The sequence below is a fragment of the Salibacterium halotolerans genome (assembly GCF_900115625.1).
GTDB classification, from domain to species: Bacteria; Bacillota; Bacilli; order Bacillales; family Marinococcaceae; genus Salibacterium; species Salibacterium halotolerans.
This window is the reverse complement of the sequence record NZ_FOXD01000011.1, coordinates 1-57,671: the sequence shown is the minus strand read 5'-3', so window position 1 is coordinate 57,671 and position 57,671 is coordinate 1. Positions and strand designations below refer to the sequence as shown.

At 47.2% G+C, this 57,671-nt stretch carries 57 protein-coding genes (1 of these 57 running past the window's edge); 17 read left to right on the top strand and 40 right to left on the bottom strand.

Annotated elements, in window-relative coordinates; translation table 11 throughout:
• The 7 genes from BM124_RS10560 to BM124_RS10530 form a co-directional block, all read right to left on the bottom strand.
• Positions 1-919 carry the 5' portion of a TadA family conjugal transfer-associated ATPase gene (locus tag BM124_RS10560; protein WP_093337420.1) on the bottom strand. 461 nt of this gene lie to the left of the window's left edge, so 919 of the gene's 1,380 nt are visible here — the first part of the coding sequence; its start codon is at positions 917-919; its stop codon lies off the left edge, out of view.
• A complete protein-coding gene (locus tag BM124_RS10555) occupies positions 916-2,187 on the bottom strand; it encodes a CpaE/TadZ family protein (RefSeq protein ID WP_093337418.1) in 1,272 nt (423 codons plus the stop codon). The genes BM124_RS10560 and BM124_RS10555 overlap by 4 nt, the downstream gene beginning before the upstream one ends.
• Positions 2,188-2,189: 2 nt before the next feature.
• On the bottom strand, positions 2,190-2,915 hold the full coding sequence (gene cpaB / locus BM124_RS10550) for a Flp pilus assembly protein CpaB (protein ID WP_093337417.1): 726 nt from the start codon (positions 2,913-2,915) through the stop codon (positions 2,190-2,192).
• Positions 2,916-2,933: 18 nt separating this feature from the next.
• Entirely contained in the window at positions 2,934-3,686 is a 753-nt protein-coding gene (locus tag BM124_RS10545) for a hypothetical protein (RefSeq protein WP_093337416.1), read from the bottom strand.
• 16 nt (positions 3,687-3,702) lie between these two features.
• Positions 3,703-3,927 carry a hypothetical protein gene (locus BM124_RS18570; RefSeq protein ID WP_139217116.1) on the bottom strand — a complete coding sequence of 75 codons (225 nt, stop codon included), beginning with the start codon at positions 3,925-3,927 and terminating at the stop codon, positions 3,703-3,705.
• A 439-nt stretch (positions 3,928-4,366) separates the two neighbouring features.
• On the bottom strand, positions 4,367-4,714 hold the full coding sequence (locus BM124_RS19735) for a DUF192 domain-containing protein (RefSeq protein ID WP_093337413.1): 348 nt from the start codon (positions 4,712-4,714) through the stop codon (positions 4,367-4,369).
• A gap of 591 nt (positions 4,715-5,305) precedes the next feature.
• Positions 5,306-5,584: a GNAT family N-acetyltransferase gene (locus tag BM124_RS10530; RefSeq protein ID WP_093337411.1), complete on the bottom strand. Its 279-nt coding sequence runs from the start codon at positions 5,582-5,584 to the stop codon at positions 5,306-5,308.
• A gap of 148 nt (positions 5,585-5,732) precedes the next feature.
• Here BM124_RS10530 and BM124_RS10525 point away from each other — a divergent pair, with 148 nt between their 5' ends.
• Positions 5,733-6,374 carry an ABC transporter ATP-binding protein gene (locus BM124_RS10525; RefSeq protein ID WP_093337410.1) on the top strand — a complete coding sequence of 214 codons (642 nt, stop codon included), beginning with the start codon at positions 5,733-5,735 and terminating at the stop codon, positions 6,372-6,374.
• Entirely contained in the window at positions 6,367-7,149 is a 783-nt protein-coding gene (locus BM124_RS10520) for an ABC transporter permease (RefSeq protein WP_093337408.1), read from the top strand. The genes BM124_RS10525 and BM124_RS10520 overlap by 8 nt, the downstream gene beginning before the upstream one ends.
• Here the strand turns inward: BM124_RS10520 and BM124_RS10515 are convergent.
• The 3 genes from BM124_RS10515 to BM124_RS10505 form a co-directional block, all read right to left on the bottom strand.
• The gene (locus BM124_RS10515) at positions 7,134-8,228 is read right to left on the bottom strand and encodes an AbrB family transcriptional regulator (protein ID WP_093337407.1); all 1,095 of its coding nucleotides are present in this window, start codon (positions 8,226-8,228) and stop codon (positions 7,134-7,136) included. The genes BM124_RS10520 and BM124_RS10515 overlap by 16 nt on opposite strands.
• Before the next feature lie 103 nt (positions 8,229-8,331).
• Positions 8,332-10,362, bottom strand: a complete 2,031-nt coding sequence (locus BM124_RS10510) for an iron ABC transporter permease (RefSeq protein ID WP_093337405.1) — start codon at positions 10,360-10,362, stop codon at positions 8,332-8,334.
• Positions 10,363-10,366: 4 nt separating this feature from the next.
• Positions 10,367-11,365 (bottom strand): ABC transporter substrate-binding protein, encoded by a 999-nt coding sequence (locus BM124_RS10505; protein ID WP_093337404.1) that lies wholly within the window; start codon positions 11,363-11,365, stop codon positions 10,367-10,369.
• Positions 11,366-11,603: 238 nt separating this feature from the next.
• On the opposite strand from BM124_RS10505, the gene BM124_RS10500 reads away from it, so the two are divergent.
• The 4 genes from BM124_RS10500 to BM124_RS10485 all read left to right on the top strand — a co-directional run bounded on the left by BM124_RS10500 (position 11,604) and on the right by BM124_RS10485 (position 15,979).
• A complete protein-coding gene (locus BM124_RS10500) occupies positions 11,604-12,416 on the top strand; it encodes a 6-phosphofructokinase (RefSeq protein ID WP_139217115.1) in 813 nt (270 codons plus the stop codon).
• A 36-nt stretch (positions 12,417-12,452) separates the two neighbouring features.
• Positions 12,453-14,459: a transketolase gene (tkt, locus tag BM124_RS10495; protein ID WP_093337401.1), complete on the top strand. Its 2,007-nt coding sequence runs from the start codon at positions 12,453-12,455 to the stop codon at positions 14,457-14,459.
• A gap of 106 nt (positions 14,460-14,565) precedes the next feature.
• Positions 14,566-15,495: a sugar-binding transcriptional regulator gene (locus tag BM124_RS10490; RefSeq protein WP_093337399.1), complete on the top strand. Its 930-nt coding sequence runs from the start codon at positions 14,566-14,568 to the stop codon at positions 15,493-15,495.
• 148 nt (positions 15,496-15,643) lie between these two features.
• Positions 15,644-15,979 carry a hypothetical protein gene (locus BM124_RS10485; protein WP_093337398.1) on the top strand — a complete coding sequence of 112 codons (336 nt, stop codon included), beginning with the start codon at positions 15,644-15,646 and terminating at the stop codon, positions 15,977-15,979.
• A 214-nt stretch (positions 15,980-16,193) separates the two neighbouring features.
• Here BM124_RS10485 and qoxD read toward each other — a convergent pair whose 3' ends face one another.
• The 6 genes from qoxD to htpX form a co-directional block, all read right to left on the bottom strand.
• Complete coding sequence (qoxD, locus tag BM124_RS10480) at positions 16,194-16,553, bottom strand: cytochrome aa3 quinol oxidase subunit IV (RefSeq protein WP_093337397.1); 360 nt, start codon at positions 16,551-16,553, stop codon at positions 16,194-16,196.
• Entirely contained in the window at positions 16,554-17,162 is a 609-nt protein-coding gene (gene qoxC, locus BM124_RS10475) for a cytochrome aa3 quinol oxidase subunit III (protein ID WP_093337395.1), read from the bottom strand.
• Entirely contained in the window at positions 17,159-19,108 is a 1,950-nt protein-coding gene (gene qoxB, locus BM124_RS10470) for a cytochrome aa3 quinol oxidase subunit I (protein WP_244504306.1), read from the bottom strand. The genes qoxC and qoxB overlap by 4 nt, the downstream gene beginning before the upstream one ends.
• Before the next feature lie 30 nt (positions 19,109-19,138).
• A complete protein-coding gene (qoxA, locus tag BM124_RS10465) occupies positions 19,139-20,062 on the bottom strand; it encodes a cytochrome aa3 quinol oxidase subunit II (RefSeq protein ID WP_425288584.1) in 924 nt (307 codons plus the stop codon).
• Positions 20,063-20,338: 276 nt separating this feature from the next.
• Entirely contained in the window at positions 20,339-21,259 is a 921-nt protein-coding gene (gene rarD / locus BM124_RS10460) for an EamA family transporter RarD (protein WP_342028625.1), read from the bottom strand.
• A gap of 142 nt (positions 21,260-21,401) precedes the next feature.
• Positions 21,402-22,301 carry a protease HtpX gene (htpX, locus tag BM124_RS10455; protein WP_093337392.1) on the bottom strand — a complete coding sequence of 300 codons (900 nt, stop codon included), beginning with the start codon at positions 22,299-22,301 and terminating at the stop codon, positions 21,402-21,404.
• Between the two features lie 194 nt (positions 22,302-22,495).
• Here htpX and BM124_RS10450 point away from each other — a divergent pair, with 194 nt between their 5' ends.
• The gene (locus BM124_RS10450; protein ID WP_093337391.1) at positions 22,496-24,439 is read left to right on the top strand and encodes an aconitate hydratase; all 1,944 of its coding nucleotides are present in this window, start codon (positions 22,496-22,498) and stop codon (positions 24,437-24,439) included.
• 38 nt (positions 24,440-24,477) lie between these two features.
• Positions 24,478-24,654 carry a hypothetical protein gene (locus BM124_RS18960; protein ID WP_170841096.1) on the top strand — a complete coding sequence of 59 codons (177 nt, stop codon included), beginning with the start codon at positions 24,478-24,480 and terminating at the stop codon, positions 24,652-24,654.
• Positions 24,655-24,692: 38 nt separating this feature from the next.
• Here BM124_RS18960 and BM124_RS10445 read toward each other — a convergent pair whose 3' ends face one another.
• Positions 24,693-25,151, bottom strand: coding sequence for a flavin reductase family protein (locus BM124_RS10445; RefSeq protein ID WP_093337389.1), 459 nt, complete (start codon positions 25,149-25,151; stop codon positions 24,693-24,695).
• A 167-nt stretch (positions 25,152-25,318) separates the two neighbouring features.
• Here BM124_RS10445 and BM124_RS10440 point away from each other — a divergent pair, with 167 nt between their 5' ends.
• The gene (locus BM124_RS10440) at positions 25,319-25,939 is read left to right on the top strand and encodes a uracil-DNA glycosylase (RefSeq protein WP_093337388.1); all 621 of its coding nucleotides are present in this window, start codon (positions 25,319-25,321) and stop codon (positions 25,937-25,939) included.
• Positions 25,940-26,143: 204 nt separating this feature from the next.
• Here the strand turns inward: BM124_RS10440 and BM124_RS10435 are convergent, their stop codons facing one another.
• A complete protein-coding gene (locus BM124_RS10435) occupies positions 26,144-27,616 on the bottom strand; it encodes a flotillin family protein (protein ID WP_093337516.1) in 1,473 nt (490 codons plus the stop codon).
• A gap of 229 nt (positions 27,617-27,845) precedes the next feature.
• Entirely contained in the window at positions 27,846-28,067 is a 222-nt protein-coding gene (gene tlp / locus BM124_RS10430) for a small acid-soluble spore protein Tlp (protein WP_093337386.1), read from the bottom strand.
• A 152-nt stretch (positions 28,068-28,219) separates the two neighbouring features.
• Here tlp and BM124_RS10425 point away from each other — a divergent pair, with 152 nt between their 5' ends.
• Positions 28,220-29,662: an alanine/glycine:cation symporter family protein gene (locus BM124_RS10425; protein WP_170841105.1), complete on the top strand. Its 1,443-nt coding sequence runs from the start codon at positions 28,220-28,222 to the stop codon at positions 29,660-29,662.
• A gap of 217 nt (positions 29,663-29,879) precedes the next feature.
• Entirely contained in the window at positions 29,880-31,556 is a 1,677-nt protein-coding gene (locus BM124_RS10420) for an N-acetylmuramoyl-L-alanine amidase (RefSeq protein WP_093337383.1), read from the top strand.
• A gap of 24 nt (positions 31,557-31,580) precedes the next feature.
• Here BM124_RS10420 and BM124_RS10415 read toward each other — a convergent pair whose 3' ends face one another.
• A complete protein-coding gene (locus tag BM124_RS10415; protein WP_093337381.1) occupies positions 31,581-32,648 on the bottom strand; it encodes an FUSC family protein in 1,068 nt (355 codons plus the stop codon).
• 132 nt (positions 32,649-32,780) lie between these two features.
• Here BM124_RS10415 and BM124_RS10410 point away from each other — a divergent pair, with 132 nt between their 5' ends.
• Positions 32,781-33,524, top strand: a complete 744-nt coding sequence (locus tag BM124_RS10410) for a YwaF family protein (RefSeq protein WP_093337379.1) — start codon at positions 32,781-32,783, stop codon at positions 33,522-33,524.
• Here BM124_RS10410 and BM124_RS10405 read toward each other — a convergent pair.
• A complete protein-coding gene (locus tag BM124_RS10405) occupies positions 33,508-34,341 on the bottom strand; it encodes a sulfite exporter TauE/SafE family protein (protein WP_244504304.1) in 834 nt (277 codons plus the stop codon). The two genes, BM124_RS10410 and BM124_RS10405, sit on opposite strands and share 17 nt — an antisense overlap.
• Between BM124_RS10405 and BM124_RS18565 the strand changes: the two genes are divergently transcribed.
• On the top strand, positions 34,324-34,593 hold the full coding sequence (locus BM124_RS18565) for a hypothetical protein (protein ID WP_139217114.1): 270 nt from the start codon (positions 34,324-34,326) through the stop codon (positions 34,591-34,593). The genes BM124_RS10405 and BM124_RS18565 overlap by 18 nt on opposite strands.
• Positions 34,594-34,653: 60 nt before the next feature.
• Here the strand turns inward: BM124_RS18565 and gnd are convergent, their stop codons facing one another.
• The 3 genes from gnd to BM124_RS10390 are packed head-to-tail and all read right to left on the bottom strand — an operon-like array spanning position 34,654 to position 38,510.
• Entirely contained in the window at positions 34,654-35,556 is a 903-nt protein-coding gene (gnd, locus tag BM124_RS10400; protein WP_093337376.1) for a phosphogluconate dehydrogenase (NAD(+)-dependent, decarboxylating), read from the bottom strand.
• 18 nt (positions 35,557-35,574) lie between these two features.
• Positions 35,575-36,924 carry a GntP family permease gene (locus tag BM124_RS10395; RefSeq protein ID WP_093337375.1) on the bottom strand — a complete coding sequence of 450 codons (1,350 nt, stop codon included), beginning with the start codon at positions 36,922-36,924 and terminating at the stop codon, positions 35,575-35,577.
• Between the two features lie 20 nt (positions 36,925-36,944).
• Positions 36,945-38,510 (bottom strand): gluconokinase, encoded by a 1,566-nt coding sequence (locus BM124_RS10390; RefSeq protein WP_093337373.1) that lies wholly within the window; start codon positions 38,508-38,510, stop codon positions 36,945-36,947.
• Positions 38,511-38,715: 205 nt separating this feature from the next.
• Between BM124_RS10390 and BM124_RS10385 the strand changes: the two genes are divergently transcribed.
• The gene (locus tag BM124_RS10385; RefSeq protein WP_093337372.1) at positions 38,716-39,573 is read left to right on the top strand and encodes a MurR/RpiR family transcriptional regulator; all 858 of its coding nucleotides are present in this window, start codon (positions 38,716-38,718) and stop codon (positions 39,571-39,573) included.
• Between the two features lie 80 nt (positions 39,574-39,653).
• Here BM124_RS10385 and dgoD read toward each other — a convergent pair whose 3' ends face one another.
• From dgoD to BM124_RS10315, 15 genes are all read right to left on the bottom strand, one after another.
• A complete protein-coding gene (gene dgoD / locus BM124_RS10380) occupies positions 39,654-40,802 on the bottom strand; it encodes a galactonate dehydratase (RefSeq protein WP_093337515.1) in 1,149 nt (382 codons plus the stop codon).
• Positions 40,803-40,890: 88 nt separating this feature from the next.
• Positions 40,891-41,268 carry a fluoride efflux transporter CrcB gene (crcB, locus tag BM124_RS10375; protein WP_093337370.1) on the bottom strand — a complete coding sequence of 126 codons (378 nt, stop codon included), beginning with the start codon at positions 41,266-41,268 and terminating at the stop codon, positions 40,891-40,893.
• The gene (locus BM124_RS10370; protein WP_093337513.1) at positions 41,265-41,639 is read right to left on the bottom strand and encodes a FluC/FEX family fluoride channel; all 375 of its coding nucleotides are present in this window, start codon (positions 41,637-41,639) and stop codon (positions 41,265-41,267) included. Before BM124_RS10370 ends, crcB begins: the two co-directional genes overlap by 4 nt.
• 54 nt (positions 41,640-41,693) lie before the next feature.
• Positions 41,694-41,756 carry a DUF4083 family protein gene (locus tag BM124_RS19730; protein ID WP_093337511.1) on the bottom strand — a complete coding sequence of 21 codons (63 nt, stop codon included), beginning with the start codon at positions 41,754-41,756 and terminating at the stop codon, positions 41,694-41,696.
• Positions 41,753-41,887, bottom strand: coding sequence for a hypothetical protein (locus BM124_RS19515; RefSeq protein ID WP_280139730.1), 135 nt, complete (start codon positions 41,885-41,887; stop codon positions 41,753-41,755). The genes BM124_RS19730 and BM124_RS19515 overlap by 4 nt, the downstream gene beginning before the upstream one ends.
• 270 nt (positions 41,888-42,157) lie before the next feature.
• Positions 42,158-42,946: an FGGY family carbohydrate kinase gene (locus tag BM124_RS10360; RefSeq protein ID WP_170841095.1), complete on the bottom strand. Its 789-nt coding sequence runs from the start codon at positions 42,944-42,946 to the stop codon at positions 42,158-42,160.
• A gap of 134 nt (positions 42,947-43,080) precedes the next feature.
• The gene (locus BM124_RS10355) at positions 43,081-43,686 is read right to left on the bottom strand and encodes a sugar phosphate isomerase/epimerase family protein (protein ID WP_280139732.1); all 606 of its coding nucleotides are present in this window, start codon (positions 43,684-43,686) and stop codon (positions 43,081-43,083) included.
• A 15-nt stretch (positions 43,687-43,701) separates the two neighbouring features.
• A complete protein-coding gene (locus tag BM124_RS10350; RefSeq protein WP_093337366.1) occupies positions 43,702-44,034 on the bottom strand; it encodes an apurinic/apyrimidinic endonuclease family protein in 333 nt (110 codons plus the stop codon).
• 82 nt (positions 44,035-44,116) lie between these two features.
• Entirely contained in the window at positions 44,117-45,202 is a 1,086-nt protein-coding gene (locus BM124_RS10345) for an autoinducer 2 ABC transporter substrate-binding protein (RefSeq protein WP_093337364.1), read from the bottom strand.
• A gap of 72 nt (positions 45,203-45,274) precedes the next feature.
• Complete coding sequence (locus tag BM124_RS10340) at positions 45,275-46,243, bottom strand: ABC transporter permease (protein WP_170841094.1); 969 nt, start codon at positions 46,241-46,243, stop codon at positions 45,275-45,277.
• A 1-nt stretch (position 46,244) separates the two neighbouring features.
• Positions 46,245-47,234, bottom strand: coding sequence for an ABC transporter permease (locus tag BM124_RS10335; RefSeq protein ID WP_093337361.1), 990 nt, complete (start codon positions 47,232-47,234; stop codon positions 46,245-46,247).
• Positions 47,235-47,236: 2 nt separating this feature from the next.
• Positions 47,237-48,793, bottom strand: coding sequence for a sugar ABC transporter ATP-binding protein (locus tag BM124_RS10330; RefSeq protein WP_093337360.1), 1,557 nt, complete (start codon positions 48,791-48,793; stop codon positions 47,237-47,239).
• Positions 48,790-49,758, bottom strand: coding sequence for a ribokinase (gene rbsK / locus BM124_RS10325; protein WP_093337358.1), 969 nt, complete (start codon positions 49,756-49,758; stop codon positions 48,790-48,792). Before rbsK ends, BM124_RS10330 begins: the two co-directional genes overlap by 4 nt.
• Positions 49,759-49,780: 22 nt before the next feature.
• Entirely contained in the window at positions 49,781-50,458 is a 678-nt protein-coding gene (rpe, locus tag BM124_RS10320) for a ribulose-phosphate 3-epimerase (RefSeq protein ID WP_093337357.1), read from the bottom strand.
• Between the two features lie 207 nt (positions 50,459-50,665).
• Entirely contained in the window at positions 50,666-51,454 is a 789-nt protein-coding gene (locus tag BM124_RS10315) for a DeoR/GlpR family DNA-binding transcription regulator (RefSeq protein ID WP_093337355.1), read from the bottom strand.
• Positions 51,455-51,759: 305 nt separating this feature from the next.
• Here BM124_RS10315 and BM124_RS10310 point away from each other — a divergent pair, with 305 nt between their 5' ends.
• Together BM124_RS10310 and BM124_RS10305 are read left to right on the top strand one after the other, a co-directional pair.
• Positions 51,760-52,452: an L-ribulose-5-phosphate 4-epimerase gene (locus BM124_RS10310; RefSeq protein WP_093337353.1), complete on the top strand. Its 693-nt coding sequence runs from the start codon at positions 51,760-51,762 to the stop codon at positions 52,450-52,452.
• Positions 52,453-52,606: 154 nt separating this feature from the next.
• Positions 52,607-53,998, top strand: coding sequence for an alkaline phosphatase (locus tag BM124_RS10305; RefSeq protein WP_093337352.1), 1,392 nt, complete (start codon positions 52,607-52,609; stop codon positions 53,996-53,998).
• Between the two features lie 47 nt (positions 53,999-54,045).
• On the opposite strand, the gene araA is transcribed toward BM124_RS10305, so the two are convergent.
• On the bottom strand, positions 54,046-55,539 hold the full coding sequence (gene araA / locus BM124_RS10300; RefSeq protein ID WP_093337351.1) for an L-arabinose isomerase: 1,494 nt from the start codon (positions 55,537-55,539) through the stop codon (positions 54,046-54,048).
• A gap of 247 nt (positions 55,540-55,786) precedes the next feature.
• On the opposite strand from araA, the gene BM124_RS10295 reads away from it, so the two are divergent.
• Positions 55,787-57,160 carry a sugar porter family MFS transporter gene (locus tag BM124_RS10295; protein ID WP_093337349.1) on the top strand — a complete coding sequence of 458 codons (1,374 nt, stop codon included), beginning with the start codon at positions 55,787-55,789 and terminating at the stop codon, positions 57,158-57,160.
• Positions 57,161-57,671 lie beyond the last annotated feature (511 nt).

Below are 57,671 nucleotides of genomic sequence, written 5' to 3'. Positions count from 1 at the left end.
GATCGGGGCGCATACGCAGCGCTGTCCGCACCAGTTCTCTCATGGAAACTTCCCCTTTTTCTTCGATATTCGGAGGTCTCGTTTCCATTCGTACAAGATTGTCAATCTGATTCAGCTTCAGTTCAGCGGAATCCTCTACTGTAATAATTCTTTCCCTGTTGGGTATCGAAGCACTTAGTGCGTTGAGGAACGTCGTTTTCCCTGAACCCGTCCCCCCGGAAATGACAATGTTATATTTAGCACGGACGAGCTGTTCCAGAAACGCAGAAGTTTCTTTATCCAGTGCTCCGAAAGAGACCAGCTCAGCCATCGTAAAGGGACGTTCGGGAAATTTCCGTATCGTGATGATCGGGCCGTCCAATGAAATCGGGCGGATGACAATGTTGACACGCGAGCCGTCAGGAAGTCTCGCATCCACAATCGGATCACTTTCATCCACTTTCCGGTTAATAGGGGCGACTATTTTTTCTATAATGTTCATGACTTCCTGCTCACTGTTGAAAGAAATCTCATGACCATCTTCATCTAGTGCTCGTTCCAACACTCCCTGTTTTTCGATGAAAATTTCTTCCGTCCCGTTTACCATGATTTCGGTAATGTCACTTCGTTTAATTAAGGGATCAATCACACCGAAACCGACGAGCTGCTGCTGAATGTCTTCCGCTACTGTCCTTTTTTCGTAATTAGAGAGCAGCAGATCCCTGAAGGCATGGTCGGTTTCTTTTTCAAGATTCGACCAGATAGAAGCAGAAAGCTTTTCGGGCTCAAGGAGAAGACGGTTATTTTGATTGTTCTCTTTCATCAGCTTTTCCCGTATTGTCTGTTTCAGCTCATGCATCCGCTCTTCTTTATACTGCTCCGATGCATCATATCTCTCTTCCTGATGCTGTTTCTGCTTGATAGCTTCCTCAATGCTCATGTCTGTGCTGCCCCCTTCTTCTGTTTCTGACGTTTCTTTCCGCCGCGTTCTCCTCGTTCTTTTGCCGTGAATACGGGAGAGATGAGATGGGCCACTTGACGATAATGCCGATTCAACTTCAAATTAGACTTTTCAGCAATCAGGATTCCTCTGTTCGCGTACCCTTGAATTTGTTCGTATTTATCTGGAATGACTACCGAAATGTTCATCGATAATATCGATTCCAACTCAGGTACCGGAAAACCTAAGGCATCTTGATAATGATTCAGAATCAAATAGCGGTTCTGCATCGGCTTGTTCAGTGTATCCACTAAATCCAGGGCGGCAAGAAGGGCCCAATTAGCTGCCAGATCCGTTGTCGTTAAAAACATAATGTCTGTCGAAGAACTCATCAAAGCTATGTTTTTCTCGGTTAGATCAGATGAAGTATCCATAAGAATAAAATCATATTGACTGTCCTGAATACCTTCCAGGATTGCATCTGTTTTTTTCAAATCCAGCGACGTCATCTTCATAGCGGAGCCCGCCGTTAACACGTCAATCGAATGACCATGTACTTCCACAGATGTGACAGCGGATTGGATAACTTGATTCAGTTCTTCTGTGCCGATGGACGGCTGTTCCAAAGCGCCGATAATATCAGATAGTCCGCGTTCCTGGCGGGGAAGCTGCAGCTGAAGCCCGACCGATCCGAACGTGGCAAAATCAATCACGAGGATGCGATATCCCTTTTGCGACAGCTGGACTGCTGTATTTAAACAAACAGTCGTCTTACCCACGCCGCCTTTTGCTGAATAAAAAAGAATATTTTTTCCTGTTTCCGTTTGTTCATTTTCCGGATGAACATTCGTATAAAGTCTTGAAGGAGCACTTGATTCGAAAGTTACCATCCGCTCAGCTATAATCCGCATTGGAGTTCGTTCGTACATCATTTCTACATAAGGTTCCCTCAGTGGGACACGGGTATGAAAAGGATCAAGTCCTTTTGTAACAAGAATAATCTTTTTAAAACCTGCCTCGATAAGTTCGTCCTGGTCCTTGGCTGCGTTCGTCACCTGGTCCAGAGAAAGGAGAGCGACATCCGCTTCTACATCATCAACTGCAGCTGAAAGGTTGTCGACAGAATCATAAGCCGAGGATAGCTTTACAAAAGGCAAATAATTTTCAATATGTTCATGAAGAGCTCGCAGAAAAGATGGCTCAAGTCCGCAGGTAACAACAGTCATGCCCGTTGAAACCGGAGTGTCTGCCTTGTATTCAGCTGTCATGGTCACTCACTCCCCTCTTGTGGACTAAGGCTTACTGGAGAAATTTCTGCCTGTTCTCCATTCCATGGATTCATCACTAGATCAATTTGACCCTGCTGCTTGGCATTGGTTAACGTTACGGCATCCTGCGGAGAAAGAAGCAATGATACGTGCTGGACCATTCCAGCCTTTCCTCCTCCACTTGCTCCGGCTTCCACTTCTTCCACCTGGAAAACATCAACCTGCTGCAAAATCATCTCAGAGTATGTATTGTCATTCTCTTCTCTCGTAAATATGACATCCACCCAATCTCCTTTTTCCAAAACGTTATTGACAGCCGCATCCGGTTCAAGGCCTACAGTAACCAACCGTTTATTCTTAGGTATAAAAGCAGATACATCAATTTCTCCTGCAGCAGTTAGATACAGCTGCCTGTCCTCTGGAAAGACAATAGTATCTTCATCCAGAGTTAAAACGTCTCCGGACTCTATATCTTTTAAAGCAAATCCGCCTATGATTTCTTCTGAAGATTGAATGCTGTCAGCAGCGAGAGTCTCTGCGGATTGAGCATCCACTTCCACGGATTCTACATCCTCCCCGCTAATTTCCGTATTGGCTTCAATGGTGGAAGAAGCTACAAACACAGTACTTTTTTCTTCTAAACTTTGTAGGTATTGATAAACAAGAAATGCTATGGTAAGCGCACCAACTATAATGATAATGAAACGTAAACTGATTTTCGCTGCCATGTCAGCGCCTCCTGGTTCTTACTGTGCAACATCGTATCGTGATGCGTAGAATTGAAAGACTTTGTAATCAAATGCTTCTTTTTCCGCTCTCACACTAAAATAGAAAACAGCCATCACAACAGCCTGAAAAGGGACAATGACGGCATGCGTAACTGCCGCTGATATTCCAAGCATCAAAAATTCATCTGAGGGGATAAGCGTAAGAATAGAAGTGTGCAGAATGATTTGAATCCAAAACATTAGAACAGCCAGACACCCTCCCCGAAACAAAGCTCCTCTCATTAAAAACGCGCTTCGTTTAAAAGCCTGCCAAACGGGTTTCTTTTCGAAAATAGTAACAAAAGGAAATAACATCGATAGCAGAAATACAAGTAAACCCGGCAGCAGAAATAACGCTCCACCTGCTACTGACAGTATGGAAAATAGAGTGAAACCCAGAATGAGAACGGGCAGCATTTTTGTCCATTTTCTCAGGGCATTTTTTTGATTTCCGGACCAGGTTGCTTCTGGTTCACTGAACAATATAATGAAAGTAAAACTTCCCATCAGCCAAATAAAAGCAGCACTTCCTGCACTTGAAATAATAGAGGACAACCAAGGCTGTTCTTCATGAAAGATAAACCGCAGGTATGCAACGATAATGAAATAAGGGACTGCCGTCACCAGGGGTATAAAGAACATGTTGGAAAAGAGACTCAATACCAAGCCGACTCCTTGATTTACGATGTCCGCCAAAGTCTGCGGCTGGATATGATTCTGCTTAATATACAAGAAATCCACCTTCTTTCTATGTGTGATCAGCTGTCTTCCGGTATAGTTTATAGTAATAAAACGCTTCTACCGGAATAACAAGAGCCCCTGCAGCCGCCTCCCCTATCCAGCTGTTTTCCCATAAAACAACAGCAATCGGCGTCCCAAGAGCAATGTACAATAAATAAAACAAAATATAATAAAGAAGCACTTTGAAAAAGCATTTCTTCACCAAATGAAAACTTTCTTTAAGTGCTGCCAATCCTTTCTTTTCTCCTTCCAAAACAATGAAGGGATAAAAAATTCCGAACAGCCCAATCAGCACACCTGGCAGAACAAAAAACAAAAAGCCTAATAAAACCAGACTGATATAAAGGACCGTAGTAAAGAGAAAGGATCCTCCTTTTTCTTTCAGAACTTGTGATATGTAAGAAAAAGGGTGCTCTCCATCGGAATATAAATAGCATCCGGCCAAGATAAAATAGCCAACAGAGCTTATGACCAAACTTGCAAGCATAAAAATAACTGTGCCGGCCATTTCCCACGAAGGGAGCTGACTCAAAAATGCGTTCTGCACAATTAGTAACAGAATATACATGAGAAATAAGACAGGCACCAGCAACATTATTGTTTTCCACGAATTTTTCGATGTCTGTATAAAACCTTTATTTGTATTGGCTTCGTAAAGTTCCAACCTTCATTCACTCCAGTATCTCAACTTGATCTCCTACATTGAAATCAGAGGTAACCCCGGTGCCAGAGGCAGATTCCAAAACATAGGAAGCAGTTGTAACTTTTGGACTGATCCTCCACGGCTTCACGCTTTTCTCAATGTGAACGATATAGTTATTTGAATCTATGAAAAGCACATCAATGCAAAAACGCATAAAGAAAGTATGTATTTGACGACAGTCTGGAATCACCAATGCAGATTGTTCGAATGATTTTTTGAACATCAAGCCTGTTACCCGCTGTTTTGTTGTCACACTACAGTGAACGGTGACGGGAAATGTTTTCTTTTTTGTGTGATTGGTTAGAATGGTTATCATGTCCTTGAATTTTACTTATGATTCCATCTTTTTCACACTTACTATTATTAGCATAATCTCCAAAAAACCTAAAGTTTCCTTCTAACCTTTTTTTAGGAACATAGTTGCACATCATATCCTATGACATACTTCATACTAAAAAATGACTACATACTTATTAGTTACTTGTCCCCAAACTCTCTTCTCATGGATTTAGCATTCTACTTCCATACAAATGGAGTTTTTCCTGAAATTCCAGTAACTGATGATTCATATACAGGATTGTGAATACTAAACTATATATTCCATATCCTTCTTTTGAATCATTTTACTGTTAAGCGCTTTCAAAATGAATAAAGGAAGAGCTGCGTCTCCATAACGCAGCTTCCTTTTATCATATATATCATCCCATGATTACGTTTGGACCACCGGTGACCCCCCTAAACGTCGTTATGAAATGGGCCGGGTTACGTTTGGCCGGTGCTCTCCCACCCTAAACTGTCTTATGAACGGTTTATCGTTACGTTTGCGCTCCTCTTCAGCCTTTTTCCGGCCGCATGACCAGCATGACCGGCCCCATGACTGCACGCACAAAAAAAGCCTGACTTCATGTCAGGCGGTGGCGAGCACGTCGTGGTAGGCTTCATTTTCTTTCAGTTGTTTTTCCGCATACGGGCATTCCGGTATGATCTGCTTGTTCTCCGCTCTTGCTTTATCCACGACACTGGCGACAAGCTCTTTGCCAATCCCCTGCTCCCGCAGTTCTTCCGACACTCCGGTGTGATCGATGACAATGTTGCTGTCGTTGTCGTGATAATACGTAATGACTGCGGCCTCTTTTCCGTCTTTTTCGATAAAAAATTTATTTTCTCCGATTTGGATATCGCTCATAGCAGGCAACCGCCTTTCTTTAATTTATGTAAAGGAGTTCCCTGCGGCTGCTTTTTTTAAACATTTCCTCTTTTTGAGCCGATGTTTTATATTGTATGGAGAAAAAAATGGCGATACTATGAGAAAAGCAATACAAAAAGGAGCCGTTATGTTTACATTCGAAGATGCCGTCTACAAAGACATCCTGCACATCGATAATCTGACCATCCGGAAAGGGAGCATGACAGCCCTGCTCGGAGAAAGCGGGACGGGAAAATCGACGATGCTGAAATTGATGAATCATCTTGTGTCCGCTGATAAAGGCGTCATCCGCTTTCAAGCGACACCGGTACAGGACTGGGATGCCGTGGAACTGCGGCGGGAAGCGGCAATGCTCTCCCAGCAGCCTGTCCTGTTCGGGGACACGGTGAAAGAAAACCTGGAAGCCGGCTGCCGTTTCGCCGGCAAGCCCCTCCCTTCCGAAGAGCAGATGAAACATTCTATCCAGCAGTATGATCTCCAAAAAGAACTCGATGACGACGCCGAAACGTTATCAGGCGGGGAACAGCAGCGGCTTGCGCTTGCCAGACTCACGCTGCTGGATCCACCGGTCTGCCTGCTGGATGAGCCGACGTCCGCACTCGATGAAGGACTCGAGCATGAGGTGATGGAAGCCTTTATAGAGCACGCACGGAACAAAAAGAAAACGGTCGTGTTTGTCACCCATTCCCGCAGCATTGCCGACGCTTATGCAGACGAAACGATTGATATTACGCCGTTTTCGTACAAGGGGAGAAAGGTAAATGAATAACACGATCATCGATCTAACCATTTGGCAGCTTGCCGCCGCCTATGTCTTTATCCTCATGCTTCTTGTGATTGTAAAAATAAGAAAAATCCCACGCAGCAAAGAAATTCTCATTTCCAGCCTGCGCATGACGATCCAGCTGCTGCTTGTCGGCTACATTCTCATCTATCTGTTTGATAACCCGCATCCACTATGGACGGCACTGGTCGTGCTGCTCATGATTACGTTTGCGGTCTGGAACATTTTCCGCCGCGTGCGGAGCGGTCTGGATAAAAAAATGAAACAGATCATCGCTGTTTCCATGGCCGCCGGGACCCTGTCCAGCCTGATCTATTTCAATGTAATCGTAATTCAGTTTTCTCCGTGGTACGAACCGCGGTATTTCATCCCTATCGCCGGTATGATTATCGGCAATTCCATGACCGGTGTCACACTCGGCGTCCAGACATTAACCGAGGGCATGAAAGACCAGCGCCACCGCGTCGAAAGCGCGTTGATGCTCGGAGCTTCGCCTAAGGAAGCAAGCCGGAAGATTGTTAATCAATCATTCGACAATGCCATTCTTCCGACAATCAACAGCATGGTCGGAACCGGGATTGTATTTCTCCCCGGCATGATGACCGGGCAGATTCTCGCCGGTGTGAATCCCGTGACCGCCATCGAATATCAGATCGCCATCCTGCTCGGCGTGACCGGCGCCGTCTCCCTCACCGTTATTCTATTCGTGCAGAACGGATACAAAGTGTTTTTCAATGATAAAAGTCAGCTGCGCGGCTGAGTGTCGGGCAGCTCTTCCTGCTCCTGCCGGACAAACCACCACTTAATCAAAGGCAGGGCCAGAAATAGAATAAAAAGAATGCGGAACAACTGGTACCCGCTTATCATCGCAAGATCCGCGCCAACACCGCTCCCGGTAACGGTCATTTCCGCCAGTCCGCCGGGAGCGGTGCTTAAAAACGCAGTAGCCATGTTCATCTCTGTGACGCTTGTAAGAAATATAGACATGCCAAGGGACAACAAGACGAGAAGCAGGCTGCACAGCACCGTGAAGACCCCGATCCATTTGGAACGTCTAATCAGCCCGGGGTCCATCTGCAGTCCGAAATGGGTACCGAGAAGAAGCTGTGCCGCAATCGTCAATAAGGACGGGAGATCTGCCACTGTGCCAAACAACAGGTTGATAGCGGCCACCGTAAACAGAGGCCCCGTCAAAAACGCAACAGGAAATCCTGTTTTATTGATAAAATACGCGGTCACCCCGCATACGCACAACACCGCGATATGCGAAAAAGACAGCCATGGAAGAAGAGGGACATGGGCCGCAGCAGTCGAGGTATCGTTTGTCAGCGCTGCCTGATGAATGACGAGAAACGGAACGGTGAAAATCACCGTAATAATACGAATCATCTGCATGAAGAGCACTTTTGTCGCATCTACCTGCCGTACTTCCTCACTCAAAGCTGCCACCTGCGACAAGCCGCCGGGAATGCTGCCGAAAACAATGTCCGCCCACTTCATTCCCATCTTTTTGAATACCAGACTTCCTATTAGTATACTGACAGCAATCGTCAGTATCGTTACAAGCGCAATCAGGTGTATCTGCCGGCCGATTTGAACCAATGTGCCGGCCGTGACAGAAACCCCGATCATATACCCGACCAATAAAAGTCCTATACTCTTTCCCTGCGCCGGCCAGGGGAGGGTTCTTCCCGTGCATCCCCGCCATAAAATAAGCCCGGACATAGGCCCGAGCACCCAGGGAAGAGGAAGATGCAGTACATGAAAAAGAAAACCCGCAGCCACAGCCGTCATGATCGTCTCACCGTAAGGAAGCAGAGGGCGGAACGTTTCTTTCATGAGTTCTTCATCTCTTTTCTAACGTGTAATCTGTTACAATACAGATTAGCACACAGACTACCTTTCTATCAATCTCAAACGGTTGCGTCCGGCCGCTGTTTGTCTACCCACTTTTTCTCATCAACCATAGAAAATAAGGGGCTCCGATAATAGCAACAATCGTTCCCGAAGGTATTTCATCCGGCGCAAGCAGGGTCCGGCTCAGGGTATCCGCTGCAAGAAGCAGCAGTCCGCCGATGAGAATACTGACAGGAAGCAGCCTTTGGTTGGACGGCCCGACAAGTAAACGGGCGGCGTGAGGGGCGATTAAGCCGATAAAGCCGATGGAACCGACCGCCGCGACGCACAATGATGCCAGCAGCGCAGCCGCAGACGCCATCTGAAACCTCGTCTGCATCACGTTTAACCCTAGTCCTTTCGCTGTATCGTCCCCAAGTGCCAGCGTGTCCAATACCCGGATACGCAGAAGCAGAAATGGAAAGACGAAAAGAACCGGCCAGATCAGATAGGTGGTGATTTCCGACCAGCCTTTGGCATACGTTGTTCCGGATAACCAGGTTAAAGCGGACGTCACGGTGACATCAGCCTGTACAACCAGTATCTGAATGACCGCGGTACCAAAGGCCGATACCCCGATTCCGAGAAGAGCAAGAGTCGCGGGTTGAAATCCGGCACGGACGGCAAACAGCATGACAATGAAAAAGAAAAGGATGGAACCCGCCATGGCTCCCGCAGGAATCCACACGCCCGATGCTCCAAAAACATACATCGCAAGCAAAGCACCCGCTCCTCCCCCGGACGTTATACCGATAACGGACGGGTCAGCGAGGGGATTACGGAGGACGCCCTGAAAAACCAATCCGCTGGCAGCCAGAATCATCCCCGCTAAACATGCAAGAAGTGCGCGGGACAGCCTGAAATCAACAATTAAATTTTTCATAAACTCATTGGATGATCCAGACACCGCTTGGAAAAAAGCAACAGGTTCAAAGCCGTAATTGCCTGATGCGAGACTGATGAAGCCCATGACGGCAATGAGGACGATCAATACCGGGAGGAGAATGGTCAATGGCAGTTCTCTTGTCGGACGTCCCGCCATCACAGAAGCATTCTGCTGCCCGGACTGTCTTTGCTGCATCCGCAGCACGAGCCAGATCAGCCACGGTGCTCCTATTAAGGCACTGATGGCCCCAACCGGCAGTTCGGAAAAAGACGGGTCAATGATTCTCGCCAGAATATCCGCAAAAAGCAGCACATTCCCGCCCCATATAAACGAACCTCCCGCAACCAGCACATGCCTGCGGTACCCGAGAAGTTTAATAATATGCGGAGCAATCAGTCCGACAAAGCCAATAGGGCCGACGACACTGACCGTTACAGACGTCAGCATGACCGCTGCAGTAATGGATACAATTTTTACGACATGAACATTCTGTCCGAGCCCGGCGGCAACATCATCCCCCAATTTCAGCGTATCCAGTTGAGACGACAAAATCAGGATTACTGCAAGGCTGACAAAAATAAACGGAGCGGCAAACTGAGCCCCGGTCCAGTCGTTCTGAACGAGTGTCCCGGACCCCCATAAAAACAGCCCCGCCGTCTCCTGCTCATAGAAAATCTGGAGCACATTGGTCATCGATGAAAATAACAGAGTGACGATCATACCCGCCAGAACCATCCGAACCGGAGTCGCTTTTTTCCCGCCTGACAGCATGTAAACGATGAGAAAGGTTCCCAATCCGCCAATAAAAGCTGTCAAAAGCGAGTTCGCAGACAACGCCGCCGGAATAAAGACCGTCCCGGCCACAACAGCAAAATATGTACCAGCATGAATGCCCAGTGTACTGGCCGAAGCGAGCGGATTTTTCGTAACAGTCTGCAGGACAACACCTGATACAGCAAGCGCACCTCCGGCAAGGATCCCCATCACCGCTCTTGGCATGCGGAGGATACGCACCGTGTGATGGGCGAGAATGTCCTGCGGATTCGTGAGGGCTTCCACCACTAACGAAACAGGGATGGATACATCTCCCTGATTAATGTGAACAAAAGTCAAAACGAACAAAAGAGCGGTTCCACCTCCAAAAGTGAGAACCGCAAGCACCGTATTCTGCCATGGCGTTTTGTTTTTCATAGGATCACTCTTCCACCAAAGAATCCACAATCTCTTTTGTTAATGCTCTGGCAGAGGATACGCCGCCGATCACAGGTGTATCTCCCGGGAGAAAGTACGTGTTTCCTTCCTGCACGAAACTAAGATTCTCCCAGACCGGATTGCCCTGCAGCTGATTTTCGAAAATATTGTCATCTTCCTGAACAAAGGCGATGAACCGGACATCTTCTCCCTGGAAATTCTGGAGCGGTTCCACGCCCCCTTCGGTGTACCCGTACTGCATATGTTCATCTGCTTCGTAGACATTATCAAGACCAAGCTTACTCATTACCTGCGCCGGATACGAATTATCGGTATACAGCCGCAGCGTCGGCGAGTTCTGGGAACTGAATGTCATGGATGACACGTACCGGGCTCCATCCAGTCCGTCATCAGCAAGACGCTGTTTCTGTTCTTCATAGAATTGATCCAGTTCTTCCAGTGCCTGATCGGCTTCCTGTTCTTTGTCCGTCACTTTGGCAATGGTACGGAACTGATCCATCAGCGCCTTGTAGAGATTCTGGGAGTTTTCTTCGTTGTACGGCGCAAACGTAATGACCGGAGCAATCTCTTTGAGACGGTCAATCGTCTGTTCGTGCCTGAACTGAGCGGCAATGATCAGATCCGGATTGAGGCGGGAAATGGCTTCCAGGTTCGGTTCCGCACGTGTACCCACGTCCTCTACGCTGTCCGCCAGTTCCTTCCCGGTATTCATCCAGTCTTTGTACCCTTCAACATTCGGCACTCCCGCAGGCTGAATGCCAAGAGAGAGCAGCTGCTCCGCGTTATACCATTCCAGGGCCACCACATTCTCCGGCGTTCCTTCTATCGTCTGCTCTCCATTTGCATCCTCTATCGTCACACTCCGGGTATCACCGCTTTCTCCGCTGCTCTCTGACCCTGATCCTGCTTCATTACTGCCTTCCCCGCAGGCGGCAAGAAGTATCGTGCCAGCCAGCACCAAACCTGTTATCCATCTTTTCATATGTACCTCACCCTTACTGAATGTATTCAACACTATTTAATTGATAAAGATTATCAGTATCAATAATTATTTTCAATGAAAATGATGAAGTTGTCAATCTATCTTTTCAGATTTTTTTATCAATTTTAATTGTTAATCTTTGTTTCATCCTTTATAATGATTGATGAAAAAATGTTTAATTGTTTATGAAATTTATTTCAATGCGTGGTGATAAAGGTTGAACGCTGCTGTTGTTAATATGAGTGTATTACCCAGTTCTTTTCTACACTTCTTTGCCGGACAGCTATGTGAGTCCGGTTCTACATGGAATATGGTTCTGCCTGGTCGTTTAAAAGCGGAATGGCACCCTTTTAACCCTGATCGGTTTGCCCGGAGCGCACCATTTTCCCCCATGCAGCTGAAACAGTGGGAAGTAGCAGAGACGCTGCAGGCACATGCGGATATGGTACTGCTTTTGACCGACCCGCTGACATCGGAAAGGGAACTGCAGCAGTTTTTAAAAGACATTGGTAAGCCGGTCTTTATGCTGCCGGTCTCCATTTTTTATCCGAGCATCCGTCAATCGGAGTCCATCGGGTATGATACCGCGCTTAATGAAATCGTACAGTACGCCCTCAGTGTCGCCGACACCGCCGATTCCATGAAATACGACAATCCGAGGCTGTTTTTTCTCCAGCTTCCCGACGGTGCATCGCTCCATTTAACGGAAGATACCGCGCTGTGCACCGGAGGTTTTAAACTGAATAACGCCGATGAACAATCGGTGCAGCGCTTCACACGGGATTTGGAACAGCATTACCGGAGCGGGTACACCTTTGCTCTGGCCACTGTAGAGGAATCGGTCGACCTTGCCGAAGTACAGAAACATCTGCCTCAAAGCCGGTCCCCTCATGTCAATGTGGTAACCGTGGACAGCGCTCAGTGTCTCGGACCGAAGTTCACGGCGAAAGACAGACTCTTGATGGTCCGTGCCGCCCGGAAGGCAGATGAATGGAGACGCTCTTCCCTCGAGGCGTCTTATCAGGTGGAATGGTTTCACATCACTGCATAAAACATGCCTGAAGTATAATAGAAGGAGGACATAACTTTGTCACATTTTACAGAAGAAGATAAACTGGCCGTACAAACGATCCGGACGCTTGCCATGGACGCAGTGGAAAATGCGCAGTCCGGCCATCCCGGCATGCCGATGGGTGCCGCTCCGATGGCGTACACACTGTGGAGCAGATTCTTCAAGACCGACCCGGGTCACCCGGACTGGATCAACCGCGACCGTTTCGTCCTGTCCGCAGGTCACGGATCGATGCTTTTATACAGTCTGTTGCATTTAAGCGGATATGATATCAGTCTGGACGATTTAAAGCAGTTCAGAAGCTGGGGAAGTAAGACCCCGGGTCACCCGGAATCGGCTGATACACCGGGAGTGGACGCCACCACCGGGCCGCTCGGACAGGGCGTTGCGATGGCGGTCGGTATGGCAATGGCCGAACGAAAGCTCGCGTCCTTGTACAATGACGACAAAACAGAGCTGATTGATCATTATACGTATGCCATCTGCGGCGACGGGGATCTGATGGAAGGTGTGAGTGCCGAAGCTGCATCTCTCGCCGGCCATCTGCAGCTTGGCAAAATGATTCTTCTTTATGACTCCAATGATATTTCTCTCGACGGCGACCTGAACCGTTCTTTTTCGGAGAACCCCGCGAAGCGTTTTGAAGCGTATGGCTGGCATGTACAATATATCGAGGACGGAGAAGACATGGAGGCTGTCGAGAAAGCCATTAAAGAAGCCCAGTCCGTAACAGATAAACCGTCCTTTATTGAAGTCAAGACGGTCATCGGTTTCGGCGCGCCGAATAAAAGTGGCAGTGCTGCCGCGCACGGAGCTGCACTCGGTGCCGATGAAGTGCAGCTGGCCAAAGAGGCGTACGGCTGGCCGTTTGAGGAACCGTTCTTCGTTCCGGATCAGGTGTACACCCGCTTCCACGACATGGTGAAAAAACCGGGACAAGAGCAGCATGAGAAATGGCAGACTCTGCTTAACGACCTGGAACAAAGGGACCCGGAAAAAGCCGGTCAGTTCAAACAGGCACTGAACAAAGAACTGCCGCCGGAATGGGATGCCTCCCTCCCTGTTTATCAGGAAGACGACAAACCTAAAGCAAGCCGTGCCGTATCGGGAGACATGATTCAGGAGATTGCGCGTACCGTCCCTGAGTTCTTCGGCGGCTCTGCCGACCTTGGCGGATCCAATAAAACCCATATCAATGATACCGAAGATTTCGGACCGCCCGATTACACCGGAAAAAATGTCTGGTTCGGTGTCCGCGAATTCGCCATGGCGGCAGCCTTGAACGGCATCGCTCTCCACGGCGGCTTAAAAGCATTTGCCGGTACGTTTTTCGTCTTTTCTGATTATCTACGTCCAGCCATCCGGATGGCTTCCATCATGAAGCTCCCGGTTAATTATGTATTTACCCATGACAGCATTGCTGTCGGGGAAGACGGACCGACACATGAACCGATTGAACAGCTCCCATCGATGCGGGCCATCCCGGGAATTTCAGTCATTCGTCCAGCAGACGGCAATGAAACCAGAGTGGCGTGGAAACAGGCGATGGAAACGAAAGACCATCCGACAGCTCTCGTATTGACGAGACAAAACCTGCCTGTGCTGCCCGGAACGGCTGAGAAGGCCGAAGAAGGCGTTAAACGCGGCGCTTATGTAGTCAGTGAGGCCGCTGGAGAGCCCGAAGCACTGCTTCTTGCAAGTGGTTCGGAAGTGTCGCTCGCCGTTGAAGCCCAGAATCTCCTCGAACAGGACAATATTTCGGTGCGTGTTGTAAGTGTGCCGAGCTGGGACCTGTTTGAGCAGCAGGCCAAAGCATACCGCCGTGACGTAATTCCGCCGCACATCAAAGCGCGTCTAGCAGTCGAAATGGCTTCCCCGTTCGGCTGGGAACGTTACACAGGAGAAGAAGGAGACACGTTAGGTATCGAAACGTTCGGCGCTTCCGCGGCAGGACCGGAAGTCGTCAAACAGTACGGATTCACCCCCGAAAACGTAGCTTCCAAATTAAAAGCACTGCTGTAACACATGTGATGATCCGGAAGAGGCGCTCTCTTCCGGATTTCTATATATTTTTCGTTTCACTTTTATTAAAATGAAAGGTGCACTCAGGTACGCAGGAGGAAGAAAAATGGATCAGCTTTCAAAAATGATCGACGCCGCGCGCATGTATTATGAATATGACTACAGTCAACAGGAGATAGCCAAAAAACTGGAGATGTCACGTCCGACTGTTTCCAGGATATTAAAAAAAGCCAAACAGGAAGGCATTGTCGAGGTCACCATCCATGATCCGTCCGAACAGATTGAACAGCAGTCTTCTGCCCTGCGGGATCGGTTCGGATTGAAAGAGGTCATTATTGTTCATGTCGATGAGAAAGAATATACATTGAAAGAAAAACTCGGGGAAGCAGCAGCTTCGTTTCTCGACAGCCACGTACAAAACGATGACATTCTGGCGGCATCCTGGGGTACAACACTGTATGAGACCGCTAAACATATGCAGACACGCCCTCTTCCCAATCTCGAAATTGTACAGTTAAACGGCGGCGCCAGCCATTCCGGAAACCAGACCTATGCAACAGAAATTATCCACCTGCTCGGCAGCGCCTTTCAGACCGATAACTGGCTTCTGCCGCTCCCGGCCATTGTAGATCACGTGTCGGTAAAACACGCCATAGAGACAGACCGCCACATTCAGCGTGTCCTTCAAAAAGGAAAGGATGCGGAAAAGGCCATTTTCAGCGTAGGGGCACCGACTATTGATTCTGTACTGATGCAGACGGATTACTTCACACAGGATGAACGGAGAAAGCTCGATAATGAAGCTGCCGGGGAAATATGCTCCCGTTTTTTTGACGATTACGGATACATCTGTCATGAAGAATTAAATGACCGCACGATCGGCATTGAACTGCACGAATTGAAAAAAAAAGAACTTTCCATTCTCGTGGCTGGCGGACAGATGAAATACCGTGCGGTGCGGGGAGCACTCCGGGGAGGATATGCGAATACACTGATCACAGACCAGAAAACAGCCGGACGGCTTCTGCAGGAATAAAACCGGCTGTTTCATGAATTCCATTTTCCACTCAAAAAATTTAAAATTTTTTTGACGTAGATGTGTCTTTTTTGTGAATCATTTGTTACAATAAAGTTAACAATTAACTGAAAGCGTTTCATCAAAATATCGAAACGAGGTGTTTTTCGTGGATGTATTGATGTTGTTTATGCTCGTTGCGACACTAGCCCCCCTTTACTTTGCCAAACGTAACCTGAAGGTGGCTGCCGTCATACAGTTTGCATTGATGCTCGGTATGTGGGACTACTTCTTCAGCCATTTCACATCTATTACAGTACTGAATGCACCGACATCAATTTTTGCTTTTTACGCCAGCCTTCTGCTTGCAGATGCTGCTGTCATCATGTTTCTCATCCGCTCCATTAAAGAAGTGCAGAAAAAAGACTGGATCCACTCCTTCCGGTCCAGCGCCAGAAATGATGAGTATAAAAAATCCGCCAGATGGAGAAGAAGTCTTGGGTAAACCGTATTGAAATAAAAAAACCGAACGATTGGGTGCATCACTCCGGAAGGAGAAAGCCGACCTTCTGGAGCTTCCCATCGTTCGGATTTTTGTATCTAAAAGCAAACGTTTTCCGCTGTATAACAAAACAAAACGCTTCCGGCTGTCATGTGTGATAACCGGAAGCGTTTTGCTGCGTATCAAATACCGCTTTGGGGCGGTACTTTTTTATATTTTAATGATTGTGCTCCTGTTCTTCCATCTGCATTTCTTCCCCACCGCCGCCGTTATCGCTGTGGTTGTGGGAGAAACCAAATGACATCGTCCAGACAGAACCCGCTATAATGACTGCAGCAATGAAGAAAGCGTGCAGCATGTTTCCGACCTGAATGGATCCGTTTTTTTCGGTTAAATGCATGAACATAAACAGTTGAATGAAAGCCTGCACGACGGCCATGACCATGATGGAAATGATAATCCAGTGCGTCGGAAGGCCGGAGCCGACCACCGCCCAGGCCGCCGCCAAGGTTAGAACCAGGGAACCGAGAAATCCGACGATGTGCTGTTTAGGGAACTTTTCGTTCTCTGCGCTCATTTAAACCACCATCCCTATGAGATACACACTCGTGAAGAGGAAAATCCAGATAACGTCCAGAAAGTGCCAGTACAAGCCAAGAACAAATGTCTTCCGGGCGGTCATCTGATTCAGACCGCGCTTTTTAAGCTGTATGATCAACAGTACGGCCCAGCATATGCCCAGTGTAACGTGGGCACCGTGTGTACCGGTTAATACAAAGAAGCTTGACCAGTAGGCACTGGACTGCAGCGTTGCCCCTTCATGTGCATAATGCACAAACTCATAAATTTCAAAGCCAAGAAATCCAAGACCAAGAGCAAGCGTAATGATGAGCCACGTCAACAACCCTTTAAGGGAACCGCGGCGCATTTCATGAATCGCGATGCCACAGGTGAAACTGCTCGTCAAAAGCAGGAAGGTCATAGTGAGCGCCATCGGCATTTCGAACAGTTCCTGTGGCGTGGGTGCATCCGCGGTCCGCCCGAACAACACCGCATACGTGGCAAACAGGGTTGCAAACAATGCTATCTCCGCCCCGAGGAATAACCAGAATCCGAGAACCGTCATTCTATCCTCATGGGACCGGTATTCCAGAGGGCCCGTCGTCAATTCTGAATGTCCGCTCATTTTTCTCCCTCCCTTGCTTTTTCTTCTGTTTCTTTAATTTCTTCCACCGACACGTGGAAGCCGTGATCGTAATCAAACGAGCGTACGACCATGCAGGCAAGTATGCCGATTAATCCGGCAATCGCTACAACCATCCATTCCCAGACGAGACCGAACCCGGCTACGAACATAAACGCCGACATAATAAACGGCACGCCGGAATCACTCGGCATATGAATAGGCTCAAGGTTATCTTTATCATACGTCGTGCCGCCTTCCTGCTTCATTTTCCAGAAGGCTTCCGGTCCTGTTATTTCAGGAACGGTGGCAAAGTTATAAAACGGCACCGGTGTCGTTGTCGCCCATTCCAGCGCACGGCCGTCCCAGGTATCCCCAGTTTTTTCGCGCTCGCTGTAACGGAAGCTGTAGTAAATGTTATACACAAATACTATGAAACCAATGGCCATCAGGACCGCACCTACAGTAGAGACAACGTTAAGCGGCATCCATTCCGGTTCAATGGCGTATGTCCGGCGCGGCATTCCCATAAATCCAAGGAAATACATCGGAAGAAAACATACGTTAAATCCGATAACAAAGAACCAGAAACTGATTTTACCCAGTTTTTCGTTCATCTTATGACCGAACATTTTCGGATACCAGAAGGTAAGGCCGGCAAAACAGCCGAATACGGTTCCGGCAATCAGAACGTTGTGGAAGTGGGCCACAAGGAAGTACGTATTGTGATACTGATAGTCCGCTGCTGCCATCGCGAGCATAACCCCGGTCACTCCGCCGATAACAAAGCACGGGATAAAGCCAAGAGACCAAAGCATCGGCGTATCAAACCGAATCTTTCCTTTATACATCGTGCCAAGCCAGTTGAATATCTTCACTCCGGTAGGCACGGAAATGAGCATGGTTGTAACCGAGAACAGAGAGTTTACACCTGCACCGGCTCCCATGGTAAAGAAGTGGTGCACCCATACGAGGAAACTGAGCCCGGCAATGAGAAGCATAGACCAGACCATGGCTTTGTAACCAAACAACTGCTTCCGGGCAAATGTCGAAATAACTTCCGAAAAAATACCGAACGCCGGCAGTATAACGATGTACACTTCCGGATGTCCCCAAAGCCAGAAAAGGTTAGCCCACATCATCGGCATTCCTTCACCAGTCAGCGTAAAGAACTGTGAACCGAATATGCGGTCGATCGTCATCAAAGCCAGTGCCACTGTAAGAATCGGAAAGGCAAAGGTGATAATAAAAGATGTGATTAACGACGACCATGTAAAAATCGGCATCCGCATCAAAGTCATACCGGGAGCCCGCATCTTCAGAATAGTGACCATGAAGTTAATCCCGGTTGCAAGGGTACCGATGCCCGATATCTGCAAACCGAGCAGGTAATAGTTTATAGCCGGACCGGGATTCAGGTTCGGCCCGGCAAGAGGGGCATAGTTTGTCCACCCTGCATCCGGCGAACCCCCAATAACAAAGGAAAGGTTAAACAGCATGGCTCCAAACGCAAAGGACCAGAAGCTGACAGCGTTCAGAAAAGGAAATGCTACGTCTCTCGCACCGATCTGCAGCGGTACGACGAAGTTCATCAATCCAATGAGAAAAGGCATGGCCATGAAAATGATCATGATGGTGCCGTGTGTTGTAAATATTTCATTATAGTGCTGTGAATTCAGAAATTCCGTGTTCGGGAGGGTGAGCTGTGCACGCATCAGCATGGCGTCCACACCGCCCCGGAACAGCATCGCTATCGCAGCGATGATATACATGATTCCTATTTTTTTATGGTCCACTGTCGTCAGCCATTCGCGCCACAGGTATCCCCATTTCCGGAAATACGTCAAAACGAACACAATGGCGATGGAGACGAGGACAATGGATACCATAGCTCCATAAATTAACGGGTCTCCCGTTACCAGGAACTCATTCAGCAGAAAGTCCATCATTGTTGCTCCCCCGCTTTCTTTATACCTCTGTTAATCATTTGCCACATCTTCGCCGCCTTCGAGAGCAGGAAGATCTTCAAATTTATCCTGATGACGGTTGATTAAATAATCTCCGCTTCCCATCTTGCCGTGATCGACATATTGGAGATGTGTGGATGAAAATTCCATTTCCTGCAGGAGGCCCGGCGCAAGCAATTCATCGTACCGATCCTGACTCAATGGGGGAGCACTCTGCTGTGTTTCTTCCACCCAGCTTTGGAACTCCTCCGTCGATTCGGCATGCACATCAAATGTCTGCTCCGCAAAAGCAGTACCTGTGAAGTTTGAATTTCTGCCCTTATACGTACCTGCTTCATCGGCCTGCAGGTAAAGCGTCGTTCTCATATTAGCCATCGTATATTTCTGCCCGCCGAGGGCCGGAACCCAGAACGACCCCATGGAATCCGCGGATGACAGCTTGAACTCAATCGCCCGGTCCGTCGGAATATGAAGATAGTTCACCGTTTCAATATTCTGCTCCGGATAACTGAAAAACCATTTCCAGTCGGCCGACGTCGCATGCACGACCAATGGCTCCTTGTCGCTTGAAGACTGAGGCGGTTCCTCCAGTTGGTAGATGGTAATAACCGTCGGAATAGAAAGGGCGGTCACAATAATAAGTGGAATAACCGTCCATATGATTTCAAGTTTCGTATTCCCTTCATGCTCCGGATCGTAGTCTTTATCCCCGCGTCCGGGACGTTCCCTGAATTTAACCAGCATGTAGGTTAACACGACCATTACCGTCAAAACAATAATAAGCATTAAGACAATAGAAAAGACGATAAGGTTTTTCTGGCTTTCCCCGACCGGCCCTTTCGGATCGAGAACCGGCATCCCGGAACAACCGGCGGTAAGTATCAGCAAGAATGCAGCAGCCAGCAGGAAACTATACTTCCCCCATTTATTTTTCAAGGCGTTCCTCTCCTTTCTGAAGCAGCGTTCAGGACTTTACTCCATGTATTTCTTATATCATAGCAAATCCTTGTCTTTTGGCGTATAAACGCATGTAGATGTCATATAAATCTCACGGGACTGTTTCAAATTCAACACAAAATAGTCATAAAACGTTCAATGATGTCGTTTTCACGGTCTGTTTGTTTCTCACCTCCCGGTCAGCAGGGATTTATACAGCAGAATAATGTTCACAAAAAGAAAGCATATTTAAGGTACAGGAACAAATCTTTGAACCTACCCTGCTTTTTTCACTGCATGTTTTCGGCTGCGCCTGGCTGTACCTGCCCGGGACCATGTAAAAAGAATAAGGCCGGTCCATACTATAAGAAACGACAACAGCTGCTGACTGCTGAACGGTTCCTCGAACAAAAACACGCCGAGAAGCAGCATAATGGTCGGCGCACCATACTGCAGAAAACCCATCAACGAAAATGTGATACGTTTCGCACCGGATGCAAATAATAAAAGCGGAATAGCCGTTGCTGCTCCTGCTCCCATCAGGAGTATAACATCCGAACCGGCATACGAAGAGAAGATTCCGCTATTATCCTTCCATATCACTAAAAAAAGCAGCGCAAACGGGGTCATCAGCATCGTTTCAATAGTAAGACCGGCCCATGCGCCGACGGGGGTGATTTTTTTAATCAATCCGTAAAAACCAAAGCTCAGAGCCAGACCCAGCGCCGCCCAGGGAACATAGCCGTAATAAACCGTCAGCATCACCACTCCGGCGGCAGCAATCCCAAATGCGGCTGTTTCTGCTTTGGACAGCTTTTCTTTCAAAAGAACAGCAGCCAGAATAACGTTGATTAATGGATTGATATAATAACCAAGACTTGCTTCAATCACCCGGTCGCTATTCACCGCAAAAATAAAAATAAACCAGTTCACACTGATTAAAACGGATGCAGCAGTAATCGCGAGCGCGGTTTTTTTCGAAGAGAACGTGTTCTTTATTTCCAGCCACACCCCTTTGAACATACCAGTGACAAGAATGACGGCCAGCATGAAAACAAGCGACCACACAATGCGGTGCGCGAGAACATCTGAAGCCGGAACACCGCCGAGAAGTTTCCAGTACAAAGGCAGAAAGCCCCACAGTAAATAAGCACATACTGCTGCCGCAACGCCGCGTCCTTGTTGTTTTTCTCCCACCTGTATCCCTCCATTCTATTTTCTCTATCGTTCCTTCATCAGTATAAAACAACAACCCTGATAAGCGCGAATAAAAAAGCCCGGCACCTTCTCAGGTGCCGGGACCATACTGGCGGATCGGGACGTTCCGTGTGATATATTCCTATTTTTCTTCCAGACGGCGGATACGTTCATCCAGAGGAGGATGGGACGAAAACAACATCAACATCGTCGGCTTGTTGTTCATTTTCAGCGTCTGCATGGACGTCTGGCTGTCGTCCACCATATCGGAGCGGGACTGAAGCGCCTGCAGGGCATGCTTCATTTTATCTTTGCCTGCAAAATCGGCTCCGCCTTTATCCGCATGGAACTCCCTGTAGCGGGAATAAGCGTTGACGACGATACTTCCGAGTATGGAAAAAAGAATCTGAAAAACAAAAATAGCCGCGATATGAACCACCATCCGCATCGCATCATTCTGCACGAAACGGGAAACAATAGATGCGACAATTCTTGAAAGGAATACGACGAAGGTGTTCACGATACCCTGAAGCAGCGTCATGGTAACCATGTCCCCGTTGGAAACGTGTGCCATCTCGTGGGCAAGTACTCCTTCAACGGCATCTTCGTCCATCGACTGCAGAAGACCGCTTGATACCGCCACGAGGGACCGTTTCTTCGACGGTCCGGTTGCAAAAGCGTTGACTTCGCGGGAGTTGTATATGCCGACCTCGGGCATATGCATCATCCCGGCGCTTCGGGCCATGCGGTGGACTTTATCCACCAGTTTCTTTTCCTCGCCGGTCGCGGTGTCAGGGTCGATAACCTGTACACCCATTAATTTCTTGGCCACAATACGGGAGATTCCAAGCGATATAAACGCACCGCCAAAGCCGATCACCGCACTGAATATCAGAAGCGGGCCGTAGTTCAACTGACCGGAAGCTGTCGCACTTATGCTCGGTATATGAATGCCAAACATTCCCAGAATGCTGAATACGATCGTGATGGTAGTAATAATCAGAACGTTGGTTATGATAAAAAGCAGAATCCGCTTTCCCAAATCCGTCTTCCTCCTTACCTCTCGTAATGTCTTGGTCTTGTTTTCATTGTATGTTTCTGCACTATAACATATTATATCATGTCCAGCTTCTTTTGGCTCACCTGAACAATAGATTTGTTTAGATTTTCCTTGAAGACGGGTATACATCATGATATACCAATCATACTAAACAGCAGAAGGAGGTCCATATACGTATGTCTTTGAACGCTGCCCAGAAATTGATAAAAGAACATCTTGTGTCCGGGGAAATGAGCCCCGGTGAAGAAATTTCCCTTTCCGTTGATCAAACCCTGACCCAGGACGCCACGGGTACCATGGTGATGCTTGAACTCGAAGCGATGGGAATTGAACGGGCGAAAACCGAGGCATCCGCTCAGTATGTCGATCATAACGTCATTCAGGAAGACAGCAAGAACCCGGATGACCATTTATTTCTGGAGAGTGCCGCCAAACGGTTCGGACTGCACTTCAGCCGCCCCGGCAACGGCGTCAGCCACCCGGTTCATATGCAGCGGCTGGCAGTGCCCGGTAAAACACTGCTTGGCTCCGACAGCCATACCTGTGCCAACGGCTGTATGGGGATGCTTGCGATGGGAGCGGGCGGCATTGACGTTGCCATGGCCATCGCGGGCGAACCTTACCACGTGAAAATGCCCGAAATCTGGGGAGTTAAACTGACGGGCGACCTGCCGGACTGGGTCGGCGCCAAAGATATCATTCTGGAATTCCTGCGCCGTCATGACGTGAAAGGCGGGGTTGGAAAAATTATTGAATATTACGGTCCCGGTCTCGACCAGTTAAGCGCGATGGACCGTCACGTGATTGCCAACATGGGCGCTGAACTCGGCGCAACCGCCACGGTTTTTCCTTCCGATGAAGAAGTGAAACGGTTCCTTCAGACGCAGGGACGAAAAGAAGATTGGCGCGAACTGAAAGCCGATGATGACGCGTCTTATGACATAGATGAAGAAATTGATCTGTCTTCTCTTGAGCCGATGATCGCCAAGCCTTCCAGCCCCGGCAATGTGGTTCCTGTAACCGAAGTGGAAGGAGAATCCATTTACCAATCCTATATCGGATCTTCGGCCAACCCGGGTTATAAAGACTTCGCGATAGCTGCTGAAATTGTGAAAGGCAGACAGATCGAAAGCGGCGTATCCTATGATATAAACCCAACTTCCCGGCAGATGCTTACCGATCTTGTCCAAAACGGCCATATCGCCAGTCTTCTGACATCCGGTGCACGGCTTCACCAGGCGGGCTGTAACGGCTGTATCGGTATGGGGCAGGCACCTGCTTCCGGCAGAAACAGCCTCCGTACTACACCGCGTAACTTCCCGGGACGCTCCGGTACGAAAGAAGACAGCGTCTTCCTATGCGGTCCGGAAGTAGCTGCCGCTTCAGCCCTGTACGGCAAAATTACGGATCCGCGGAAACTGGATATGGATTATCCGCGCATTACCGAGCCGGACGAACCGACTGTTGATTTCCGGCTTCTCGAAGAACCGCTTCCGCCGGAGGAAGCAAAGCAGGTCGAACTGCATAAAGGACCGAATATCGCCTCCATTCCACAAATGAAGCCGCTGCCTGACGAAATGAATGTTCCGGTGCTGCTTAAAGTCGGGGACAATCTATCCACCGATGAAATTCTCGCAGGGGGAGCCCGCGTGCTTCCTTACCGCAGTAACCTGCCTGAGATCAGCAAGTTCGCCTTTGAAATTTTAAATGAAGATTATTACAACCGGGCGATGGATATCCGTGACACCACAGGCCACGCGATTGTCGGCGGCAGTAACTACGGTCAGGGCTCGAGCCGTGAACACGCCGCTCTTGCTCCGCGCTACCTCGGGCTGCGGGTCGTGATTGTCAAAGACTTTGCCCGTATTCACCTGCAGAATCTCATCAACTTCGGCATTCTTCCTCTCACCTTTGCCGATGAGAATGATTTTGAAGACGTGGAAAAAGGCGACATGATTGAGCTGAAAAACATCCGGGACACCATCGGTCAAAGCAGCGAAATGACCGCTTCGCTTCAGGGGAAAAATAAAAAGATCCGGCTGCGTCATGCATTGACTGAACGTCACGTGGACATCATGTTAGCAGGAGGACTTATCAACTGGGTGAAAGACAGACAGTAAGATAAGCCTCATGTTCCAGGAAAGGGTGCAAAAGACCAATGAACATTCACGACAATGTTTGTTCAGCCTGCGACGGCACCGGCCTGCTGATGGATGACGAGCAGTGGAAGTATTCGTGCAGCGTCTGCAACGGGGACGGGGTACTCCAGGCCGGCGAAAAACCGGAACCGGATGAACCGTTTGACGTCGACGAAACCAACCGCACACTGGAATAAAAAACGCCGCGGGAGATTTTTACTCCTGCGGCATTTTTTTATTGAAAGTATCTGAACTGCCCTTCAAAATAAAGCAGCGGCGTTTCATCCTGGACAATCAGATTATCTACCTGACCGATAAACAGGGTGTGATCACCTGCTTCGTGGCTGTCATATACCGTGCAAACTATGTTGGCAAGCGATCCTTCAATGATCGGCTGTCCTTCAAAACGGTCAATCGGAATATCTATATCTTCCTCAAGCTGTTTCGCAAAATACTGCGCGGTCTTCATTTGATCTTCATGGAGAATGTTCACAGCAAACGTGCCGTTCTGCTCAATAATACGGTGGGTATTGGCGTGCCTGCCCACAGATATGAGCACAAGTTTTGGATCCATGGAAACGGACATAAACGCATTGGCTGTCATACCATGTACGCCGTCTTCTGTATCGGTAGTTACTACCGTCACACCTGTCGCAAATTTTCCCATCGCTGTTTTAAATAAACGGTCATCCATCTGTCAGCCCCCTCTCCCTTTTTCATCTGCTTCTTACGTTACAGGGAAACCTGTCATCATGCAATGCAGGAAGACTGTCCATTGTGCTTCTTTTGATACCTGCTCTAATTCATTGTATGGTATATGATACAGGAAAGACGATGTTAACGGAAAGGGATCGATGTTTTATGTTACCACAAAGATTAATCCAGCGCTGCAATGAGCGGATCGCTCCCTTCGCGTGTGAAGGCTTCGTTTACGGAAAAGGCTCTGATTCCCCTTCGATTATGTTTGTCGGAGAGGCACCGGGTGAAACCGAAATACATAACGGCATCCCTTTCAGCGGAAGAGCCGGTCGGTATTTCGATGGCTTTCTGCAGGAACTCGAGCTGACCCGGGACGACGTGTATGTCACAAGTACCGTCCGCAGCCGCCCGTACAAATGGGGACAGCCGAAAGGCCGGGAAAAAAGAAAATACAACCGCACTCCAAACCAGGGAGAAATCGCCGCCCATGCGCCGATTCTCGATGCAGAAATCGAGTACCTTGAGCCTCGTCTGATTGTGCCGATGGGTCGTATCGCTTACCAGCGCCTTGCCGGCGGGTCCGCGCGCATGTCGGAAGTTACCGGACACCTTGTGACTTCTCCCGTCCTGAGGCTGGACGACTGGGACACACGCTCCTATACATGGACAAACACCACTTATCCACTGTTCCCTATTTATCACCCGGCCGCCGCGCTTTATAAACGCAGTCTTGAAGCAGATATCTCCGCTCATCTGGAAAAACTGAAGCAGCATCTTCGGTGATAATGGACAGTTTATGGTGAAAAATGTCTATAAACACGATTTTAAGACCATTTTCCCCTGATGTTTGTCTGTAATGTAAAAATAACGGACAAATGAACAGCTTCTGCGCCTGAAAATGTCTATAAACTTCGGTTATTAGACACTTTCATGTGTAAAGTGTCCATAAAAAGGAACGGACAGCTTCGGCCCGTTCCTTAATCATTCCTATTGCTCTTTATCCTCTTCTACGGCTTCTTCAGTATCTTCCGCCGGAGGGGCTTCCTCTTCGGTGGATGGCTCCTGATCTTCGAAAGCAGCGCTTTCTTCTGTTTTGTCACTCGTCCCTGCGGCCTGCGCAAGCATTTGAGCGCCTTCCCCGCCGGCAAAGTTCTCAAGCAGTGCCTTCATGTCGATACCGGTTGTTTCCTTTAACGTATCCTGCATCACCGCCATATTATTCGTGACGCTTCCTGCCAGGTTGGACACGCCCTGTCCACTTCCAGTGTCGATTACTTTGACACTGTCGATGTTATTCATCGGTTCCGAGACAGCTTTCGCAAAGTCCGGCATCATATTGATCATCATTTCAAGAACAGCAGCTTCGCCGTATTTGGACATTGCTTCGGCCATCTGTTCTTTCGCTGCCGCTTCGGCCTGCCCTTTATCGCGGATAATCTGGGCTTCAGCTTCCCCGCGTTTGCGTTCGGTTTCAGCCTGCGCTTCGGCTTCGGCGATCGTGCGGTATTTATCCGCATCCGCCTGCTGCTGGGAAGCGTATCGTTCCGCGTCCGCCTTTTTCTTGACTTCCCCTTCATACTGCTTTTCTTTGCGCTCGATTTCGATTTCTTCGAGTTCGGACTGCTTGGATAATTCGACCGCGCGTACATCCATTTCCTGTTCTTTCAGCTGCCGGTCATTGATACTCTTTTCAAGAGCATACGCCTGGTCCGCCTGCGCCCTTGCTTTTTCATTCTCCTGTTTAAAAGAGGACTCCCGGATTTCATTGTTTTTCCGGGCTTCGGCAATTTCTGTCTTATGTTTATATTCTGACTCTTCGGCTTCCTTATCCATCTGTGCCTGATGGATTCTCGTTTCGCGTTCGGCATTGGACTCCGCAATGTCCGCGTTTTTCTTTGCCTCGGCAATACGGGGACGTCCCAATGCTTCGAGATAGCCGTTCTCATCACGTATGTCTTTCAGTGCAAAGGACGTGATTTCAAATCCCATCTTCGAAAGGTCTTTTTCCGCCACTTCCTGAAGCTGCTCGTTGAACCGCTCCCGGCTCTGGTAAATTTCCTCCACGGTCAATGAAGACAATGCTGAACGAAGATGACCTTCAAGGACCTCAACAATTTCCTGATCTCTGTCGGACTTGTTCTTTCCGAGAAACTGCTCGGCGAAGTTGGCAATCTGATGGAGCGAACTTCCTATACGAACCATCGCAACGGCATCCGCGACCACCGGCACACCCTGTGACGTGTAGACTTCCGGCGTCTGCACCATAAGCTGTGATGTAGTAAGGTCAACGGGTTCCGCGACCTGAACAAGGGGCTTGATAAACACACCGCCGCCCCGCACGACTTTCAGCCGGCGCCCGTTCGTCTCGTCGGTAAATACATTCTCATCGCTGCCGAGACTTTTCCCGGTGATGATAAGCGCCTCATTGGACTTCGCCGTCTTATAACTCCGTTTGAACATAATGTAACCGATAAGGGCTGCGATAAGCAGAACAAGAATGACAGCACCAGTAATGATCAAACCTAGAACATCTTGTAAAAAATTCAATTATATACACCTCCTGAACATATTCTATACCATCATACGAACGATGACTATTCCCGTTTCAAATATTTAATATTTATCCCCCTATTTTCCGGATAGCAAAGCAAAAGCGCAGCTCTGTCCTGCAGGCTGCGCTTTCGTATGATTATTTATTATCCTCTGCCTCATCCTGAATTTCCTGCTGAAGTCCTTCAATGCTCTCTTCGCGCCGTTCATTTTTTTCTTCAATCTGCTGTTTTTCTTCCTCACTCAGCTCTTCGGCATGTGCCTTTTCATAGTCTCGTGCCTCATTTCGGTTTTGAAGCGTATGACCGATCGTGTTTTCAATCCGTTCCGCGTTATTGGAACGATCATCTGGTTTTGCCATAGATACATCACTCCTTCAAAAATGTCAGGTTTAGTATTACCATTGTAAAGACAGCCTATGTAAAAACGTGATGTATCAAGCAGTCACTGATGACATATACATCTTTTTAATCTGCAGAAAAAAGGAGTGATCTTATGGAGGACTGGCTGACAATGGATACTTGGCTCGGCAGCGTAGTAGAATTCAGCAGTAATATTTTATGGTCGTATCTGTTGGTTGGAGCATTACTGCTTTTGGGTCTGTTTTTCACGATAAAAACCCGCTTCGCACAATTTACGATGTTCAAAGAAATGGTGACTCTTTTAGCGCGCGGCACAGACCGCTCTGTATTTAAAGAAAAAAAGGGAACTACCCCGTTCCAGGCGTTCACCCTCAGTACGGCTGCAAGAGTGGGAACAGGTAACCTTGCCGGCGTGGCGATTGCTATTACCGCGGGTGGCCCGGGCGCTGTGTTCTGGATGTGGGTGATTGCGCTGCTTGGCGCCGCCACAGGTTTCGTGGAAAGTACATTAGCCCAAATGTATAAGGTGAAAGTAAAAAACGGCTACCGCGGCGGTCCCGCTTATTACATGGAAAGGGCTCTTGGCATGCGGTGGATGGGAATTTTGTTCGCAATTCTTATTACGTTATGTTTCGGTCTCATTTTTAACGGTGTTCAATCCAATACCATATCGCTGGCATTTACAGGTGCCTATGATGTAAAAGGCATTTGGGTCGGGGCAGCTGTTGCAATCATGATCGGCTTCGTTATTTTCGGCGGTATACGTCGTATTGCTGTCGTAAGCGAGATTATAGTTCCCTTCTTTGCCATTCTTTATATTATTACCGCCATCATCATTATGATCATGAATATAGGAATGCTTCCTGATGTCGTTTCCCTTATCGTCTCAAACGCTTTCGGCATTCGTGAAATTGCCGGCGGCGGTTTGGCAGCAGTTATCACAAATGGTGTGCAGCGGGGGCTTTTTTCAAATGAAGCCGGGATGGGGAGTGCTCCCAATGCCGCTGCGACCGCTCACGTAAGCCATCCGGTAAAACAGGGGCTTGTACAGACACTCGGCGTGTTTACCGATACACTGATTATCTGCAGCTCCACTGCGTTTATCATCGTTCTCGCCGGTGTGTATACTTCCGGTGAAACAGAAGGCATTCAATTAACACAGATGGCTCTTGAAACCCATCTTGGAGGATGGGCGCAAACCTTTGTGGCTCTCGCGGTTTTCTTTTTCTCTTTCAGCTCCTTATTGGGAAATTACTATTACGGTGCTAACAATATTGAATTCATTTCCGAAAACCCTGTGTATATTTACATTTTTAGAGCCGCCTTTTTACTTATGGTTATCCTCGGATCCATAAGCAGTCTGGATTTAATCTGGTCCCTTGCCGATGTTTTCATGGGATTGATGGCTCTGGTGAACTTGATTGCCATCGCCATGCTGACCAAAACAGCGCTGGCAGCTCTGAAAGACTACCAGCGCCAGCGCAGGCTTGGGTATGATCCGGTATTTTACAAAAACAGCATACCAGGACTGCAGAATCTCGATGCCTGGGAAGAAAAACCGGAATCACAAGACGCAAAAAAAGATGAATATTGACGAAAAGCCCGGTATAACACCGGGTTTTTCTTTATGAGCGGTGCTGAGATTTTTTTCTTAATTTCGAACAATCTCCTCTACATACTAGTCTAAAACCTCATACCATGATATTCTTGTTTCAGGTTACATAGCTTGGAGAATCTTGCCTTTAATTAGCAGATTACGCATAAGAGAGGAGGAACCTGCCATTTTTTACAGAAAAATCTCATATCCCATAATGGCAGCAGCCCTGTCCCTCTCTGTCATTCCGGCATTCACGGCGGATCAGGCGGAAGCCTCCGACCGGTATACGGATGTAGACAGCGGGTACTGGGCTGAAGAAGAGATAGAGTACTTAACGGAACACAGAGTTGCCAACGGGGACGCTTCCGGACAGTACCGTCCGGAGCAGCCGCTTACGAGAGCCCAGGCTTCCATCATGATGACAAACGCCCTCGGTGAGGGAGCACTGAATGCATCGTCCCCGACGTTTTCCGATGTTAATTCTTCATTCTGGGCTTACGGCAGTATTGAAAGAGCAGCAGCAATGGATATATTCCAGGGCAGTAACGGCAGCTTTGACCCAAATGGAGAAATTGAGAAAGCGCAGGTCGCGGCTGTGATTTCCAGGGCTTTCTTTGATCAGGCACAAGAGCCGGATTCATCGAGCGGATTCACAGACATAGACAGCGACTTTTGGGCACAGGAACATATAGCTGTCCTTGCCGATCAGGGCATCGTCCAGGGAAGCGGTTCGTTCGACCCCAATGACGAAGCGACCCGGGCTGAATTTTCCGCCTATCTGGCAAGAGCCATGGAACAATCGATGCAGTCCAGCGGAAACACGTCTTCCTCTCCCGATGATGAAGCATTCTCGGAAGAGCATGTAATGTATGAAGGAGAAGTTGACGCCGGTACTCCGCTGAATGTCAGAACAGGGCCAGGCACCGATTATCAGGCGGTGAACCAGCTTCAGAGCGGCACAGCAGTCGATGTCTATGACCGGTCAGGTGACTGGCTGAAAATAGAAAACGACGGGGACTGGGCTTACGTGCACAGTGCTTATGTGGGCAGCTCTGACAGTTCAGACGCCGATGAGGACACTCCGCAGGAACCGGAAGAAGACTCGAATGATGCCCCTTCCGAAGGAGTACAGGGCGATGTTATTTCGGTTGCGAAGGTGACCGTGAATAACCTCAATGTGCGCACCGAAGGAAGTACCGACGGTGATATTATCACCAAACTGCAGAGCGGCGACACGGTGGAAGTATACGAGCACACCGGACAAGACTGGGCCCGTGTTGATTACGGCAGCGGAGAAGGGTATGTACACCGCCATTACCTGCAGGAAAAAGAACCCGGGGCGGATGCACTCGAAGACCGCACCATCGTCATTGACGCCGGTCACGGCGATCATGATAACGGAGCCAGCGGAAACGGTCTGATTGAGAAAGAAGTGAATCTCGATGTGGCGCTGGAAGTGGAAGAACGTCTGGAAGAAGCCGGCGTGGACGTTGTGATGACCCGCAATGACGATACATTCCTCGGGTTAAATGAACGGGTGGAAGTTGCCGAGTCTGCAGATGCCGATGCGTTCATCAGCATCCATTCCAATGCCTATAATCAATCTGCAGAAGGAACGGAAGCTTTCTATAACGACCGTCACGAAGGTTCTGAAAGCCGCGCGCTCGCTTCCTCCATTCATCAGGAACTTGTTAAACAGACCGGCATGGTTGACCGCCGTGTCGCAGACGCAGGCTTTGTTGTCATCGAAAACACCACTATGCCGAGCAGTCTCGTGGAACTTGGCTTCCTGACCAATCCGGGCGACGCATCGCGGATGAAACAGGCTAATTATCCGGATAAAGCAGCCGATGCCATTTTCGACGGTATCGACAACTATTATAACTGGTAAACGAAAAAAGCACGGTTCCCTCCGTCATGCAGAGGAACCGTGCTTTTTTTTGTGTCTTTCATAGAGTTGTTCCATGTCCTCCAACCGGTCGTGAAGAGAAAGGATGACATAATAAACGATAATTTCTTTGGAAAATTGATGATGGTAGCGGTAGGAAATCATATCCGGATGCGTCTCCTGGATATGCCAGAAATGATGATCCACTTCAGAAATGAGATCGTGATGTTCTGTTGAGACCACATGTTCCGGATGCCGAAGGACCGTAATGATAGACTGAAAAGCCCTGCTGCACAATTCTTTTTCGCCTTCGTGGAAATTGTCCTCCACTTCTTTCAGCACAAACAAGCTGTTAATGTGATAAACCATCCTCTCGAGTGCCTCCAGGCGCCGATTTTCGTAAGTGAAGAAATCGATATACTTGGCACTGTAACGGTGGTATTTCCACTCTTCGCGCTGGTAATAGGCAAGGTCTTCTGCGCGATTAACTTCTTTTTGCAGCTGCTGAAAACGCTGCCTGGTCGATTTGCCGGCCGGTTTGTCTTCGCATAATTCCCGGGTTCTTTTTTCGAGCACTTCGGTAATTTCTCTCGTGATCTTCTCATTTTTCTCTGCAATCAGTTCCGAAAAACGCGGGTGAAGAATGGAGAAGTTCACGAGCGCTGACACGGTAAGTCCGATTGTTGTCGTCCCCGCCCGTTCCACAAAAGATAAAAAGTAAGTCCCTTCGGTTCCGGGTATCATGGCGACTGCCGTCAACGTAGCCACCAGCGTCCCCACCTCGAGGTGAAGCAGATTGCACGCATAAATGGTGAATACAGCCGCAATGGCGTAAGATGCTGCATTATGACCGAAAATCGAAACAGCCGTTACAGCCAGTGCGGCGCCGATAAGGGTGGCGGGAAAGCGTTTGATTCCTTTTCGTATCGATGCCGCCGCCGTAGGTTCGAGAGTGACGATAGAAGTAATAACAGCGAATGCAGCCGGAAGATTGAAAAAATTACAGATAAGCGCCGCCACATAAACGGCAATGCCTGTCTTAATCAGTCTGGCTCCAATAAATTTAAATTGCTTCTGTCGAATCTTTTCCAACATTGTAAAGCCCACTTCAATCGTTTACTCCCATCATATCACAATAGAAGCAGCTGTTCATCACTATCTCAGGGGTCGTATTTTCGTTTTCCACCCATTAAAATAAAAACATACCTATAGAAAAGGAGACCGCATATGTGGTGGTGGGAGTTCAGTCACAACGGCCCATCGTTTACATGGATGGGCCCGGCACACCTCATGGTATTCATAACCCTGGCAGTTCTGTGCGTTCTGCTTATTACCTTTCGCAGACGCCTGCGCCACACGAAAGCAGACCTCTTTATGAGGATCTTTTTTCCCACGGTGTTTCTGCTGGGAGAGCTGTCTTTTCAGATTTTTCTCATTACAAACGGAGCCTGGGATGTCTCTCATTCTCTCCCTCTCCAATTAAGCAGCTTCGTCTGGATGACAGCCGTTCTGTCCTTTTTGACATCGGGCCGCATTTGGTTTGAGATTACCTTTTTTGCAGGAGCCTCAAGCGCACTGCTGACACTCATTACACCGGATCTGGCCGATTACGGCTTTCCGCATTATCGTTTCTTCCACTTTTTTCTTACCCACGGGCTCGTTATCGCCGCGGTCTGTTATATGATTGTCGTGGAAAAACGGGAGCTTTATTTTTCCTCGATTTTCCGTACGTGGGGTGTTTTGAATCTTTATTTGGTATTGGTGGGCTTCGTGAATCTTCTGACGGGCGGAAATTACATGTACATCATGGAAAAGCCGGTCCAGGCCACCCCATTTGACTGGCTCGGCCCCTGGCCCTATTATCTTTTATCCCTGGAAGCCGTAGCTCTTGCTGTGTTTTTCGGGATGTATTATGTGTACAAAAAAACCATTATCTCCTGTCGCAGCTTCCGCACTAAGCAAAAAAGATGAGGTTCAGCGCGGCCAGCGTAACAATCAGCCCGGCAAATCGTTTTATATGATGCTGGGATAAATGTTTAAACCATTTCATCCCGAGCCTGGATCCGGTAATGACACTCAGCACGCCGATTACAAAATACAGCAGCAGGTTCGCATGAATATCACCGCTCACTCCATGCATCAAGAGCGTAGTCAGACCGGTTACCAGAAACACAGCCTGGATATTGGCTGTATATTCGTATTTGTCTTTACATACCATCAGAAAATAAAACACAAAAAAAGGACCGCCGACAACGAACACACCGCCGATAAATCCTCCGAGTACGCCCATACTGATCGGAAGAGCCGGGTGTTCACGGCGTTTTTCTGTATCGGGATTATTCTGAAAGAGAATGAAAAATACCATGCCGATCAGTACAAAACCCAGCACCTTTTTTAATTCATCCATTTCCCCAAAGTTATGCAGCACAAAGTACGCGCCGATTCGTCCGGCAACCGCCGCGCCGAGTAATACAGCCAGACGGCGGATATTAATATGGGAATACACTTTCAAAAAAATCGTCAGGCAGGTTACGAGTGCCAGAGCCATAACGAGCAGGGTGCTGTCTTTCACCGAGAATAAAAACGGAAGAAAACTCATCGCGAACAGACCAAAACCGAATCCGCTCGCCCCCTGAATAAAACTGCCGATAAATAGTACAACGAAAATAATGATAAGTTCTGTAAGCATAGATGTAATAAAACCCTTCTCTCCTGCGGCATCATGATATGTTTCATCATTGTACCATGATTCCCTGAAAGAGGCATGGTTATGAATTATGCTGTTCAATGGGAAGAAGGAGCATGCAGCCATAAGCAGCAAAGGAAGGCGGCGGGCTGGAGGTTCATGCGGCGGTGGACATTACTATCGAAAAATAACGGCGCAGCGTCCACGGATCTCCATTTGGTGAACACTACGCCGCTGAAATCTGGTATTAGTGGGTGCGGACTGAAATCAACGGACACTACCTGCCGGCGGGGAATTCATAGTGTCCATGAACACTGCTTCCGTGGACACTATGAACGATTCCCGACGGTTTAGTGTCCACGGAGTGTCACAGCCGTACAGCCCCGGAGATGCAGCTTTTTTTCAAGGATGCTCTTATTCCTGTTTCTCTGTGTCGTGCCCGCCGAATTCATGACGGAGGGCTGCCACCACCTTGCCTGTGAAGGTATCGGTTTCCTGGGAACGGTACCGCATCATCAAGGACAGGGCGATCACGGGCGCCGCCGCTTCATAATCAAGCGCTGATTCCACCGTCCACTTCCCTTCCCCGGAAGAATGCATCACACCGCGGATATCATCAAGGTTCGCATCTTTTTTAAATGCCCCCCCCATCAATTCCATCAGCCATCCCCGGATGACAGATCCGTGATTCCAAACTTCTGCCACCCCTTCATAATCATAATCAAACGGGCTTTTTTCGAGAAGTTCAAACCCTTCCCCAATCGCCGCCATCATCCCGTACTCGATTCCATTGTGAATCATTTTCAGATAATGACCGCTGCCGCCTTCTCCTGTATGAAAATAACCTTTTTCTACAGATAAATCATCAAACAGCGGCTCCAGCTCTTTCTGAAAGATTTCTTTGTTTCCGCCGATCATGAAGCAGGCTCCGTGCCTTGCTCCTGATATTCCGCCGCTTGTGCCAACATCGAAGAAATGAAGGCCGCGTGCTTCCATGTTTTGATGATGTTCCATTGATTTTTTGTAATGAGAATTACCAGCTTCAATGAGAATATCACCTTCATCCAGCAGCGGTGCCGTCTCATCTAGTACCTCATCCGTCACCGTACCGGATGGAACCATCACCCAGATCACTCTCGGAGCTTCCAGCTTTTGTACCAGTTCCTCTATGGAAGCAGCACCTTCTCCTCCGGCCTCCTTGAATGTTTCTACCACTTTTGGATCGACATCAAAAGCTGCCGGCTCATGTTTTTTTTCCAGCATCTGAAGGCCGACATTGTATCCCATTTTTCCTAATCCTATTAATCCTATCTTCATATTACGTCTCCTCTTTCTTTAAACAAATAGACTGAGCACTAATGCGACGCCAAAGCCTGTAAAACCGATAATTGTTTCCATCACGGTCCATGTCTGTAATGTTTGTTTTTCGGTCAATCCAAAATAGCGGTTGACGAGCCAGAAGCCGGAATCGTTCACGTGTGAGAACACAGTAGCGCCGGAGGCAATCGCGATGACAAGCAGACCAAGCATCGGTTCGCTGACATCAAAGTTCTTTATAACCGGTGCAATAAGGCCCGCTGCCGTTACCATCGACACGGTCGCCGACCCTTGCGCCACACGGACGACCGTAGCTGCAATAAAGGCAAAGACAATCAGCGGCATGTCCATTCCCTTCATCGCTTCGGACAGCAGATCGCCGATGCCGGAATTGATCAGCATTTGTCCAAATACGCCGCCGGCACCGGTAACAAGAATGATAATACCCGCCGGTTCCAGTGCTTTTGTCGTTATCTGCTGAATATCTTCTTTGGAATACCCCTGGCGGATTCCGAATACATAAAAGGCTAACAAAGAAGCTGCAATCAAGGCAACGAACGGATGGCCGATAAAGGTGAGAACGGTCTGCCACGTATTGTCATCTTCTAAGGCAGCATCTGCAGTGGTGTTCAATAGAATCAGAATCAAAGGCAGCAAAATAATGCTTACAATACTGATGAAACTTGGCAGATCACGTTGGTCGTCGATTTGATCAACCTGCTCCATCATGTAATCCGGCACCTGTACATGAATCTTGTTTCCTATATATCGGCCGAAAACCGGTCCGCCCAGAATCATCGCCGGAATACCGGCAATGGCGCCGAAAAGAATTACCCAGCCAAGATCTGCATTAATAATAGTAGCCACAGATATTGGTCCCGGAGTCGGTGGAATAAAACTGTGTGTGACGGCCAAACCTGCAAGAAGCGGTATGCCGAAATGCAGAAGTGACTTTTTCGTTCTTTGCGTCAAACTGTAAATAATCGGTATGAGTATAATAAGAGCTACATCCAAAAATACGGGGATGGAAATAATAAACCCGGTTAACCCCAGCGCCCATGACATGTTCTTTTCCCCAAATTTATTCATCAGGGTTAAAGCTAGGCGTTCAGCGCCTCCCGAGACGCGCAGCATTTCACCGAACATGGACCCAAGACCGATGATAACAGCGACAAAGCCAAGGGTTCCCCCCATACCTTCTTCGATTGTCGAGATAATTTTTGCAGGCGGCATGCCCACAGCCAGTCCAACAAGTATACTGACCATGAGAAGAGCAATAAAGGCCTGCAGTTTCGTTTTCATTACTAAAAATAGTAGAGCAATAACGGCAAGAACAGCTACAATAACCAGCCATGCTGTAGATTGCATGATAGCACCCCTTTCAATTTCTAATCAGATGATGATAACGTTCTTCCACCGGTCGCGTGTCTGCGCTGCACTTCTGAGATCGCTTTAAATTCATCGTGCAGTCCTCTGGCAAGTCTCAGAAAAATTGGTTTTATGTCACGGTACGCCGTCACATTTTTCTCCACCGGCTGATGTCTGATCGTAGTTTTGATAAGATCTCGGACACTTGATAAATCAGGGACCATATCCAGTGCATACATCGTGAGCCAGGCTGCTCCGAAGCAGGAGCCCTGATGACTCTCAGGAATCACAATGTCCTCTTCAAAAATATCAGCCATCATCTGCCGCCACAGCTCAGAACGCGCGAATCCTCCGCCGCAACGGTATTCCTGCGGCTGTACTCCCGATTCCGTCAATGCGATAACCACAGAATACATCTGGTACATGACACCTTCGAGTACACTCCGCACCATATGATCCCGGCCGTGATTCAACGTCAGACCAAAAAATACCCCCTTCGTATCCGAATCCCAGAACGGCGCCCTTTCCCCCATGAGATAAGGAAGAAAAACAAGACCAGCTGCACCAGGCTGAATAGCTGAAGCCCGTTTCGTCATTTCATCAAACGTACTTTCATCTTGAGATGCCGATGCTCCATCAAGATCCGGATAAAGCTGATCCTTGATCCACTGAAGAGCAATACCACCGTTATTGATCGGCCCGCCGATCACCCATTTGTCTTCCGTCAGTTCGTAGCAGAAAATTCTTCCTTTAGGATCAAGTGTAGGTTTATCGACGACTGTCCGCACTGCCCCGCTCGTCCCAATGGAACAGGCAGCCTGCCCCGGCGAAACCGCACCGGCCCCGATGTTGGCCAGGACTCCGTCACTTGCTCCCATCACAAACGGCGTATCGGGATCGATATCAAGTTCGGCCGCAGCTTCACGTGTCATGCCTTTCAATATATAAGTTGCAGGAACCAGTTCTGACAGCTGATCTGCCGTGATGCCTGCTGTTCTTAACGCTTCGTCATCCCACTGTTTCGTTTTGAGTTGAAACAGCCCGGTTGCTGAAGCGATAGAATGATCCACCAGGAAACGACCGAATAATTGATAAACAATGTATTCCTTGATCGATATCCACTTGGCAGCCCTTACAAAAATGTCCGGCTGGTTCCGTTGAAACCACATCAATTTCGTCAGCGGAGACATCGGGTGTACCGGCGTTCCTGTCCGGAGATACAGCTCGTGGCCGCCATTTGCCTTCAGTTCCTCCGCTTCTTTTACCGAACGCTGATCGGCCCATGTTACGGCATTTGTCAAAACATTCCCGCTGTGGTCCAAAGCAAGCAGACTGTGCATCGCAGCACTGAACCCTGCACCTGCCACTACTGCCCCTTTTTTCTGAACCGCATAAACGATGTGTGACAACGTTACCTTAACCGCTTTCAAAATTTCTTCAGGATCCTGTTCCTTTCGTGAAGGATCCGGTGAATGCAGTGTATATTCCACTTCCTTCTCCGCCCAAATTTCTCCATCCACGTCATATGCCAGGCATTTCGTGCTTGTCGTACCAATATCAAGGCCGATAACTACCTGTCTGCTCATATTTATCCCTCTCATTTCCAACCTGCCAAACTGTTGCGGGTTCTGTTGATAAATCAGTAAATATTTTTTCTTATAATCGAATTATACAAGAAATTTTTTTTAGTTCAATAGGTTTTTCGAAAAATTTTTCATCTCTGTGCTTTTAACGAAAAAAATTTTCATTTAAACTGTAAATAAGACTTTAGACGAAAAGGAGCCCGGCCTTATGAATGAAGACAACACCACCCACGTCCTGCACCGCATTCGTTCTTCCTACCCTCAATTAAGTGAAAAAGAACAGTTGATTGCCGACTACATTCTCAAGCATCCCGAATCCATCGTGCATTCCACCATCAACCAGATCGCCGACGAGCTGATGATTGCGGATGCGACAGTCTTTCGTTTCTGTAAAAGGCTTGACTTCAAAGGCTATCAGGCACTCAAAATTGCTCTTGCCTCCGAACTGGTTCACCCCATTCAGGATATTCATGAAGAAATTAATGAAACAGATTCCGAAATGGAAATTTTGGCAAAGGTATTCCAGGCGAATATGAATGCGGTACAGTTCACGAAGGAAATACAGGAAAGCGCCGGTTTTCGGCAGGTGCTCGATCATATACTGAACGCAGACCAGCTCCATTTCTACGGAAACGGCGGGTCGGGAATAACGGCGCAGGACGGCCTGCATAAATTTATCCGCACCGGCATTCCGTGTTTTGCTTATACAGATACCCACATGCAGCTCATGGCTGCCTCGCAGCTCACCGAAAAAGATGTTGTCTTTTTCATTTCTCACACCGGTGCTAATAATGACCTTCTCGAAGTGGTCGAAACCGCGAAAGAAAATGGCGCCGTAACCATCGGGATCACAAATCTTGCTAAGTCCCCATTAAGCAAACAGGTGGACGTCTGCCTTTACACGGCATCGGAAGAAACAGACTACCGTTCAGAAGCCTTGTCATCAAGAATTGCCGAACTCTCCCTGCTTGATGCGTTGTATGTCAATTACAGTGTGAAAACAAAAGACAAAACCCAGCAGGCTGTAAATAAAATGAGAAAAGCGATATCAAAGCGCAGGGTATAGCACAAAAAAATCCGAATGAACTTGATGCGTTCAAGTTCATTCGGATTGATTACATATTCATTTGTTTCTGCCTCTTTTACTTACCATTCCGCGATACTGCCGTCGGGGTGGCGCCAGACAGGGTTTTTCCAATTGTGTCCCTGGGCTGCACGTTCTCTTACATAGTCCTCATTTACTTCGATACCCAGTCCCGGCCCCTGTGGAATATTCACATAGCCGTTTTCGTAATCAAATACGCGGTGGTCTTTGATATAATCGAGCAGGTCATTTTCTTTATTGTAATGAATACCAAGACTCTGCTCCTGGATAAAGGCGTTGTGAGCCGTTGCATCGACGTGCAGGCACGCGGCCAGCGCAATCGGACCGAGCGGGCAGTGCGGCGCTACAGCCACATCGTAGGCTTCGGCCATCGACGCGATTTTCTTCGTTTCGGTAATACCGCCGGCGTGGGAAATATCAGGCTGGATCACATCAACACAGCCGCTTTCCAAGAGTAGTTTAAAATCCCACCGCGAAAACATCCGCTCGCCCGTTGCGATCGGAATATGGGTGTGACCTGCAATACTCTTCAGTGCTTCATTATTCTCCGGCACGACTGGTTCTTCAATAAACATCGGACGGTAAGGCTCCAGCTCTTTGGCCAGTACTTTGGCCATCGGTTTATGAACCCTGCCGTGGAAATCAATACCGATGCCGACCCCTTTTCCGACCGCTTCCCGAACAGCTGCCACCCGTTCAGCGACAGCGTCGATTTTTTCATAGGAATCGATATACTGCAGCTCCTCGGTGCCGTTCATTTTCACAGCTGTAAAACCGGTAGCAGCCGCCTGTTTCGCGGCTTCACCGACATCGGCCGGCCTGTCGCCGCCGATCCAGGAATACACGCGGATCGTATCCCGGGCCGCGCCTCCCAGCAGGTCATAAATCGGAGCATTGTAATATTTCCCTTTGATATCCCAAAGTGCCTGATCAATGCCGGCCAGCGCACTCATCAAAATCGGTCCGCCGCGGTAAAATCCGGAACGGTACAACATATTCCAGTGGTCTTCAATGCGGAGAGGATTCTTCCCATCTATGTACTCCATTAGTTCTTCTACGGCGGCTTTCACCGTATGGGCCCGCCCTTCAATCACAGGCTCGCCCCATCCAACGATTCCTTCATCCGTTTCTATCTTCAAAAACAGCCATCTCGGTGGTACCTGAAACAATTCATATCCGGTTATTTTCAACATCTTCACCCTTTCCATCTAAACATGTGCTGGTACTCTTCCCATCATAGACAACCATTGGTAAAAGACGCAATGCCCGCCTCCCGGATCAGCCGGTGAGCTGCCATCCAAGGGCGAAGCAGAGCAGCGCTCCGGCTGTGGATAACCCTGTGTATAAGAAAAAAACGCGGTACTTCCGTTGTTCCAAAAGCTGAAAGGCTTCTACGCTGAAGGTGGAAAAGGTCGTAAACGCACCGAAAAATCCGATTCCGGCAAATAGAAACCACGAATCCTGCGGGGCTGCTTCACCGAATTGTTCAAAGCGGAAAGCGGTGAGAAGACCAAGGCCGAAAGATCCCATCACATTGACAAGCAGCATACTGACAGGAAACGGCACACCTTTTTGAAAACGGGTGAAAAACATACCGAACAGATAACGGAAAATGGCGCCGAGACCGCCTCCTATCGTTAATCCGATGACAGTCATAGATGCCCGCCTCCTGCTTTCTGCCCTGCCGTAAAGCCAACCGCAGCAGCCGCTATGCCGAGAAACAGAGTACCGAATATATATCCAGCCGCTGGAAGTATCATCTGCTTATGTAAAAGTTCCACCGCATCCGAGGCAAACGTGGAGAATGTCGTATACCCTCCGCACAAACCGACACCGAGTCCTGCTTTCACCCAGTCTTTCGGGGCTTTCACAGCAAACCAACCGGAAAACAGCCCCAGCAGCAGACTTCCGGATACATTTTCCACCATCGTTCCCACTGGAAAACCAAATTGCAGCTGATAGCTCACGAGATACCGAAGCCAGGTTCCTGCCGCTCCTCCGGCTCCTACCGCTATAACAGATTTCATGTATGTCACCATCGTTCTATAGAGTATTGATACATCTATCATACTCCGTTTGGGCTATTTTCGAAAATCTTCACCTTTTTCAAGAAGAGTAATAATGCGGTCGAGTTTTTGATTCATTTCCTCCGTCTCTTTCTTTTTCTTGGAAAAACCTTTATGACAGCGCCTGCCACAAGAACAAGAACCGCAATGACAACCAGTATCATGAGCAGAGAAAAAATAAGATCTCCCCAGTACACGGATTCCGGCATTCTCTCACCCTTCTTTCTATGTTTTTATATTACTGTAACATATTTGATTCCAAGGTAGGTATGGCTCTATGCGAAAGAAGTTCCCCCTATTCACTCACAGAAATACGGGGATAAAGAGAGTTATGATTTATCGGTCTCTGAGGCATTTTTGGCTGCTGCTTCCGGCTGTTGTTTCATTTCTTCCACTGTCTTTACGTTCCCACGGGCCGCTCCACGATAATACTCATTGGTGGGAAGCACGTCACTGGATTTGAGATTTTTCTCTGCGTTTTATACGGCCTGCCCGTATTGAGGAAGCCAGGCTTTCTGTGCGGTCAGCATCTCATCTGTCATCTGCCATATTTCAGGAGGGCTGCATACCGCTCCTGTTAAAGGATCCATCATCATTGAAATCGCTTTCAACGTTTCTTTATCCAAATACCCTTCCCGTTTATGCCAAATCGCCTTGTAGCCGGCTGTGCAGCTATTTTTGCGAACGATACCGGTCATCTGGGACGTCACCCAGTCGGCGGCTTCCAGAAATTGATCGGCTTCCTCGTACACTTCCGGTGCTTCCTCTACAACCTGCATGATTTTGGCGATCATCCATTCTGACGACAATTTGCCGCCATACCGGGAAAGAATGTCAGGAGGCTTCTGCTCCAGCACTTCATTCAGACGGTTCGCATGAGGCTGCGCGGCATGGTGCTTCCAGAGTTTCACCCAGCTGTGCGGGTGATCGTTCCACTCTTCCTTCAGACACAAAGGCTCATTGTCAACGCTTACAGAAATCATCGTACAGGCCGTAAAATCAATCGCAATGCCGATCACGTCTTCTTTTGGCACTCCGGACTGTTGTACCGCCTCCGGCACAGCCGTTTTCAGCACGTGAATATAGTCCCCTGGATGCTGCAGCGCCCAGTCATCCCCCAGCTTAATCTGCTGCGGAAGCTCATCGTCCAATACGGCGTGCGGATAATCCGCTGCTGCTGCCGCAAGTTTCGTTCCATTCCTCGTATCCATAACAACAGCGCGACCGGACAATGTCCCAAAGTCAATTCCTATCGTATATTGACCCAACTCCATTCCCCCTGTATTCACTGCTAATCATGTACGTACAAATACATCACATTATAAACAAATCCAATGAAAATAACAATACAAGTTATTTTCACTATTATTCCTATTGCCGGTTTGTAACTTGTACTAATAACTTAATTATTTTTCCCTTTTAATAAACATGATTCCCGTTCACGAAAATAGGATACACTTTGATTCACAAGGTGCTTCAGCTTTTCCTGGTTCGGTTTTGCATGCATGGCCGGATACGGATCTCCTCCCGGTCCCAATGGTTCCGGGGTCACAAATGCTTCTTTCTGATTATAACGAATCACATACAGCGCCATGATAATCATATCTATATCCATATGCCCGTCCCCCAGGGCTCCTCTATTACTATCAGCCATATGAAGATTTACGAGGTAATCTTGTGCTCCTACTATCGCTTCCCCGATATGCGCCTCTTCGGACTGCATATGATAGGTATCTCCATTTATATATTGAACACCGTGATGATCGACTTTATTGATATAATCTTTTGCCTCTTTCACTGTGTGTATCATGCTCACCTCAGCAGCACGCACCGGCTCCACCGCAGCCTTTATGCCATGTGTATAAAATAAATCAGCAACACACTGAATAGAATGAATACTTCTTTCCACTTCCATATCATCATAGGGCTGCGGCCTGCCTACCGCACCCGGTACCACTAATAAGTACGAGCCGCCCACTTCGTTTGTGAACTCTATTTCACGCTTTATATAATCAATCGCTTCCTACCTCTTTCTCGGATTATTACTCGAAAGGTCATTGTCAGCAGAATACATCCCACAGACCCCGGAAACACCCATATTATATTTTTCCATAAGCTTTTTTGTTTCTTTCTTACTGTATCCTAAATCTTTCCCGTAGTGATTTCCATGAATTTCGATATATTCAATACCTGCTTGATACAGACGGTCAAACGAGTCTTCCAATGATTCAAAACCAAACCCCCAGTTGCTCCAGGAAAACGTAAGACGTTCTGTCGTGTCAATCATTCGACTATCCAGCAGTTCCTGAAACTTCTTTTCTATCTTTTCGTTTTTTAATTCATAATTCTGTTTCAATTTCTTCAACCTCCTGTTGCTATAAGTTAAAAAAGCGGTCAAATAATCAATCATATTTGACCGCTTTGGCTTACTCCTTCAATTAAAAGTCAAAGTCCGAGGCGTTTTCTTTTGTGAAATCTTGAGGCGGCCCCATAATTACTGTTTTTCCGTCATCTTTAACAGTAATTTCACCTACATTTTCGATTTGCTGTCCATCTTCAGGCATTTCTCCTTCTGCCAGCATTTTTCCTAAAGCTACTGTAAGGTACCCAAGCTTTTTAGGATTCCACAACACGGCTGTATCGAGAGATCCATCCTCTAGAAATGGTTCAGAATCAGTAGGAAGAGCAGACCCGACGACAGATACTTCGTCCTGTACACCCTGCTCCTGTACAGCTTGTGCTGCTCCTAATGGTGCCGGAGTGGAAACAGCGAGGACGCCATCCAGATCAGGATACGACTTCAGCAGATCAAGTGTTTTTTGATACGCCACCTGCTGCTTTTCTTCCGTCGGTATTTTCTCTGAAACAATTTCGATATTAGGATAGTTTTCATTAAATTCTTTCTTAGCGGCTTCAATCCACAAATTCAGGTTGGCAGCTGAAAGACCGCCGGTCAAAATAGCAATCTTACCGTCTTCCGTTCCCATTGCTTCTACAAGTTTTTCCGCCATATGGCGTCCAAATTCTTCATCATCTACTTGTTTCACAGATAGATCCACCAATTCTTTATCTGCAGGAGTGTCCCAGTCCATAACGTTTATTCCCTGTTCTTTTGCTTTTTTGAGAACGGGCTCCACAGAAGCAGGGTCGTTTGGAGCAACGGCAATCGTGTCCATACCCTGAGAAATTAAGTCTTCGATCACTTTTACCTGGGCGGCAGCATCGGCCTCCGTCGGCCCTGTATATTCCACATTCACTCCCAAATCTTCTCCTGCTTGTTCCGCCCCTGTTTCCGAAGCATTAAAATACGGAATACCTACAAGTTTAGGGACTACCGCAATATCCGTGTTTCCGTCGTCGGATCCGGATTCTCCGCTGCTGCTTTCCCCTTCCCCGGAACTGCCTGATGTTTCTCCATCGGAGCTTCCTGAATTTCCACTGCCGGCACTTTCTTCTGATACACACCCAGCCAATAAAATAAGTCCAAAGAACACAACAGTCATAGACAACCACAACTTTTTCATGTTTGAACCTCCCCTTTTTTAATTTATTTATAAACCCCGGAATACCGGGTTTATAAAACGATAGAAATCATTCTAAGCTGCTTTCTCCGGCGTGTTTTCCGCCTTTTTTCTACTGAATTTGTCAGAGAAAAAGTTAAACGTAAGAACAACAATCAAAATGGCGCCAATAACCACATCTACCAATGAAGAATGCGCTCCCATCAAGTTCAGGCCATTTCTGATAAACTGAAATATTAAAACAGCATATATGGTTCCCATTACTTTTCCATACCCGCCGTGAATGTTGGTTCCTCCCAGCACTGCAGCAGCAACACTCTGCAGAAGGTAAGAAGAACCTAAATCAACTTTCACTGAATTATAACGGGAAGTCATGATGATAGCTGACACTGCTGCAAGCAGACTGGCATACAAATATACTTTCATTAATACTTTGCTGTTTTTTACACCTGAAAATAATGTGGCTGTATCATTACTGCCATACATGTAAACTCTTCTTCCCCACGTTGACTTATTTAGTAATATTCCAGTCAATATAATGAAAAATAGTAATATGAGAAGAGATAACGGGATAATCCCCATATAATATCCATTCCCTATTAAACTGTAAGCATCAGGAAAGCCCGAAATAGCGTTTCCGCTGGTTATGGCCAGTATGACACCTTCAAACAACACCATCGTTCCAAGCGTTACAAGGATCGGCGGCACTCCAATTCTTGAGACCACGATTCCATTGAAAGCCCCGCATGCTAAAGCAAACAGAATACCTACAATGATTGCCGGTAAAATTCCGAAACCATTTGTCATCATTAATGCTGCTCCTACCCCTGAAAATGCAGCAATATACGTTATCGAAAGATCAATTCCCCCGGTTATAATAACGACCATCATACCCAGTGCAATCAATCCGAATTCAGGAAGTTGAAACATCATGTTACTCAAATTGCTGGAAGAAAAGAACCTTGGTGTGAACAAACTCATCCCAACAAATATCCCGATAGCAATAAGGCCTAATATGCTCTCTTTTGAAAGTTTCGCGTTCATGTTAAGAGGCCTCCTTAACATCAATATTTGATAGTTTTTCCTGATTTCTTCTGTGATTGATTTCATCATAAGATACAGCGATAACAATAATGGCACCTGTTACGACGTTTTGCCAGAAAACATCAATTCGGGCCAGGATCATACCATTTTGCATAATCGCTAAAAGGAGTACTCCAAGCAGTGTTCCCGGTATGGAACCCCGTCCTCCATGAATATTGGCACCTCCGAGTACTACTGCTGCAATAACTGTCAGTTCCATACCTGCCAATCCATTTGGATCAATAGCGCTGGTATAGGACGTTTGAGCAATCGCAGCTATACCGCCAAGAAATCCCATATAACTAAAAACAAACATCTTTACTTTCTCAAAGTTAATCCCTACACGAACAGAGGATTGAGCATTTCCACCAATGGCTAACACCGATCTGCCAATTAATGTGTATTTCAGGATAAACCATGTACCAAATGCTACAAGAGCAAATAAGTAAATCAGTATTGGAATCCCTGCCATTTCAATGTTGGAAAATGCCAAAAAGGAATCCGGAAAATTCGTACTGTTAATATAATTTCCATTGGTTATATACAACACTAATCCAGAAAAAATATTCAGCGTTCCAAGAGTTACTACAATGGCAGGTATCTTTATTCTGGATACCAATAGACCATTAAACGCTCCGAGCAGCATGCCGATCAGTGGTGCTATTAAAAATATCAGAACCACTGAACTCCAATTATCCGGAAGAAACTGAAACAGGTACCCAATCGAAACGGTAACGGCGGTAGTTAAAGCAGCTACCGAAACATCAATGTCGCTTGTTATAATGATCAATGTCATACCTATAGCCAAAATTCCTATCACCGTATTTCCTTCTATAATGTCCAACCAGTTCTGAACCGTTAAGAAAACCGGGCTGACAAAGGATAGAATGACTGTAATTATTAAGATTATTGCCAAAACACTGAATTCTTTCTGTTTTAATAAAAGTTTCATACCTAAACCTCCTGATGGTGCGTTCCGTTAGGGGTCTTTGTATCGTTTCCGCTCTCAATGCCCTCATTATCCAGGGCGAGTTTCATTATTTCTTCCTGATCAGCGTCTACAGTATTCATTTCTCCCGCGATTCTACCTCGGCTCATAACCAGGATTCTGTCACTTACAGATAAGACCTCGGGGAGTTCTGACGAAATCATAATGACTCCTATTCCTTCATTAACCATTCTCCTCAGAAGTTTATGAATCTCTGTTTTTGCTCCGATATCAATACCGTTTGTCGGTTCATCGATAATGAGCAGTTTGGGCTGTGCCGACAGCCACTTACCGATAACAACTTTCTGTTGGTTTCCCCCGGAAAGTTTATCAGCGGTCAGCTCGGGAATAGCAGGTCTTACGTCCAGCGACTTTATATACTGATCCGTCAGATTCTTTTCTACATTACGATCTATCAGCTTCAACTTATTGCGCAATGTATCGATGATGGGAAGAGTCATGTTATTGATGACGGACTGTTCAAGTACCAATCCTTGAGTCTGTCTTGCCTCAGGAACATAGGCTATACCCTTTTTCACCGCATCCTCAGAAGAAGAGATTTTCAGCTCCTCCCCTTTCAACCACATTTCACCCTGTACATTTTTAGTAATACCGAATATAGATTGAGCCAGTTCTGTACGTCCAGAGCCTACCAATCCGGTTATTGCCAGAATTTCACCCCTGTGCAGAGTTAAATCAATATCTTTGAAATTCCCCTCTTTTGAAAAGCTGCTGATTTCAAATAATTTTTCTCCCGTTTCGGCTTTTTCTTTGTTCGTTTCGTAAACAACTTCCCGCCCTACCATCTTTTTAATAAGTCCTTGTTCGTCTATTTCATTCACATCGTAAGTTCCTACATACTGGCCGTCTCGCAACACAGTAAAACGGTCTGAAACACGAAACAGCTCCTTTAACTTATGACTGATAAATATAACAGAGATGCCTCGTTCCTTTAGTTTGTCTATCACATTATAGAGTTTCTCCACTTCTCCGGAAGAAAGAGAGGATGTCGGTTCATCCATAACAATTAATTTTGAATCAAAAGCAAGTGCTCTGGCTATCTCTATCATCTGCTGCTGGGCAATACTCAATAATTCGACTTTTTTGTTAAGGTCGATATCCATATCCAGTTCAGCCAATGCCTTATTGGCAAGTTTTTTCATTGATTTCCAGTTTATTTTTGTCCAAGGTTTTTTTTTACTGTCTCTTCCGATATATATATTTTCCGCCACGCTTAAATTAGGAAATAGGCTGAGATCCTGGTAAATAATCGACATTCCTTTCAGCGTGGCATCCATCGGTTCTTGAATATCAGCCTTTTCCCCTTCGAATAAATATTTTCCCCCTTCATCTGCGCCATGAATTCCTGCCAATACTTTAATCAGCGTTGATTTTCCAGCTCCATTCTCCCCGATCAACGCGTGCACTTCTCCTTTTTGCACTTTAAGTTCAACATTATCCAATGCTTTTACGCCAGGGAATGTTTTGCTGATATGCTCCATTTCAAGGATGTATTCGCTCATCCTGAAAAACCCCTTTCAAAAGCCGACTCTTTATCAAGAACATATTCTTCTCCCAGCTGCGAACAGAATTCGCGCACCTCCTCTTTATAAGGTATGCCCACCTGTGCTCCAACCTTTGTCACCTTCAGTGCTCCCACAGCTGTTGCAAATCTCGCTGCTTTTACCAAATCTATCCCTTCCTCCATACAGCAGGCCAGTGTTCCTGCGAACGCATCTCCTGCCCCGACACTGTCTACAGCTTCTACTGATATCGCAGGGATATGCTGCCAATCTCCATTTTGATAAACCACCGAACCTTGATCCGCCATTTTTATAATCGAGTTTTTTACGCCCATACTTTCAAATGTTCTTGCCGCATGAACTGCAGTGTCCACATTCACAACATCAATACCCAGCATGTGGTACGTTTCTTGTCTATTTGGAGTGATAATATCGGCATATTCCAGTGCTTTTACGGTTATTCCTTCCGCCGGCGCAGGGTCGAGAATCGTATATATGTTTCTTTCTTTGGCAAGCTGCATGGACCGGATGACCGTTTCCTGGGGAACCTCCATCTGCACGAGCAGAACACTGGTATCATTCGTTTCTCTAAATGGGGGTTCCACATCTTCCGGCAGCAGATCCTCATTGGCACCTTTCATAACAAACATCGTATTTTCCGAGGTGCTGTCAATCGCGACAATCGCTGTGCCTGTTGCATATTTTTCAGATTTTTTCACGAACCGGGTGTCCACATTGGAAGAGTCTAAGCTTTTCATAAGATTTTCTCCATAATAATCGCTGCCTACCGCCCCTATCATACGGACATGCTTCTCAAATCTTGCCGCAGCTGTGGCCTGGTTTGCTCCTTTTCCGCCGGGAAAATACTGAATTTCTTTTCCAAAAATCGTGTCCCCCCGTTTTGGGTACTGATCGATGACCGCAACAATGTCGTTGTTAATGCTCCCTACTACTGAAATAGTCATCTTCTGACTGCCCCTCTCTACATTATTGCTTCACTTTCATACGATCCGTGAACTGTCTTAAGTCAGCTGCTGCCTGTTGCAGCCCTTTTGGCTGCCTGAATAAACAGGAAGTCCCGCAGACCAGCATATTTGCTCCTTTTTTCATAACCTCCGGAATAGTATCATAGCTGATGTTTCCATCTACCTGAATTTTTATTTGAAGATTGTTACTATTTATAAAATGCTTAAGATTATCAATTTTATTTAGTGTGGAAGAAATAAAGGTCTGCCCGGCAAACCCCGGGTTAACCGTCATAATCACAACATAATCCACAATGTCCCCGACATACTCCAGGCTGTTCAAGGAAGTAGAGGGGTTAAGAGCAAGCCCGGTCTGTACTCCCGTACTTTTCATGTGCTGCAGTGTCCGGTGTAAATGAGGAGTAGCTTCTTCATGAACAGAAATCATGTCACACCCGCATTCTACAAAGGTATCAATATAACGTTCCGGATATTCAATCATCAAATGGGCATCAAACGGTAGATTGGTATCATATCTGACGCTTTTGATCATATCCGTTCCCATCGTGTAATTCGGAACAAAATGCCCATCCATAATATCAAAATGAAAAAAGTCCACATTCCCCTCATGAAGGATATTAATATCCTCCCGCAATGCCCCTAAATCACTGCACATCAAGGAAGGTCCAATTTCAGCCAAAATACCTCCTCCTTAAATAAAGCGCTTTCATTTTTTTGGTTTCAATCAATATTAGCACTTACGTTTTAAGAAGGCAACATCTTTTTTGTTTTTTCAAAATTTTGTGTGTAAAAACCAACAAAAAAGGTCTTTGTCTTTTAAGCATGCTGCCAGTACATGCAACATCTGTATAATATATGTTGTACCACCAGTCTAAAAAACATGTTCCTAATTTTCATCACCAACAATAATACTTACACCGCTTTTGTTCACTTCCCTGATGAAATTCATGGATACTTTGTTATCCGTTATTACATAATCAAGTATCGAAACGTCGCAAAGACGAAACAGCGACTTCTCGCCGAACTTGCTTGAATCCGCCAATAAATACAGGTTCTCAGAGATAGATATTAACTGCTTTTTGACGAGAGCCTGATCCTCATGCATTTCACTGACACCCCGCTGAATATCAACACCGAGACAGGAAAAAAAGAACTTATCGACATGGTAATCTTCAATTACTCTTTCAGCGAAATTACCAACCAAAGACATGGATGCTTTCGACAAGTACCCACCTATCAATATTACCCTTATATGGTCTTCAGTTGATAATTCCATGGTTACACCTATGGAGTTCGTAATCACGGTGATACTTTTATCTTTCACATGTTTCACTACCATGAGGGCTGTGGTGCTTGCATCTACTGCTATGATATCTCCATTTTCAACAAAGGAAGCTGCTTTTTGGGCTATAACCTGTTTTTCTGCAGTATTTTTAGACTGTCTATGCAATTGAGGAGTCTCGACCCCTTGATCCACTTTTAATGCACCGCCGTGGATTTTACGAAGCAGTTTATCTTTTTCCAGTTTCTCAAAATCTCTTCTAATGGTTTCTTCACTGACATGAAACTTGGAACTTAAGTCAGCAACGCGTGCAGCACCGTTTTTATCAATAAATTTTACAATCTCTCTTTGGCGTTCATTCAACTGCAAAGATCGTTCATTTGTTTTACCCACAAAACAACACCTCTATCCAACTTAAAACAACATAAAAACCACACAAAAAATGATATAATGTTGTTTTTATTACAAGAGCTTATTCACTTATAAGCGCTTTCTTATTCTTTAGTATACTATACGCACACTACTTATACCAATCTATGGGTGTTGTTTTCTCCGGTGTTACATAATAGGATAATTTATGTTCATTTTTCCATCCAAAACGAGTGAACAACACTAGAGGTTGACCTTGAAGCTAAATTACATTATGATTTTTATAACATGTACGTACAATTAATTATACTTAAAATGAGGTGAAAGCCATGCTGGAAGAGTTAAAACAGGAAGTGCTGGAAGCCAATCAAGGACTGGAGACATATGACCTTGTCACATTTACGTGGGGGAATGTAAGCGGGTTCGACCCGGAATCTGAAAATCTCGTCATCAAACCATCCGGTGTACCATACAAGCAGCTTCAGCCCGACGACATGGTTGTGGTTTCACTGGACGGCCAAGTCGTGGAAGGAACACTGAAGCCTTCTTCGGATACACCTACCCACATTGAGCTGTACAAAGCGTTTCCGGGCGTAAAAGGAATCGTTCACACCCATTCCGACTGGGGAACGGCGTGGGCGCAGGCAGGCAAAGGTATCCCGTGCGCGGGCACGACCCAGGCCGATTATTTCAACGGAGAAATCCCATGTACGCGCCGCCTTTCCAAAGAAGAGGTAGAACAAAATTACGAGAAATATACAGGGACTGTTATTATTGAAGCTTTTGAGCACATCGAACCTCTTGAGGTTCCGGGTGTTGTCGTTTACGGTCATGCCCCGTTTGCATGGGGAACTTCCCCGGAAAACGCGCTGCACAACGCGGTAGTACTCGAAAAAACGTCTAAGATGACCTTCTTATCAAGACAGCTTTCAGAGAACGGGAAGCCGGAGCTGCTTGATGATTACGTGTTGAATAAGCACTATGAAAGAAAGCACGGAAAAAATGCCTATTACGGTCAGTAAAACAACATGAACGGGACTGCTCACTGCGGCGGTCCCGTCTTTTTATTAAGAAATCATGCTCCTTTGTAATTATTTCTTTAAAATTTCTAAAAACAACCTTCATATTTGTATTTTACACTAAAGTTGAATCTATTTACTAAGGGAGAGATTGTTCATGTTCAAAAAAATGGGTACTGTTGCACTGGGAACCGGTCTTCTTTTTGCCGGGATCAGTGGTAATGCGGCGCAGGTGCAGGCACAGGCGGAAGCGAATCAGTTTGGATTTCCCGGCATGTGGGCCCCGGGCTGGAACGGCTCTTCACAGCAGGAAGAAGTGGAGAACGTCATTTATATGATCCCTGACGGATTCAATGCGGGATATGCCACTAATTACCGCTGGTATAAAGGGGAAGAAGCGGTCTGGGATCAACACCTGAAAGGCATGTTTAAAACAAAATCCAGTAACTCCAGAGTGACGGACTCGGCCGCGGCCGGTACTGCCATGGCGACAGGACATAAAACACAGAATGGTGTGGTCGGTTTGGATGCACAAGGTAATGAAGTGCAGACCATTCTTGAAGCCGCTGAAGAAAATGATAAATCTTCAGGTTTGGTAGCTACTTCCAGCATCACCCATGCTACACCGGCATCCTTTGCCTCCCATGTGGAATCGCGTGATAATCAAACCGAAATCGCAAGGCAGATGCTTGCAAACGATGTGGACGTAATGCTCGGCGGCGGAAAGGATTACTTCCTGCCGGAATCCGAAGGCGGTCTGCAAGCGGAGGAAAACCTGCTGCAGCAGGCGCGTGAGTCAGATTATCAGCATGTAGAGACAAGCAGTGAGTTGACAAACGCGGATGATGTGAACGTAAACGAAGGAGAAAAGCTGCTCGGCCTGTTTGCCGGCGGTGCCATGAGCCCTGAGCTGCAGCGCAGCAACAGAGAAGAACCGAGTCTTTCTGACATGACAAGCAGTGCCATTGAAACCTTGGACAGTGATCAGGATGGATTTTTCCTGATGGTCGAAGGCAGTCAGATCGACTGGGCCGGTCACGCCAATGACGCCGGCTGGGCGATGAGTGATACGGCTGCTTTTGAGCAGGCTGTCGAAGAAGCCATTTCTTATGCTGAGGAAGATGGAAACACACTGGTCGTTGTGGCCGGCGACCATGAAACAGGCGGTATGTCTGTCGGAGCCAATGGGGAAGGCGACGTGCAGGCAGATCAGCTGCAGGACGTTCAGGCTACCGGGGAATACATGGCCGGACAATTGAATGAAGACCGCAGCAATGCAAGAGACGTACTCGAACAATATACTTCTTTTGAGTGGACAGAAGAAAATATAACAGCTGTACAGGAGGCAGACAATCCTACAGCCGCCATCAATACCCTGATAAGCGATAAGGCTCTTATTGGATGGACAACCTCCGGGCATACCGGAGTGGACATTCCGGTTTATGCCTACGGCCCGCAGTCAGATGCTTTCAGCGGTCTTCTCGACAACACAGAACTTCCAGGCATTATGGCCGAAGCAATGAATATCACCTTGGGCGGTAATCAATAACTGCTGTATAAAAAGCAGGGCTGTTCTTACAGAACAGCCCTGCTTTTTTATTGGGACCAGTATGCTTCATTCTGACGGATTTCTTTCTGAATCTCTCTTGGTTTGGAGGTTTCATCAATCACGATGCATTCGATCCCGTTCATTTCCGCCCAGTCCATCAGGTCTTCGCTGTTGAGTTCGTAGGACAGGCAGGTGTGATGCGCACCTCCGGCGAGAATCCAGGATTCTGCTGCATCCTGCAGATTCGGCTCCGGTCTCCAGAGTACACCAGCTACCGGCAGATTCGGCATACCTTCTTCTATTTCCACCGCTTCCACTTCATTCAAAATCATACGGAAACGGTCTCCAAGGTCAATAATGCAGGCATTCACCGCGCTGCCTGTTTTACTATTGAATACGAGCCGTGCAGGGTCCTCTTTACCTCCCATCGTTAATGGATGGATCTGAATCTCCGGCTTTTCTTCTTCTTTCTTAATACTCGGGCATACTTCAAGCATATGAGACCCAAGAATCCGCTCATTTCCTTCCTCGAGATGATAGGTGTAGTCTTCCATAAATGCCGTATTTCTGTTGTCTGTCATGATTTTCATGGCACGAACAAGGGCAGCTGTTTTCCAATCTCCTTCCGCTCCAAAACCGTACCCTTTCTCCATGAGACGCTGTACCGCAAGGCCCGGAAGTTGTTTCATACCGTGCAGATCTTCAAAGTTCGTCGTAAACGCCGTGTAACCGCCGTCTTCAAGAAACGCTTCCATACCGGCTTCAATACGGGCCTGTTCGCGGACGGCCTGCCATTTTTCTTTATTGTTTTTCGTTTCTTCCGGTATCACATAGGCCTGCTCGTATTCATTTACAATCTGGTCGACTTCCCCGTCAGCCACCTTGTCTACGTAATCTACCAAGTCGCCGATACCGTGAGCCTGGACATCCCAGCCGAATACAGATTCTGCTTCGACTTTATCACCTTCAGTCACCGCAACGTTACGCATGTTGTCTCCAAACCGCGCTACCCTGATGTTTTGGCCGTCGGACGTGGCCGCAGCCGCCTTGGCCCAGCGCCCGATCCGTTTCCGCACGTGGGGCTGCTGCCAGTGACCGGCGACAACTTTCCTCGGGATATCGAGCCGTGCGGTCATGAAGCCGAACTCCCGGTCTCCGTGCGCAGCCTGATTCAAGTTTATAAAGTCCATATCAATATCGTTCCACGGAATTTCCGCATTGTACTGGGTATGAAAATGCAGCAGTGGTTTCTGCAGCGCTTTTAACCCTGCTATCCAGATCTTTGCGGGGGAAAAGGTATGCATCCATGTGATGATGCCGGCGCAGCTGTCATCACTGTTGGCCTGTCGGATCAGCGTCAGAATCTCATCGGATGTTGTAACCACCTGCTTGAACCGGATCGGTGTCGTGATGGTGTTGTCCGCCTGCAGCCCCTCCACTATATCTTCCGAATGGGCCTTCACCGCATCAAGGGTTTCGGGCCCATATAAATGCTGGCTTCCGGTAATAAACCAAATTTCATGCTTTTTTGTTTGTATCATCCATCTTCGTCCCCTTTCACCTAATAACTTGTACGTATAAGATAATATCATCTATGAAACCACTTGTTAACGTTTCTTCACCATTTTAAATGAAATTTTGTCATGCTGTAGCAGTGATAGAATATTAGTATCCCGGCATTTCCTTGTATGTATAATAAATATTTTCTATTATATTTATTGACACTAGTACGTACATGTAATATCTTGTAGTTATCGCTTACATTTACACAAAAAGGAGTGTGTCAACATGAAAAGAGAGCAGTCCGTATGGTATATCATTTTAATTGCCTGCGCAGCTGGAATGGCTGGTTTTTTATATGGATTTGATACCGCTGTCATCTCCGGAGCCATTACGTTTCTCCGGGATCTTTACAGCTTATCACCGGCCATGGAAGGTATCGTGATTTCCAGCGTTATGGTAGGTGGAGTAATCGGAGTAGGTATTTCCGGTTTTTTAAGCGACCGTATAGGCAGAAAGAAAATATTAATGATTTCAGGTGTTATTTTCGCTGTCTCTGCTTTATGGTCCGCGCTTGCCGGCAGCGTTCTTTCTCTCATTCTTGCAAGATTTCTCGGCGGCCTTGGAATCGGGTTCGCTTCGGCTCTTTCTGTTACATACATCGCTGAATGTGCTCCTCCCCATATTCGGGGAAGACTTGGTTCGATGTATCAGCTATTCACCATTATCGGCATTTCCGCCACCTTCTATATCAATCTCGCTGTAGCAAACTCCGGAAGTTATCAGTGGGGACTGGAAGCAGGATGGAGATGGATGCTCGGCTATGGTGTGATACCAGGTGTTTTATTCTTTCTTATTCTTATTTTCATACCGGAAAGCCCGCGGTTTCTTGTTAAAAACGACAGAACAAGCGAGGCGCTTCAGACATTACAGCGTATCAACGGCCAGGATACAGCACAAAAAGAATTGAACTCCATCCAGGCTTCAATTGAAATGGAAACGAGCACCTCCATCAGAGAACTGCTGAAGCCGGGACTTCGTAAAGCGATGCTGCTGGGTATCTTTTTGGCCCTGTTCAACCAAGTGATAGGTATGAATGCGGTAACATACTACGGCCCTACGATTTTCAACATGATGGGCTTTGAGAATAATACCGAATTTCTCGCTACAAGTTTAATTGGAACCGTACAGGTTATCTTCACTATTGTCGCTATCTTTTTGATTGATAAAGCCGGCCGGAAAAAGTTGATGGCTGTGGGCTCCAGCCTTATGGCGATTTTCATGGTTCTGATCGGCATTGTGTTCTATTTCGAAATTCAGGGAATCTGGGGTCTTCTTTCCATTATGGGATTCACGGCTGCGTTCTGTATTTCCATGGGACCGATTCCGTGGATTATGATTCCGGAAATCTTCCCGAACTATTTACGTGCCAAAGCGGTAGGGATTGCTACGATGTTTTTATGGGGAGCAAACTTCAGTATCGGCCAGTTTACCCCCATGCTCATTAACAACGTAGGCGGCGCCTTTACGTTCTGGATGTTTGCCATCATTTGTGCCATCTGCTACATTTTCGTCATGACCATCGTTCCGGAAACGAAAAACAAATCACTCGAAGAAATCGAAACAATCTGGAAACCGGAAAAACGGTATATCAGTTATTAATTTAAAAAACGAAGGAGCTTTATATCATAGAGCTGCGGTTGTTCCGGGCCGGAGCGGGTCCACGGACACTACACCACCGGGCAGTATACACAGTGTCCATGGAAGTGGGCTCGGGGGACACTAAGATTACCGGCACCGACAGATAGTGTCCATTGATTTCCGCCGGCATCCACTACCTCCTGATTTCAGCAGCGTAGTGTCCACCAAACGATGATCCGTGGACACTACGATCTTATTTTGCAATAGTAGTTTCCACGGCCGCATAAACAAAAGCAGGAGATAGCGCAAAAGCACCGCATTGCTGAAATAACCGGCACGCGCTGCAGACGGACTCTTTTCCTCCGGGGCATAAGGGCGGTATCTAACATCTCCGCTTTCCGCTTCTTCCTATGATTGCATTCTCTTTCGTGAAAGAGGGGGCTGTATCAAAAGGTTGTGAAAAAATGACCTTTTACAGCTCCTTTTTCTATTTCATATACAAAAAAATCGCCTCTTTCGGTATAATGAAGTC

Bases quoted from the DNA above. Each gene is read 5' to 3' on its own strand.
- BM124_RS10445 (WP_093337389.1), bottom strand. From the start codon at position 25,151: ATGGATGACCGTTTATTTAAAACAGCGATGGGAAAATTTGCGACAGGT.
- BM124_RS10515 (WP_093337407.1), bottom strand. From the start codon at position 8,228: ATGAAAGAAACGTTCCGCCCTCTGCTTCCTTACGGTGAGACGATCATG.
- BM124_RS10500 (WP_139217115.1), top strand. From the start codon at position 11,604: ATGAGTGTATTACCCAGTTCTTTTCTACACTTCTTTGCCGGACAGCTA.
- qoxD (WP_093337397.1), bottom strand. From the start codon at position 16,553: ATGAGCGCAGAGAACGAAAAGTTCCCTAAACAGCACATCGTCGGATTT.
- BM124_RS10295 (WP_093337349.1), top strand. From the start codon at position 55,787: ATGAAAAGAGAGCAGTCCGTATGGTATATCATTTTAATTGCCTGCGCA.
- BM124_RS10390 (WP_093337373.1), bottom strand. From the start codon at position 38,510: ATGAGCAGACAGGTAGTTATCGGCCTTGATATTGGTACGACAAGCACG.
- BM124_RS10385 (WP_093337372.1), top strand. From the start codon at position 38,716: ATGAATGAAGACAACACCACCCACGTCCTGCACCGCATTCGTTCTTCC.
- BM124_RS10425 (WP_170841105.1), top strand. From the start codon at position 28,220: ATGGATACTTGGCTCGGCAGCGTAGTAGAATTCAGCAGTAATATTTTA.
- BM124_RS10490 (WP_093337399.1), top strand. From the start codon at position 14,566: ATGGATCAGCTTTCAAAAATGATCGACGCCGCGCGCATGTATTATGAA.
- BM124_RS10330 (WP_093337360.1), bottom strand. From the start codon at position 48,793: ATGAGCGAATACATCCTTGAAATGGAGCATATCAGCAAAACATTCCCT.
- BM124_RS10420 (WP_093337383.1), top strand. From the start codon at position 29,880: ATGGCAGCAGCCCTGTCCCTCTCTGTCATTCCGGCATTCACGGCGGAT.
- qoxC (WP_093337395.1), bottom strand. From the start codon at position 17,162: ATGAGCGGACATTCAGAATTGACGACGGGCCCTCTGGAATACCGGTCC.
- BM124_RS19735 (WP_093337413.1), bottom strand. From the start codon at position 4,714: ATGATAACCATTCTAACCAATCACACAAAAAAGAAAACATTTCCCGTC.
- BM124_RS10510 (WP_093337405.1), bottom strand. From the start codon at position 10,362: ATGAAAAACAAAACGCCATGGCAGAATACGGTGCTTGCGGTTCTCACT.
- gnd (WP_093337376.1), bottom strand. From the start codon at position 35,556: ATGAAGATAGGATTAATAGGATTAGGAAAAATGGGATACAATGTCGGC.
- BM124_RS10345 (WP_093337364.1), bottom strand. From the start codon at position 45,202: ATGAAAAAGTTGTGGTTGTCTATGACTGTTGTGTTCTTTGGACTTATT.
- tlp (WP_093337386.1), bottom strand. From the start codon at position 28,067: ATGGCAAAACCAGATGATCGTTCCAATAACGCGGAACGGATTGAAAAC.
- BM124_RS10395 (WP_093337375.1), bottom strand. From the start codon at position 36,924: ATGCAATCTACAGCATGGCTGGTTATTGTAGCTGTTCTTGCCGTTATT.
- BM124_RS10410 (WP_093337379.1), top strand. From the start codon at position 32,781: ATGTGGTGGTGGGAGTTCAGTCACAACGGCCCATCGTTTACATGGATG.
- araA (WP_093337351.1), bottom strand. From the start codon at position 55,539: ATGATACAAACAAAAAAGCATGAAATTTGGTTTATTACCGGAAGCCAG.
- BM124_RS10335 (WP_093337361.1), bottom strand. From the start codon at position 47,234: ATGAAACTTTTATTAAAACAGAAAGAATTCAGTGTTTTGGCAATAATC.
- BM124_RS10520 (WP_093337408.1), top strand. From the start codon at position 6,367: ATGAATAACACGATCATCGATCTAACCATTTGGCAGCTTGCCGCCGCC.
- qoxB (WP_244504306.1), bottom strand. From the start codon at position 19,108: ATGATGGACTTTCTGCTGAATGAGTTCCTGGTAACGGGAGACCCGTTA.
- BM124_RS19515 (WP_280139730.1), bottom strand. From the start codon at position 41,887: ATGCCGGAATCCGTGTACTGGGGAGATCTTATTTTTTCTCTGCTCATG.
- BM124_RS10525 (WP_093337410.1), top strand. From the start codon at position 5,733: ATGTTTACATTCGAAGATGCCGTCTACAAAGACATCCTGCACATCGAT.
- BM124_RS10435 (WP_093337516.1), bottom strand. From the start codon at position 27,616: ATGTTCAAACGGAGTTATAAGACGGCGAAGTCCAATGAGGCGCTTATC.
- BM124_RS18960 (WP_170841096.1), top strand. From the start codon at position 24,478: ATGAACATTCACGACAATGTTTGTTCAGCCTGCGACGGCACCGGCCTG.
- BM124_RS10310 (WP_093337353.1), top strand. From the start codon at position 51,760: ATGCTGGAAGAGTTAAAACAGGAAGTGCTGGAAGCCAATCAAGGACTG.
- crcB (WP_093337370.1), bottom strand. From the start codon at position 41,268: ATGACTGTCATCGGATTAACGATAGGAGGCGGTCTCGGCGCCATTTTC.
- BM124_RS18565 (WP_139217114.1), top strand. From the start codon at position 34,324: ATGAATTATGCTGTTCAATGGGAAGAAGGAGCATGCAGCCATAAGCAG.
- BM124_RS10530 (WP_093337411.1), bottom strand. From the start codon at position 5,584: ATGAGCGATATCCAAATCGGAGAAAATAAATTTTTTATCGAAAAAGAC.
- BM124_RS10340 (WP_170841094.1), bottom strand. From the start codon at position 46,243: ATGAACGCGAAACTTTCAAAAGAGAGCATATTAGGCCTTATTGCTATC.
- BM124_RS10440 (WP_093337388.1), top strand. From the start codon at position 25,319: ATGTTACCACAAAGATTAATCCAGCGCTGCAATGAGCGGATCGCTCCC.
- cpaB (WP_093337417.1), bottom strand. From the start codon at position 2,915: ATGGCAGCGAAAATCAGTTTACGTTTCATTATCATTATAGTTGGTGCG.
- BM124_RS10305 (WP_093337352.1), top strand. From the start codon at position 52,607: ATGTTCAAAAAAATGGGTACTGTTGCACTGGGAACCGGTCTTCTTTTT.
- BM124_RS10555 (WP_093337418.1), bottom strand. From the start codon at position 2,187: ATGACAGCTGAATACAAGGCAGACACTCCGGTTTCAACGGGCATGACT.
- BM124_RS10450 (WP_093337391.1), top strand. From the start codon at position 22,496: ATGTCTTTGAACGCTGCCCAGAAATTGATAAAAGAACATCTTGTGTCC.
- BM124_RS10370 (WP_093337513.1), bottom strand. From the start codon at position 41,639: ATGAAATCTGTTATAGCGGTAGGAGCCGGAGGAGCGGCAGGAACCTGG.
- BM124_RS10505 (WP_093337404.1), bottom strand. From the start codon at position 11,365: ATGAAAAGATGGATAACAGGTTTGGTGCTGGCTGGCACGATACTTCTT.
- BM124_RS10415 (WP_093337381.1), bottom strand. From the start codon at position 32,648: ATGTTGGAAAAGATTCGACAGAAGCAATTTAAATTTATTGGAGCCAGA.
- rbsK (WP_093337358.1), bottom strand. From the start codon at position 49,758: ATGACTATTTCAGTAGTAGGGAGCATTAACAACGACATTGTTGCGGTC.